Annotated in this window: 33 protein-coding genes and 1 tRNA gene (1 of these 34 cut by a window edge); 8 read left to right on the plus strand and 26 right to left on the minus strand. The window is 65.1% G+C overall.

Annotation, left to right across the window (positions count from 1 at the left end; all coding sequences use genetic code 11):
• The 12 genes from AC1Q6P_RS15730 to rimP all read right to left on the minus strand — a co-directional run.
• On the minus strand, nt 1-16 hold the 5' portion of the coding sequence (locus AC1Q6P_RS15730) for a methylated-DNA--[protein]-cysteine S-methyltransferase (RefSeq protein WP_492665023.1). It extends 545 nt beyond the left edge of the window; the window shows 16 of its 561 coding nt (coding positions 1-16); its start codon is at nt 14-16; the stop codon falls past the left edge of the window.
• A 7-nt stretch (nt 17-23) separates the two neighbouring features.
• Nucleotides 24-1,112, minus strand: a complete 1,089-nt coding sequence (gene dusA, locus AC1Q6P_RS15735) for a tRNA dihydrouridine(20/20a) synthase DusA (protein WP_492665048.1) — start codon at nt 1,110-1,112, stop codon at nt 24-26.
• Between the two features lie 64 nt (nt 1,113-1,176).
• A complete protein-coding gene (locus tag AC1Q6P_RS15740) occupies nt 1,177-3,501 on the minus strand; it encodes a M14 family zinc carboxypeptidase (RefSeq protein WP_492665024.1) in 2,325 nt (774 codons plus the stop codon).
• Nucleotides 3,502-3,646: 145 nt separating this feature from the next.
• Entirely contained in the window at nt 3,647-5,323 is a 1,677-nt protein-coding gene (locus AC1Q6P_RS15745) for a formate--tetrahydrofolate ligase (protein WP_492665025.1), read from the minus strand.
• 134 nt (nt 5,324-5,457) lie between these two features.
• Nucleotides 5,458-6,579 (minus strand): enoyl-CoA hydratase/isomerase family protein, encoded by a 1,122-nt coding sequence (locus tag AC1Q6P_RS15750; protein ID WP_492665026.1) that lies wholly within the window; start codon nt 6,577-6,579, stop codon nt 5,458-5,460.
• Nucleotides 6,580-6,628: 49 nt separating this feature from the next.
• Nucleotides 6,629-7,564, minus strand: a complete 936-nt coding sequence (locus tag AC1Q6P_RS15755; protein WP_492665027.1) for a DMT family transporter — start codon at nt 7,562-7,564, stop codon at nt 6,629-6,631.
• A 185-nt stretch (nt 7,565-7,749) separates the two neighbouring features.
• Nucleotides 7,750-9,573 (minus strand): translational GTPase TypA, encoded by a 1,824-nt coding sequence (typA, locus tag AC1Q6P_RS15760; RefSeq protein WP_102766791.1) that lies wholly within the window; start codon nt 9,571-9,573, stop codon nt 7,750-7,752.
• Between the two features lie 26 nt (nt 9,574-9,599).
• On the minus strand, nt 9,600-10,547 hold the full coding sequence (gene truB, locus AC1Q6P_RS15765; protein WP_492665028.1) for a tRNA pseudouridine(55) synthase TruB: 948 nt from the start codon (nt 10,545-10,547) through the stop codon (nt 9,600-9,602).
• Between the two features lie 30 nt (nt 10,548-10,577).
• Nucleotides 10,578-11,003, minus strand: coding sequence for a 30S ribosome-binding factor RbfA (gene rbfA, locus AC1Q6P_RS15770; RefSeq protein ID WP_492665029.1), 426 nt, complete (start codon nt 11,001-11,003; stop codon nt 10,578-10,580).
• 103 nt (nt 11,004-11,106) lie between these two features.
• On the minus strand, nt 11,107-14,151 hold the full coding sequence (infB, locus tag AC1Q6P_RS15775) for a translation initiation factor IF-2 (protein WP_102766794.1): 3,045 nt from the start codon (nt 14,149-14,151) through the stop codon (nt 11,107-11,109).
• A 69-nt stretch (nt 14,152-14,220) separates the two neighbouring features.
• Nucleotides 14,221-15,699 (minus strand): transcription termination factor NusA, encoded by a 1,479-nt coding sequence (nusA, locus tag AC1Q6P_RS15780; RefSeq protein ID WP_102766795.1) that lies wholly within the window; start codon nt 15,697-15,699, stop codon nt 14,221-14,223.
• The gene (rimP, locus tag AC1Q6P_RS15785) at nt 15,696-16,361 is read right to left on the minus strand and encodes a ribosome maturation factor RimP (RefSeq protein ID WP_102766796.1); all 666 of its coding nucleotides are present in this window, start codon (nt 16,359-16,361) and stop codon (nt 15,696-15,698) included. Before rimP ends, nusA begins: the two co-directional genes overlap by 4 nt.
• A gap of 443 nt (nt 16,362-16,804) precedes the next feature.
• Here rimP and fabI point away from each other — a divergent pair, with 443 nt between their 5' ends.
• Complete coding sequence (gene fabI / locus AC1Q6P_RS15790) at nt 16,805-17,584, plus strand: enoyl-ACP reductase FabI (protein ID WP_492665030.1); 780 nt, start codon at nt 16,805-16,807, stop codon at nt 17,582-17,584.
• A 103-nt stretch (nt 17,585-17,687) separates the two neighbouring features.
• Here the strand turns inward: fabI and AC1Q6P_RS15795 are convergent, their stop codons facing one another.
• The gene (locus AC1Q6P_RS15795) at nt 17,688-19,949 is read right to left on the minus strand and encodes an arginine/lysine/ornithine decarboxylase (protein WP_171828831.1); all 2,262 of its coding nucleotides are present in this window, start codon (nt 19,947-19,949) and stop codon (nt 17,688-17,690) included.
• A 298-nt stretch (nt 19,950-20,247) separates the two neighbouring features.
• Between AC1Q6P_RS15795 and AC1Q6P_RS15800 the strand changes: the two genes are divergently transcribed.
• From AC1Q6P_RS15800 to AC1Q6P_RS15810, 3 genes are all read left to right on the plus strand, one after another.
• The gene (locus AC1Q6P_RS15800; RefSeq protein ID WP_492665031.1) at nt 20,248-20,676 is read left to right on the plus strand and encodes an NfeD family protein; all 429 of its coding nucleotides are present in this window, start codon (nt 20,248-20,250) and stop codon (nt 20,674-20,676) included.
• Between the two features lie 76 nt (nt 20,677-20,752).
• The gene (locus AC1Q6P_RS15805; protein ID WP_492665032.1) at nt 20,753-21,667 is read left to right on the plus strand and encodes an SPFH domain-containing protein; all 915 of its coding nucleotides are present in this window, start codon (nt 20,753-20,755) and stop codon (nt 21,665-21,667) included.
• Between the two features lie 69 nt (nt 21,668-21,736).
• A tRNA-Ser gene (locus AC1Q6P_RS15810) sits at nt 21,737-21,826 on the plus strand.
• A gap of 149 nt (nt 21,827-21,975) precedes the next feature.
• On the opposite strand, the gene AC1Q6P_RS15815 is transcribed toward AC1Q6P_RS15810, so the two are convergent.
• The 7 genes from AC1Q6P_RS15815 to AC1Q6P_RS15845 all read right to left on the minus strand — a co-directional run bounded on the left by AC1Q6P_RS15815 (nt 21,976) and on the right by AC1Q6P_RS15845 (nt 30,776).
• Nucleotides 21,976-23,133 (minus strand): serine hydrolase domain-containing protein, encoded by a 1,158-nt coding sequence (locus AC1Q6P_RS15815; protein WP_492665033.1) that lies wholly within the window; start codon nt 23,131-23,133, stop codon nt 21,976-21,978.
• A gap of 422 nt (nt 23,134-23,555) precedes the next feature.
• A complete protein-coding gene (locus tag AC1Q6P_RS15820; RefSeq protein WP_492665034.1) occupies nt 23,556-24,347 on the minus strand; it encodes an ABC transporter ATP-binding protein in 792 nt (263 codons plus the stop codon).
• Nucleotides 24,344-25,366, minus strand: a complete 1,023-nt coding sequence (locus AC1Q6P_RS15825) for a FecCD family ABC transporter permease (protein ID WP_492665035.1) — start codon at nt 25,364-25,366, stop codon at nt 24,344-24,346. The genes AC1Q6P_RS15820 and AC1Q6P_RS15825 overlap by 4 nt, the downstream gene beginning before the upstream one ends.
• Nucleotides 25,363-26,469 carry an ABC transporter substrate-binding protein gene (locus AC1Q6P_RS15830; protein ID WP_492665036.1) on the minus strand — a complete coding sequence of 369 codons (1,107 nt, stop codon included), beginning with the start codon at nt 26,467-26,469 and terminating at the stop codon, nt 25,363-25,365. Before AC1Q6P_RS15830 ends, AC1Q6P_RS15825 begins: the two co-directional genes overlap by 4 nt.
• Entirely contained in the window at nt 26,459-27,241 is a 783-nt protein-coding gene (locus AC1Q6P_RS15835) for a siderophore-interacting protein (RefSeq protein ID WP_492665037.1), read from the minus strand. Before AC1Q6P_RS15835 ends, AC1Q6P_RS15830 begins: the two co-directional genes overlap by 11 nt.
• Nucleotides 27,238-28,806 (minus strand): enterochelin esterase, encoded by a 1,569-nt coding sequence (fes, locus tag AC1Q6P_RS15840; protein WP_492665038.1) that lies wholly within the window; start codon nt 28,804-28,806, stop codon nt 27,238-27,240. The genes AC1Q6P_RS15835 and fes overlap by 4 nt, the downstream gene beginning before the upstream one ends.
• Before the next feature lie 11 nt (nt 28,807-28,817).
• Nucleotides 28,818-30,776 carry a TonB-dependent receptor domain-containing protein gene (locus AC1Q6P_RS15845; RefSeq protein WP_492665039.1) on the minus strand — a complete coding sequence of 653 codons (1,959 nt, stop codon included), beginning with the start codon at nt 30,774-30,776 and terminating at the stop codon, nt 28,818-28,820.
• 108 nt (nt 30,777-30,884) lie between these two features.
• Here AC1Q6P_RS15845 and AC1Q6P_RS15850 point away from each other — a divergent pair, with 108 nt between their 5' ends.
• From AC1Q6P_RS15850 to AC1Q6P_RS15865, 4 genes are all read left to right on the plus strand, one after another.
• Nucleotides 30,885-31,856 (plus strand): helix-turn-helix transcriptional regulator, encoded by a 972-nt coding sequence (locus tag AC1Q6P_RS15850; RefSeq protein WP_492665040.1) that lies wholly within the window; start codon nt 30,885-30,887, stop codon nt 31,854-31,856.
• 415 nt (nt 31,857-32,271) lie between these two features.
• On the plus strand, nt 32,272-33,195 hold the full coding sequence (locus AC1Q6P_RS15855; protein ID WP_492665041.1) for a DMT family transporter: 924 nt from the start codon (nt 32,272-32,274) through the stop codon (nt 33,193-33,195).
• A gap of 60 nt (nt 33,196-33,255) precedes the next feature.
• Nucleotides 33,256-33,918, plus strand: coding sequence for a DsbA family oxidoreductase (locus AC1Q6P_RS15860; RefSeq protein WP_492665042.1), 663 nt, complete (start codon nt 33,256-33,258; stop codon nt 33,916-33,918).
• 16 nt (nt 33,919-33,934) lie between these two features.
• Nucleotides 33,935-34,483, plus strand: a complete 549-nt coding sequence (locus AC1Q6P_RS15865) for a PaaI family thioesterase (RefSeq protein WP_492665043.1) — start codon at nt 33,935-33,937, stop codon at nt 34,481-34,483.
• A gap of 15 nt (nt 34,484-34,498) precedes the next feature.
• Here AC1Q6P_RS15865 and eda read toward each other — a convergent pair whose 3' ends face one another.
• From eda to AC1Q6P_RS15895, 6 genes are all read right to left on the minus strand, one after another.
• Nucleotides 34,499-35,131, minus strand: a complete 633-nt coding sequence (eda, locus tag AC1Q6P_RS15870; protein WP_271009565.1) for a bifunctional 4-hydroxy-2-oxoglutarate aldolase/2-dehydro-3-deoxy-phosphogluconate aldolase — start codon at nt 35,129-35,131, stop codon at nt 34,499-34,501.
• Between the two features lie 56 nt (nt 35,132-35,187).
• Nucleotides 35,188-37,005, minus strand: coding sequence for a phosphogluconate dehydratase (gene edd / locus AC1Q6P_RS15875; protein WP_492665044.1), 1,818 nt, complete (start codon nt 37,003-37,005; stop codon nt 35,188-35,190).
• A 210-nt stretch (nt 37,006-37,215) separates the two neighbouring features.
• Complete coding sequence (locus AC1Q6P_RS15880; RefSeq protein ID WP_102766814.1) at nt 37,216-38,661, minus strand: PA domain-containing protein; 1,446 nt, start codon at nt 38,659-38,661, stop codon at nt 37,216-37,218.
• The gene (locus AC1Q6P_RS15885; protein WP_492665045.1) at nt 38,648-39,079 is read right to left on the minus strand and encodes a post-PEP-CTERM-1 domain-containing protein; all 432 of its coding nucleotides are present in this window, start codon (nt 39,077-39,079) and stop codon (nt 38,648-38,650) included. The genes AC1Q6P_RS15880 and AC1Q6P_RS15885 overlap by 14 nt, the downstream gene beginning before the upstream one ends.
• Before the next feature lie 91 nt (nt 39,080-39,170).
• Nucleotides 39,171-39,800, minus strand: coding sequence for a choice-of-anchor J family PEP-CTERM protein (locus AC1Q6P_RS15890; protein WP_171828815.1), 630 nt, complete (start codon nt 39,798-39,800; stop codon nt 39,171-39,173).
• Between the two features lie 277 nt (nt 39,801-40,077).
• On the minus strand, nt 40,078-40,686 hold a 609-nt coding region (locus AC1Q6P_RS15895), incomplete at its 5' end, for an ABC transporter ATP-binding protein (RefSeq protein ID WP_492665901.1).

The following is a 40,686-nucleotide window of genomic DNA, read 5'->3' on the forward strand; positions in this document are numbered from 1 at the left end:
CATGGAGCCAGATCATCGAGGCTTCAGGCCGCGGTGGCGCTGACACCGGCCTCGGCCGCCAGCTTCTCGGCCGCCTTCTCAGCGACATGAGCCGCCACCCCGACGCGCGCCTGCGTGGCGAGCTCGGCCACAGCGCGCGGCGCCATGGATTTGTACTGATGGTCAGACCAGATCTGGCGCCAGCGGCGCGAGCCGGCCTGGCCGTTCCACAAGCCCAGGGCGTGGCGCATGGCCTGCGGCCAGCTGGCATAGGGGGCCGACGCAACATGGCGCTCCAGATAGAGCAGCCAGTCGGCCTCGACCTGCTCGCGCGACAAGGCCGGGTTGGGCGTGCCGAAGAAGCGGCGATCCCAGTCCACCATCTGCCAAGGCTCGTGGTAAGCCTGACGGCCCACCATCACGCCGTCCACATGCTGGAGCTGCTCGGCAATCTCCTCATCGGTCTTGATGCCGCCGTTGAGCACGAGGGTCAGCGCCGGGAAGTCGCGCTTGAGCTGATGCACCAGTTCGTAGCGCAGCGGCGGGATCTCGCGGTTCTCTTTCGGCGACAGGCCTTGCAGCCAGGCGTTGCGGGCATGGACGATGAAGACCTCGCAGCCGGCCTCGGCGATCTGGCCGACGAAATCACGCACAAAGTCGTAGCTCTCAATTCTGTCGATGCCAATGCGGTGCTTGACCGTCACCGGGATGCTCACCGCATCGCGCATGGCCTTGACGCCATCGGCCACCAGGGCCGGCTCGGCCATCAGGCAGGCGCCAAAAGCGCCGCGCTGCACCCGCTCGCTGGGGCAGCCGCAGTTGAGGTTGACCTCGTCATAACCCCATTGCTCGGCCAGCTTGGCGCAGGCGGCCAGATCGGCCGGCTCCGAGCCACCGAGCTGCAAGGCAACCGGATGCTCTTCGGGGTTGAAGTCGAGATGCCGCGCCTGATCGCCGTGCAACAAGGCGCCGGTCGTCACCATCTCGGTGTAGAGCCGGGTCTGGCGGGTCAGGAGGCGATGGAAGGTCCGGCAATGCCGGTCCGTCCAATCGAGCATGGGGGCAACCGAGAGCCGCCAAGGGCTGATCACGGATGAGTCGGTCGAGGCCGGGGAAGCGGCGGAGGCAAGAATGGGCGCGGTATTCACCGAACGATTATCCCAAAGCCCGCCTCCCCGGCGCCGATCGCCCTCGCCTTCAGGGTGTGAAACTCACGTTCAGGTTCAAGCCCGAGTAGGCGGCGTAGGCGTACAGGCCGATGTAAATCCAGCCGACCGCGGGGCTGGCGATGCTGCAGGTCTCCGTGTTGGTCGAGCCGTTCTGGCGGCAGCTGTAGCTGCTGAGCGTGGGCTGGGCGCCGTTCTGGGTGTAGAGATCCATATCGCCGCTGCCGCCACTGCCCTTGACGACCAGATTGCGCGCACCGCTGGGGATGGCAAGCTTGTAGTAACGCCAACTGCCTCTGGCGCCGCTGAGGCCGCTGACCGTCTGGCCGTTGCTGAGCACCGGCACGTTGTCGGCGCTGAGCACCAGGGGCTTGCTCAAGCTGTTGCTCTTGCCCTCGTTGTCGGTCACCGTCAGGCTGACCGTGTAGCTGCCGGCCGCCGCGTAGGCATGGCTGGGGTTGGCGGCGCTGCTGGTGGCACCGTCGCCGAAGTTCCAGCTGCGCGAGGCGATGCTGCCATCGGCGTCGCTGCTGCGGTCGGTGAAGCTGACGTTGAGGCCGTTGATGCTGGTGTCAAAGGCCGCCACCGGCGCCGTGCCGCCGCTGCTGTCGCTGATGTTCAGAAACACCGCGCTGAGAGCGCCCCAGTTGCCCGCCGCGTCGCGACCGCGTACATAGACCAGGTGCTTGCCGGGCGCCAGGCCGGTGGTGTCGAGGCTGGCGCGCACGGCTTCGCTGCTGCTGTTGAAGCTGCCGTCGCTGGCCTGAAGCGCACGCGGCGTGGCACCGGCCACCCAGGGCGGGGTGTCGATGTAAGCCTCGGCAGCGGCCACGGCCTGGGTCGGCTCGGCACCATTGCTGTTGTTGTAGCGGCTGTCGTCCACGGTGGCGCTGAGGGCCACCTGGGTGCCCGCCGGCACGTCGCTGCTGCTGGCGTTGCCGGCCAGAGCGAGGCTCAGCACATCAGGCCCTGCCGGGGTTTGATAGGGCGTGCGCACCACCTTGGCGGCATAGATCAGGGCCGGCAGATTGCCGGGCAGCACGGTGCTGTTGTAGTAGCTGCATTGCTCGAAGAAGGCCGTGCCCAGCTCGAAGGTGAAGGCCGCCACACCGAGCTCACCGTAGCTCGGGCCATCGCTGGTGCCATCGGTCTCGTACAGGCTCAGCGAGCGCTGCGGCGTGTGCTTGTTCCAGTAGGCGAACTTGCGCCCCAAGGTGGCCAGTTGCTTGTCGTTGCCGGCCACCACCCCATTGGTGCCCCAGGGCCAGAGCAAGAGGCGACCGTGGCTGTGGATGTCCAGATGGATGCCCGAGGTGTCCAGCGGTGCGGCATCGGCGCGGTTGGGGCCACGGCGATCGGGCCAGAGGCTGCGGATGTAGGCCTCCACGGCCTGGGTCTCAGGCTCGGAGGCCGCGCTGGGACCGCGGTAGGTTTCGTTGCAGGCGCTGCCGCTGGAGCCTGCGCCATTGGTGCTGTTCCACTGGAATGTGAAGTTGCGGTTCAGGTCAGCACCGCGGCTGTTGCTGGTGGCGCCGCAGTAGGCGGTGTTGGTGTTCTTGCGCCAGAGCAGGCCGCTTTCCGCCTTCTTGCGGCCATCGGGGTTGGTGGCCAGCAAGAGGTGGATCTCGTGGTGATCAAGGATCCAGGTCGCGTCGGCATCGACGCCGTAGCCATTGACCAGACGCTTGGCGAACTCCAGCACCAAGGGGGTGGTCGTGTACTCGCGGGCATGGATGCCAGCATTGACGAAGAGGCGCGGCTTGCTGGCCGGGCCGGCGCTGTTGCCGAGCTTGAGCACGCGCAGGTCGTAGCCGCCACTGCCACGGGTCTTTTGCCAGCTGTCGCCGATGTCCACCCAGCGTGCCAGCTGGGGCTTGGCCGCGATCAAGGCATCGCCTTCGGTGAACACTTCTTCCACCGTGGGATAGCAGCTGTAGCTGGGAATGCCGGCGAAGCTGGGCACCAGCGCCTTGCCCAGGCTGCGGCGCCGTTCGGCCAGCTCGGCGCTTTCGCGCGCAGCCTGAGCTTGCTGCTCGGGCAGCCATTGTTCATCGACCTGCAGCCGAAAACCCAGGGCGCGCAGCTCACGCGCCTCGCTCGCATCGGCCAGCACGACCAAGTAGCCCAGCTCGTACTTGGATTCCAGGGTGTCGAAGCGGCTGTGGGCAATGCCCTGGGCCAGGCGCAGATCCTTGAAGTAGGCTCGATAGACCGTGCGCAGGTTCTCGGCTGAGGACGCTTTGGCCGACGCCGGATTGGCGGGTGCATCATGCGCCTGCGCCATGAACGATGGCGAGAGCAGAAGGCCGCTGAACATCGAGGTCAGCAGCCAGACCGAGGGGCGAATTGCAGGCATCGAGCTTCTCCTTCGCGAACTGCCCATCCATGGGCCATGGATGGGCAGTGTGCGCAGCCGGCTGGACCAGCGCGCACGGAGAAACCCTCAAATCGGGCCGGGGCTGTAAGGCCTTACAGGTTCAAGCGTTGGCGGCTTGCGAGGCTCAGAACAAACCGCTGATGCGCCCTTGCGCATCGACATCGATGCGCTCGGCCGAGGGCACTTTGGGCAGGCCCGGCATGGTCATGATGTCGCCGCAGATGGCCACCACAAACTCGGCGCCTGCCGCCAGGCGCACTTCGCGCACGCGCAGCACATGGCCTTCGGGCGCGCCGCGCAAGCTGGCATCGCTGCTGAAGGAGTACTGGGTCTTGGCGATGCAGACCGGCAGCTGGCCCCAACCGGCGTTCTGCCAGTCCTGCAGCTGAGCGGCGGCCTTGGGCTCGAACACCACCTCGCCGGCCCGGTAGACCTTGCTGGCGATGGCGCGGATCTTGTCGGCCAGCGGCAGCGCATCCTCGTAGATGCTGGCGGCGCGCGCCCCACCCTGCTCGCACTGGGCCACCACGGCACGGGCCAGCTCGGCCGCACCGGCGCCGCCCTCGGCCCAGTGGGTGGCCAGCACACAGCGCACACTTCGGGCCTGGCAATAGGCCTCGATCAAGGCGATCTCCTCGGCCGTGTCGGCGTCAAAGCGGTTGATGGAGACGATGGCCGGCAGGCCGTAATGCTGCTGCACGTTTTCGATGTGGCGGCCGAGGTTGGCCAGGCCAATTTCCAGCGCCTGCAGGGTGTCACTGCCCGGCTTCTTCGCATCGGCACCGCCGTGGTACTTGAGCGCCCGCACGGTGGCCACGATGACGGCGCAGCTGGGCTGCAGGCCGGCCTTGCGGCACTTGATGTCCATGAACTTCTCGGCACCGAGGTCGGCGCCAAAGCCGGCTTCGGTCACCACATAGTCGGCCAGCTTCAGCGCTGTTTGCGTCGCGATCACCGAGTTGCAGCCATGGGCGATATTGGCAAAAGGGCCGCCATGCACAAAGGCCAGATTGCCCTCCAGGGTCTGCACCAGATTGGGCGCCAGCGCGTCCTTGAGCAAGGCGGCCATGGCGCCATCGGCCTTGAGTTCGCGCGCGGTGACCGGGCGCTTGTCGGCCGTGCTGCCGATGACGATATTGCCGAGGCGGCGCTTCAGATCCTCCAGCGAGGTGGCCAGGCACAAGATCGCCATGACCTCGGAGGCGACCACGATGTCAAAGCCATCCTGGCGCGGATAGCCATTGCCCGGCCCGCCCAAGGCCACGGTGATGTCGCGCAGGGCGCGGTCGTTCATGTCCACCACACGGCGCCAGCTGATGCGGCGCACATCGATGCCGAGCGCATTGCCATGGTGGATGTGGTTGTCGATCAAGGCGGCCAGCAGATTGTTGGCCAGGGCGATGGCATGGAAGTCGCCGGTGAAGTGGAGGTTGATGTCCTCCATGGGCACGATCTGTGCGCGGCCACCTCCGGCTGCGCCGCCCTTCATGCCGAAGCAGGGGCCCAGCGAAGGCTCGCGCAGACAGATCATGGCCTTCTTGCCGATGTGATTGAGACCATCACCCAGGCCCACCGTGGTGGTGGTCTTGCCCTCGCCAGGCGGTGTGGGCGAGATCGCGGTCACCAGGATCAGGTGGCCATTCTTGCGGCCGGCCAGGGCAGGCAGATGTTCCAGGCCCAGCTTGGCCTTGTAGTGACCGTAAGGGCTGAGCGCCTCTTCCGGCAGGTCCAGCGTGCGCTGGGCCAGGGGCAGGATTTTCTGCAGGGTGGCGGCTTGGGCGATCTCGATGTCGGTGGGCATCTGCGGGCTCTTCGGTTGTGGCTGGCTCGGGTGACGCGCCAGCGCAGGGGCCAATGAAAAACGGCAAGGTCCGGTGGGACCTTGCCGCGCAGATTATGGCCTTGCCGCAGGCAGGGATCGCCTGTGCCTCACCCTCAGTTCAGCCCGGCCAAGGGGTGCTGATCCGCCGCCCAGACTGGGGCAAAAAACGCTTGCACTTCCGCCGCGGTGACGTCTTCGCTGCGCGCATGGCGCCAGCGCGGCGCATGGTCCTTGTCCACGGCCAGGGCACGGATGCCTTCCACGGTTTCGCTCTCGGCCGCCGGGCGCAGGTGGAAGCAGTGGTGCACCATATCTCGCTCCATGCGCAGCTCCGCACCCAGACCCATGCCACGCGCGCGGCGCAGCTGTTCCAGCGTGACGGCCAGCATCAGCGGCGAGCGTTTGCGCAAGGTGGCGGCCGTGTGTGCGGCCCATTCGTCGTCGCGCTCGGCCTCCAGCGAGGCCAGGATGGACGGCACATCGGGCAAGGCGAAATGGCGGTCGATGCGGGCGCGCAGCTTCAGGTGATCGGCCGCAGGCGCCAGGTCCACCTTGTCCATGACGGTCGCCACCACATGTTCGGCGCTGCTTTGCTGGCCGTGGCGGAAGGCCTCGATCAAGGCCGGGAAGGCGCTGCTCTGCACAAACACATCGCCCAGGCCCAGCTCGATGGCATCGCCCGCACCAACGGCATGGCCGGTCAGGGCCAGCCACTCGCCGACATGGCCGGGGCATTGGCTGAGGAAGTAGCCGCCGCCCACATCCGGGAACAGGCCGATATTGGTCTCGGGCATGGCCAGGCGCGAATGCTCGTTCAGCACGCGCAGCTTGGCGCCCTGGCTCAAGCCCATGCCGCCGCCCATGACCACGCCGTCCATCAAGGCGATGTAGGGCTTTTTGTAGTGGTGGATCAGGTGGTTGAGCGCGTATTCCTCGGTGAAGAACGCAGCCAGCGCCGCGTCGCCAGCATGGGCCGCGTGGTGGAAGAAGCGGATGTCACCGCCGGCGCAGAAAGCGGCCGGCTTGCCCTCGCGCGCCGCGCCCAGAATCACCACCGCCTCGATCTCGGGCGCCGCCGCCCAGGTCTGCAGCAGCAAGGTCAGATCGCGGATCATGGCCAGGGACAGGGCATTGAGTGCTTGCGCCCGATTCAGGGTGATCAGGCCCAGGCAGCCATTGACCTCGGCCAGAACCTGGCCGGCAGATTGCAGTTCGGGTAGCAAGGGCGGCTTCATGCCTGTCTCCTGGAAACGTTGATGTTCAAGCACGCGATTATCGTTCGCGCTAACGGCGGCGTGCTGCGGCGTGGCCGGCCTGCTCGCGCCAGGCCAGCAGCTCGTTGCCCACCAGGGCCGCAAGCACCAGCCCGCCACCGAGCAAGGCAGCCGACGAAGGCTGCTCGCCCGCCCACAGCCAGGCCCAGAGCACGCCGAAGATCACCTCCAGCTGGGCCAGCAAGGCCACCTCGGGGCCGGACAGCACCCGCGTCAGGTGCACCACCAGCAAGCAAGGCAGGGCCAGCTGAAAGGCGCCCAAGCTGGCCAGCAATCCGACGTCATGCCACGAGGCCTGCAGCGGCCAAGCAAGCGGCAGCATACTCAAAGCCGAGATCAGCGCACCGATCAGCACCGCCAAGGGCATGTCCGAGGCCGTCGACGCTGCAGCAGCGTCGTCCGACGCCCGGCGCCCGGCATGCTGCATCAGGGACCAGTTGATGGCCGAGGCCATGGGCACGCCCAGAGCCACCACGACGCCCAACCAGGCCAGCGGCGACCCTGCACCTCCGCCCTGCCCCAGCTCATGGCCGAACATCCAGGCGATGCCGAGGCTGGCCACGAGAATGGCCAGCCAGGTCCGCGCCGGCAGCCGGTGGTGCAGAAACACCCGCGCCAGCAAGGCGGTCAGCAAAGGGCTGAGCGCCATGGTCACCAGCACATTGGCCACCGTGGTCAGGCTGAGCGCCAGCATGAAGGCAGTGAACATCACCGCCCAGCACAGGCCCGAGGCCCAGACCATGCGCGGCGCCTTGCGCAGCTGAGCCAACAGCGCGCTGCCACGCAGCCAAGCCAAGCCGATCAGCAAAGCCAGGGCATTGAAAGCACTGCGCCAAAAGGTCAGCTCAAAGCCACGCGCCGCCTCCAGATGGCGCGTGACCACCCCCGCCGTGCTCCACAGCAGGGTGACCAACACCATCAGAACCACAGCCTTGCGATGTGTCACGGCAGATGAATTGAGAGCGCCCCTGAGAGGGGCGCGGGCAACAGACTGACTGGAGCCCTCCTCTCGGAGGAGGGCTGCGCCCGGACTGAAACAGTCCTGAGGACTGTTTCAGCCTGGCAAAGGCCAGGTTCTCTGGCCCTGGCTGGGAGGAGCACAGTGAACTCGCTGGAGCGAGCTTCGCGCTCTTAGGAGCGCGCAGCTCGCTTGCGCTCGTTCTCGGTCAGGAAGCGCTTGCGCAGACGCACGCTCTTGGGCGTGATTTCGACCAGTTCGTCGTCGTCGATGAAGTCCACGCCGTATTCCAGGGTCAGGTCGATCGGCGGGGTGATCTTGATCGCATCTTCCTTGCCGCTGACGCGGAAGTTGGTCAGCTGCTTGGTGCGGGTGGCATTGACGACCAGATCGTTGTCACGGCTGTGGATGCCGACGATCATGCCTTCGTAGACCGGATCGTTGGGCTTGACGAACATGCGGCCGCGGTCATCCAGCTTGCCCAGGGCGTAGGTGAAGATTTCCCCTTCGTCCATGGAGATCAGCACGCCGTTCTTGCGGCCACCGATTTCGCCCTTGTGGGCTTCGTAGCCGTCGAAGATCGAAGAGATCAGGCCCGAACCACGGGTCAAATTCATGAACTCGTTGGAGAAACCGATCAGGCCACGGGCCGGGATGCGGTATTCCAGGCGCACGCGGCCATGGCCGTCCGGCTCCATGTTCAGCATTTCACCCTTGCGCAGACCCAGGGCCTGCATCACGCCGCCTTGGTGTGCTTCTTCCACGTCGGCCGTCACCAGCTCCATCGGCTCGCACTTCACGCCGTCGATGTCCTGGAACATCACGCGCGGCTTGGACACAGCCAGCTCATAGCCTTCACGGCGCATGTTTTCCAACAAGATGGTCAGATGCAGTTCGCCGCGGCCGCAGACTTCGAAGATGCCGTCTTCGTCGGTTTCCTTCACGCGCAGGGCCACGTTGTGCTGCAGTTCCTTTTGCAGGCGGTCCCAGATCTGACGGCTGGTCACGAACTTGCCTTCACGGCCGGCCAGGGGCGAGGTGTTGACGCAGAAATTCATGGTCAGCGTCGGCTCGTCCACCTTCAGCATGGGCAGTGGGCTGGGGTTGGCCGGGTCGGTCACGGTCACGCCGATGCCGATGTCCTCGATGCCGTTGATCAGCACGATGTTGCCGGGGCCGGCTTCGGTCACTTGCACGCGGTCCAGACCTTGGAAGGTCAGCACCTGGTTGATGCGGCCGTTGACGGACTTGCCGTCCGGGCCTTCCATCACGGCCACTTGCATGCCGGGCTTGATGGTGCCTTGGCTGATGCGGCCCACGCCGATACGGCCGACAAAGGTCGAAAAGTCCAGGGCCGAGATCTGCAGCTGCAGCGGGGCGGCCGGGTCACCCGATTGCGCGGGCACATGCTTGAGCACGGTGTTGAACAGGGCGGACATGTCCGGACCCCACTGCTCACCGGGCTTGCCTTCTTCCAGCGAGGTCCAGCCATTGATGCCCGAGGCGTACACGACCGGGAAGTCCAGCTGCTCATCGGTGGCGCCCAGCTTGTCGAACAGGTCGAAGGCGGCGTTGATCACGGCATCCGGCTTGGCACCGGGCTTGTCCACCTTGTTGACCACGACGATGGGCTTCAGACCCAGGGCCAGGGCCTTCTTGGTCACGAAGCGGGTCTGGGGCATCGGGCCTTCTTGGGCGTCGATCAGCAGCACCACACCGTCCACCATGCTCAGTGCGCGCTCGACTTCACCGCCGAAGTCCGCGTGTCCGGGGGTGTCGACGATGTTGATGTGAGTGCCTTCCCAGGACACGGCGCAGTTCTTGGCCAAGATCGTGATGCCGCGCTCACGTTCGATGGCGTTGTTGTCCATCACCGTGTCGACGACTTTTTCGTGGTCGGCGAAGGTGCCGCTTTGGCGCAGCAATTGGTCGACCATGGTGGTTTTGCCATGGTCAACGTGGGCGATGATGGCGATGTTACGAATCTGCTTGCTCATACGACACTTTCAAAAAATTCTGGACTTCAGGCGGCTGGTGTACCCATGAGGCTTTGCACCTCGGCGGGACTCAGCAGCCGGTCGGCGATCAGCTCGCCAGCCTGGACATGGGCGCTGCCTAGAAAGGCTTGCGGCTCGGGGCCGTAGACCCGCACATGCGGGACATCGGCAGCGGCAACTCGGCGCCGCAGACCGGTGAGAAAGCGGGCGGCTTCGTCGCTGCTCAAACGCAGCTCGGGCCAGTCCGCCAACAAAGAGTCGGGTGGGCGCAGCAAGGCTTCGCGCTCGCTTTCGGTCAGCGCTGCCAGGGCGTCCAGGCTGATGGCCTGTTCCACCGACACCGGCCCGGATGCGGTGCGACGCAGCGCACTCAATCGCGCGCCACAACCCAGCAAGCGACCCAGGTCTTCCGCCAGGGTGCGCACATAGGTGCCCTTGCTGCAGCGCACGGCAATTACCAGCTCATCATCCTGCCAATGCAGGATGTCCAGCGCGTGAATGGTGACCTGTCGCGATGGGCGCTCGATGGTGATGCCGGCGCGGGCATATTCGTACAGCGGCCGGCCTTCATGCTTGAGGGCCGAGTACATCGGCGGCACCTGGGTGATCTCGCCGCGCAGCTGGGCGCAGGCGGCCTCAATCTGTTCGCGGCTCAGCTTCACCGGGTGGCGCTCCAGCACCTCGCCTTCACCGTCGCCGGTGGTGGTGATCTCACCAAGCTTGAGGGTGGCGGTGTAGGCCTTGTCGGCATCGAGGCTGACCTGGCTGAACTTGGTGCCGGCACCGAAGCACAGCGGCAGCAGGCCGGTGGCCAGCGGGTCCAGCGTGCCGGTGTGGCCGGCCTTTTCCGCCCGCAGCAGCCATTTGGCTTTTTGCAGCGCGTCATTGCTGGACAGACCCAGCGGCTTGTCAAGCAGCAGCACGCCGTGCAGGGCACGGCGCGGTGTCTTGACGCGCTGGGGACGGGTGTTCATGGTGGACAAAGAATCAGGGCTTCTCGAAGTTCACTCGGCGCGGTCGGAGGGCTTGCTCGCCTCGGCAGCAGCGTCGCCTTCAGCGGGCGCCTCGTCATCGAGGGCGCGCGTGGCATTGGCCTTGTGGATCAGCGCGCTCAACTCGGCCGCGCGCTCGATGCTGCGGTCGTAGTGGAAATGCAGGCTGGGCACAGTGTGGATCTGCAGGCGCTTGAACAGGCCGTTGCGCAGAAAACCGGCGGCTTCGTTCAAGGCTTCCGCGGTTTCGGTCGGATCGCCGACCAGCACCGAGAAGAACACCTTCGCATGCGCGTAGTCGGGCGTCACCTCTACGGCATTGACCGTGGCCATGCCGATGCGGGGGTCCTTGAGCTCGCGGATCAGCTCGGCCAGATCGCGCTGGATCTGGTCGGCCACGCGGAAGCTGCGGTTGGGGATGACTCGTTTGTGTCGCATCTCGGACTGCTCCTGTGCTGAGACTGCAGGCGGCGCCCCTCACAAACACAAACCCCGCCACTCTCGGGAGGGCGGGGTTTGCGCCGGTTGGGGCAACTCCGCTTTACAGCGTTCGCGCCACTTCCTTGACCTCGAAGAATTCCAGCTGATCGCCCTCGGCGATGTCGCTGTAGTTCTTCAGCTTGATACCGCACTCGAAGCCTTCGCGGACTTCGCGCACATCGTCCTTCATGCGCTTGAGCGTGTCGATCTCGCCGGTGTAGATCACCACGTTGTCGCGCAGCAGGCGGAAGCGTGCCGAACGGTTGACCACGCCCGAAGTGACCATACATCCGGCGATGGTGCCGATCTTGGTCGCCACAAACACGGTGCGGATCTCGGCCATGCCGATGACTTCCTCGCGCTGCTCGGGAGCCAGCATGCCGGTCATCGCTGCCTTCACCTCATCCACGGCGTCGTAAATGATGTTGTAGTAGCGCAGATCGACGGCATTGCCTTCGGCCAGCTTGCGCGCACCAGCATCAGCCCGCACGTTGAAGCCAATGATGACGGCCTTGGAGGCGATCGCCAGGTTGACGTCCGACTCGCTGATGCCACCGACGGCGGCGTGCACGATCTGCACCTTGACTTCGGCGGTCGACAGCTTGAGCAGCGAAGAAGCCAGGGCTTCCTGCGAACCTTGCACATCGCTCTTGATGATGATGCCCAGGGTCTGCACATCGCCGGCACCCATGTTCTCGAACATGTTTTCCAGCTTGGCGGCTTGCTGACGCGACAGCTTGACGTCACGGTACTTGCCCGAACGGAAGGTGGCGATTTCACGGGCACGGCGTTCATCCGACAACACCATGAACTCATCACCAGCCTGCGGCACTTCGGTCAGACCCTGGATTTCCACCGGGATGGAAGGACCGGCTTCGGTCGCAGCCTTGCCGTCTTCGTCCAGCATGGCGCGCACGCGGCCATAGGTCGAACCGGCCAGCACCACATCGCCGCGCTTGAGCGTACCGCTCTGCACCAGCACCGTGGCCACGGGGCCGCGGCCCTTGTCCAGCTTGGCTTCGATCACCAGACCCTTGGCCATGGAGGCGACCGGGGCCTTGAGTTCCAGCACTTCGGCTTGCAGCAGCACTTGCTCCAGCAGGCTGTCCATGCCCTCGCCCGTCTTGGCCGAGACCGGCACAAAGGGGGTGTCGCCGCCGAAGTCTTCCGGCACGACGCCTTCGGCCACCAGCTCGCCCTTCAGGCGTTCGATGTTGGCGCCTTGCTTGTCGATCTTGTTCATGGCCACGACCATGGGCACGCCCGCAGCCTTGGCATGGTGGATCGCTTCCTTGGTCTGAGGCATCACGCCGTCGTCCGCCGCCACCACCAGGATGACGATGTCGGTGGCGGTGGCGCCACGGGCACGCATGGCCGTGAAGGCCGCGTGACCCGGGGTGTCCAGGAAGGTGATCACGCCGCGCGGGGTTTCCACGTGGTAGGCACCGATGTGCTGCGTGATGCCGCCGGCTTCACCCGCGGCCACACGGGCACGACGGATGTAGTCCAGCAGCGAGGTCTTGCCGTGGTCGACGTGACCCATGACGGTGACCACCGGTGCGCGGGGCAGCGCTTCGTGCTGCTGCTCGGCGCCAGCGCCCTCTTCTTCCAGGAAGGCATCGGGATCGTCCAGCTTGGCGGCAAAGGCCTTGTGGCCCATTTCTTCCACCAAGATCATGGCGGTTTCCTGGTCCAGCTGCTGGTTGATGGTGACCATCTGGCCCAGCTTCATCAACTGCTTGATGACCTCAGAGGCCTTGATGGACATCTTGTGCGCCAGATCGGCCACCGAGATGGTTTCCGGCACATGCACCTCTTGCACCACCTGCTCCGCCGGAGCGACGAAGGTCGAGGTGCTGCTGCCACGGCGATCGGCACCGCGATCATTGCCGCGACGGCCAGCCGGGCCGCTGCGACCCGGCGCACGCCAGGCCGAAGACGGACGCGCACCGCCCGGAGCGGCCGGGCCGCTGGGCTTGGCGCCACGCTTCTTGGCATCGTCGGCCCAGCTGGACGACAGCTTCTCCGACTTGACCGACTTCTTGTCGCCCGGCTTGGCAGCACCGGCCGTGGCGGCGCCCGGCGCGGCAGGCGCGCCCGGGGTGCCCGGCTTCTTGTGGATGGTGCCCTTGATGCCTTCCTTGCTGGCTTCGACCGGCTTGGGCTCTTCCTTCTTCGCGACCATCACCTTCTTCGGTGCATTCATCATCGCGCGGATGGCAGCAGCCTCGGCCTCGGCGGCCTTGCGGCGGCGCTCCAGGTCGACCTGTTTTTGCTTCTCTTCGGCGCCGACGTCCACGGCCTTGACCACGCGCAGGGCGGGCTTGGGCGCTTCAGCGGGAGCGGCTGGTGCAGCGGCGGCGACCGGGGCAGCCGCAGGGGCCTCCACCGGCGCTGCAGCGACCGGAGCCGGTGCGGGTGCAGCCACCGGAGCGGGTGCCGGCGCACGAGCAGCGGCAGCGGCGCGGTTGATGGCGGCAGCTTCCTTGGCAGCGGCTTCGGCCGTCTGGCGCGGGGCCTTGGCCTTGGCAGCCAGCTTGGCGGCCGCGGCTTCTTCAGCAGCGCGGGCGGCGGCTTCTTCAGCGGCGCGCGCCTCTGCGGCGGCTTGTTCGGCCTTTTCCTTGCGGCGTTGCTCTTCGGCTTCGCGGGCGCGGGCTTCGGCTTCTTCGCGTTCCTTCACGCGGGCAGCCAGCTCCTGCTCTTGCTGGCGCAGGGCGGCAGCTTGAGCCTGGGCTTCTTCCTCGCGGCGGTGCAGTTCCGCTTCCTCAGCGGCAGCCGTGGCGGCGTCGTCGACACCGGTGGCGTCGTCGCGCTTGACGAAGGTGCGCTTCTTGCGCACTTCGACCTGGATGGTGCGGGCTTTGCCGCTGGCATCGGCCTGCTTGATTTCGCTGGTCGACTTGCGGGTCAGCGTGATCTTCTTGCGATCGGCGCCGCCGGTACCGTGCGCGGTGCGCAGGTAGTCGAGCAGACGTTCCTTGTCGGCTTCATTGAGCGCGTCATCGGGAGAAGACGTCTTGACGCCCGCAGCTTGCAGCTGCTCAAGCAGCGTGCTCGCAGGCCTATTAAGCTCTGCGGCGAACTGGGCGACGGTAGTCACAGCCATTGTTGGATCCTTAACTTATGCGTTCGGTGCTGGGCGAATGATTGGGCAATGTCGAGAGGCTGAATCGCCTCAGGCGTTGAACCAATGTTCGCGGGCCTTCATGATCAGAGCGCGGGCCGCACCCTCATCCATACCGGCCAATTCAACGAGCTCGTCGACGGCCAGGTCGGCCAGGTCGTCGCGAGTGTGGATGTCGCCATCCGCGAGCTTGGCGACCAGATCGGGCGTCATGCCTTCCAGGTCGCGCAGGTCTTGGGAAACTTCCTCGACCTTTTCTTCGCGGGCGATTTCCATGGTCAACAAGGCATCCTTGGCCCGGGTGCGCAATTCATTGACCGTGTCCTCGTCGAAGGCCTCAACTTCCAGCATTTCCTGCATAGGCACGTAGGCCACTTCTTCCAGGCTGGTAAAACCCTCGGCGATCAAAATATCGGCCACTTCGGCATCGACATCGAGTTTCTCGATGAAGAGCTTGCGGACCGATTCCGATTCCTGCTCATGCTTCACAGCCGATTCCTCGGCCGACATGATGTTGATGCGCCAGCCGGTCAGCTCGGACGCGAGCCGCACGTTCTGGCCGCCACGGCCGATGGCGATGGCGAGGTTTTCCTCGTCGACCACCACGTCCATGGCATGACGTTCTTCGTCCACCACGATGGACTGCACATTGGCCGGAGCCAGTGCACCGATCACAAACTGGGCCGGATCTTCCGACCACAGCACGATGTCCACGCGCTCGCCGGCCAACTCATTGGTCACGCCGTTGACGCGCGAACCGCGCACGCCGACGCAGGTACCGATGGGGTCGACACGCTTGTCGTGCGAGAGCACGGCCAGCTTGGCGCGCGAGCCGGCGTCACGCGCGCAGCTCTTGATCTCCAGCAGGCCTTGTTCGATCTCAGGCACTTCCTGGGCGAACAATTCCTTCATGAACTCGGGGCTCGAGCGCGACAGCATGATCTGCGGGCCGCGCTGGGTCGGATCCACGCCCAGGATCACGGCACGCACGCGGTCGCCGGTGCGCAGGTTTTCCTTGGGGATCATTTCCGAGCGCTTCAGGCGGCCTTCGATGCGGCCCGACTCGGCAATGATGTCGCCCTTGTCTAGGCGCTTGACGGTGCCGACGAAGATCTGCTCGCCGCGGGCCAGGAAGTCGTTCAGCAACTGCTCACGCTCGGCGTCACGGATCTTCTGCAGGATGACCTGCTTGGCCGCTTGCGCACCGATACGGCCGATGGGCACGGATTCGATGGGCTCTTCGATGTGGTCTTCCACCTCGATGTCAGGGATTTGCTCCTGAGCTTCGAACAGCAGGATTTCCGCATCGGGGTTTTGCAGGCCGGCCTCGTTGGGCACGACGTGCCAACGGCGGAATGTCTCGTACGCGCCGGAATCCCGGTCAATCGAAACGCGAATGTCGGCCTCGCCGCCACACAGCTTCTTGGTGGCCGAAGCCAGGGCGGCCTCGACCGCACCAAACACCACATCGAGCTCCACGCTCTTCTCGCGCGAAATCGCGTCCACCAGCATCAACAGTTCGCGGTTCATTGATCAGGACCTCCGTCAACCTTGTCATCCTTGCGTGCGGGCTTGGCGCGCGGCGGCTTCTTGGCCGGCGCGGGCTTCACACCACGACCCTTGAAGCTCACCACGGGCACCAAGCGGGCCTCGCGCACTTCTTCAAGAGAAAAATCCAGCGCCTGTTCGGCACCACCTTCACTGAACACCAGACGCCAGGCCTGGGTGTCGGCAAATGCAGCCAGCACGGCCAGCGCCGCCGCCGGCTCGATCACGGCCACGCCATCAGGCGCAACCAGAGGGAACGGGTGGGCCAGCGGCTCGCCACCCTCGACCGGCTGCTGGGCCAGCACGCCCTTGTATTTCTTGCGACCTTGGAACGGCATGCGCAGCGTGATCTCGATTTCCTCGCCGAGGAAGCGCGCATAGTCCTGCGGCTTCTTCAGGGGTCGATCCAGACCGGGCGACGACACTTCCAGGCGCTCGTAGGCGCAGCCTTCCACTTCCAGCAAATACTGCAACTGCCGAGTCACACGCTCGCAGTCATCCACGCTGATCAAAGCGCCGGTCAGCGCCTCAGCGGGCAGTTTGTCGATGTACACGCGCAGCAAGCCCCCCGGACTGCGCTCGCAGTCCACCAGGTCGTAACCCAAACCGGTCACGGTTTTCTCAACAGCGTCTTGCCAATTCATGCGTGGTCTATCTTCGTTTCTCTCGCGGAGGCTGATCCGTACGGCGATTTCAAAAAGGACACGGAACGATCAAGCAAAAAAAATGGGCTGGATGAATCCGCCCATGTTCTTACAGCGCTGAAAACCGACATGCACTCCCTCACGAAGCACCCGCCTGCCGCACTGCCCGACCAGCTTATGAGATCCGGATCCGCCCCACTTGAACCACGCCTCATGACGTCGCCGCAAGCTGCCGCACCACAAACCCCCAGCTCGCCAGCCTCTCACTGTGCCTGCACTTGAAGCCAAGTCGCAAGCCGGTGTTTTTGCTAACAAACCATCCGCCGTGTCCAACAGCGAAGCCGGGATTGTACTATGCAAGCACCATGCCCACAAGCGCGCAGCTTGCGAAGAGGCATTGGCATGCGAAAATCCCACGCTGATTTCAAACCTAGGAGCCACACATGGGATTTCTCGCAGGCAAGCGATTGCTGATCACGGGCGTGCTGTCCAACCGATCCATCGCTTATGGCATTGCAAAAGCCTGCCACCGGGAGGGTGCGGAACTGGCCTTCAGTTACCAAGGCGAGCGTTTCAAGGACCGCATCACCGAGTTTGCCGCGGAGTTTGATTCCAAACTGGTGTTTGATTGCGATGTATCCGACGACGCGCAAATCGAAGCCCTGTTCAATCAATTGGGCGAGGCCTGGCCCGAGTTTGACGGCTTTGTGCATTCCATCGGTTTTGCCCCGCGCGAAGCGATCGCCGGCGACTTTCTCGATGGCCTGACGCGCGAGAATTTCCGCATTGCCCACGACATCTCGGCCTACAGCTTCCCGGCCATGGCCAAGCTGGCCGCCCCGCGCCTGCGCCAGGGCGCTGCGCTGCTGACCCTGTCCTACCTGGGTGCCGCGCGCTTCGTGCCCAACTACAACACCATGGGTCTGGCCAAGGCCTCGCTGGAAGCCAGCGTGCGCTACCTGGCCCACTCCCTGGGCGCCAAGGGTGTGCGCGTCAACGGCATCTCGGCCGGCCCGATCAAGACCCTGGCCGCCTCCGGCATCAAGGATTTCGGCAAGCTGCTCAGCCAATTCGCTGCGAGCACCCCGATTCGCCGCAACGTGACAATCGAGGATGTCGGTAATGTGGCCGCATTCCTGCTGTCCGACCTGGCCGCCGGCGTCAGCGCCGAAATCACCTATGTGGACGGTGGCTTCAGCCATGTGGCGCTGAGCGAAGGCTGAGCCCTTCTCTCGGCGGCGTATGCCGGCCGAGCTCTCGGCGGGCAGCCGCAAGATAAAAGAACGGGACCCGAGGGTCCCGTTTTTGTTGTGCGTCGCCGCCGGATCAGCCCGCCGCCACGCAATCCACGTAGTAACGCGAACGACCGTCTTCGCCCTTGTCTTCCACCAGGCCGTGCACATCGGTGGCAAAGCCGGGGAACTTGGCGTTGAAGTCTCGGGTGAACTTCAGATAGTCCACGATCTTCTTGTTGAAGCGCTCGCCCGGGATCAAGAGCGGAATGCCCGGCGGGTACGGGGTCAGCAGCGAGGTGGTCACACGGCCTTCCAGCTGATCGATCTCGACCCGCTCGGTACGGCGGTGGGCGATGTGCGCAAACGCATCGCTGGGCTTCATCGCCGGCTCCAGGTCGGACAGATAGACCTCGGTGGTCAATCGCGCGATGTCGCCCTTGGCATAGGCCTCGTGGATGCTCTGGCAGAGGTCACGCAAGCCCATGCGCTCGTAGCGCGGCTGGGCGGCACAGAACTCCGGCAGGATGCGCCACAGCGGCGCGTTCTTGTCGTAGTCGTCCTTGAACTGCTGCAGCGCGGTCAGCAGCGTGTTCCAACGGCCCTTGGTGATGCCGATGGTGAACAGGATGAAGAAGCTGTACAGGCCCGTCTTCTCGACCACCACACCGTGCTCAGCCAGGAACTTGGTGACGATGGAGGCCGGAATGCCAGTCTCGGCAAACTTGCCGCTCATGTCCATGCCGGGGGTGATGATGGTGGACTTGATCGGGTCCAACATATTGAAGCCGGCGGCGATCTCGCCGAAGCCGTGCCAGGCTTCGTTGGCGCCCAGCATCCAGTCGGCCGGCTTGCCGTAGCCATCCTCGACCAACTGATCAGGGCCCCAGACCTTGAACCACCAATCCTGGTCGTACTCCTCGTCCACCTTGCGCATGGCGCGGCGGAAGTCCAGCGCTTCGGAGATGCTCTCCGCCACCAGGGCCGTGCCGCCGGGGGGCTCCATCATGGCCGCGGCCACATCGCAGCTGGCGATGATGGAGTACTGCGGGCTGGTCGAGGTGTGCATCAAATACGCCTCGTTGAACAAATGCTTGTCCAGCTTGACGTTCTGCGAGTCCTGCACCAAGACCTGCGACGCCTGGCTCAAACCGGCCAGCAACTTGTGGGTGGACTGGGTCGCGTAGACCATGGCGGTCTTGGGGCGCACCCGGTTCTTTCCCATGGCATGGTAGGAGCCATAGAAGTTATGGAAAGCCGCATGCGGCAACCAGGCTTCGTCGAAATGCAGGGTGTCGATCCAGCCATCGAGCTTCTGCTTGATGGTCTCGGTGTTGTAGAGCACGCCATCGTAGGTGCTCTGGGTCAGCGTCATGATGCGCGGCTTGACCGTCTCGGGGTCCACGCCCTTGAGCAGCGGGTTCTTGGCGATCTTTTTCTTGATGGTCTCGGGCGAGAACTCGCTCTCGGGGATGGGACCGATGATGCCGTAGTGGTTGCGCGTCGGCGTCATGAAGACCGGCACCGCGCCGGTCATGATGATGCTGTGCAAGATGCTCTTGTGGCAGTTGCGGTCCACCACCACCACATCGCCGGGCGCCACCGTGTGGTGCCAGACCATCTTGTTGGAGGTGCTGGTGCCATTGGTGACGAAGAAGCAGTGGTCGGCATTGAAGATGCGCGCGGCATTCTTCTCGGACGCAGCCACCGGGCCGGTGTGGTCCAGCAATTGGCCAAGTTCCTCGACCGCATTGCAGACGTCGGCGCGCAGCATGTTCTCGCCGAAGAACTGGTGGAACATCTGGCCCACGGGGCTCTTCAGGAAGGCCACGCCACCCGAGTGACCCGGGCAGTGCCAGCTGTAGGAGCCGTCTTGCGCGTAATCCATCAGCGCCTTGAAGAACGGCGGCGCCAGGCCGTCGAGGTAGCTCTTGGCCTCGCGGATGATGTGGCGGGCCACGAACTCCGGCGTGTCCTCGAACATATGAATGAAGCCGTGCAGCTCACGCAGGATGTCGTTGGGCAGATGCTGCGAAGTGCGCGTCTCGCCGTAGATGTAGATGGGGATGTCGGCGTTCTTGAAGCGGATTTCTTCGATGAACTTGCGCAGACTCAGCACGGCCGGGTCCAGCTCGGGGCCGGGCGTGAATTCCTCGTCGTCGATGGACAGGATGAAGGCACTGGCGCGGCTTTGCTGCTGCGCAAACTGACTCAGGTCGCCATAGCTGGTGGCGCCCAGGACTTCAAAGCCCTCTTTCTGGATCGCGTCGGCCAGGGCGCGGATGCCCAAACCCGAGGTGTTCTCGGAGCGATAGTCCTCGTCGATGATGACGATGGGAAAGCGAAAGCGCAGCATGTGAAAGCCTCCAGGGCCTGGGACAGAAAAACGAAAGGCGCGAAGTGTAGGGCCAAGCCAAGCCAGTGTGCGACGCACCCCGGCCTTTGTCGCACAAACAGGACGCCCGCGGGCGCTTCCCAGTGTCTTTTGGCATCCCGACATGGGCCGTGGAAACTCAATTTGTCCGGGTCGGCGCGCTGCTCAGCAGGAGACATCCGCCGCCGTACACTCAGCGCGAAACACAGGCCTCTTTTACGCCGGCAAACATGCCCCGAGCAAGTAAGCGTGGCCCTGATCATGGAGAGGGAGTAATGACATGGCTTTGAATTGGGCCACCGCCTGGTGGATTGCCTGCGGCGCGCTGGTCGCCGTGGAGCTGGCCACCGGCACGTTCTACCTGCTGATGCTGGCCCTGGGCTGCGCCGCCGGCGCCCTGGCCGCCCACCTGGGCTGGAGCGGCAGCGCGCAGATGATCTCGGCCGCCGCACTCGGCGGTACGGCCGTGGTGCTCTGGCACCTCAAGCGCTCGCGCGACCCCAGCCCACCTTCCATCAATGCCAACCCCGATGCACACCTGGACATCGGTCAGGCGGTGGAAGTCGCGGCCTGGAACGCCCAGGGCCAGGCTCTGGTGCGCTACCGCGGCGCCGAATGGCAGGCCCGCTTCAATGGCAGCGGCGAGCCTCTGCCTGGCCGGCACACCATCCGCGCCATCGAAGGCAGCTGCCTCTTGCTGGACCGCTGAACGATCCGCCCGCAGCAGCCGCTGCAGGGCTGTTTTCGTTTCCTTTCACTCCTTTTTCTTTCACATCGAGGCATTCATGGAAATCGCCCTGCTCCTGCTGGTCATCGCCGCCGTCTTCATCGTCCAGTCAATCAAGGTCGTGCCGCAACAGAACGCCTGGGTCATCGAGCGCCTGGGCAAGTACCACGGCACCCTCACCCCAGGCCTCAACTTCCTCGTGCCTTTTGTCGACCGCCTGGCCTACAAGCACTCGCTCAAGGAAATTCCGCTCGACGTGCCCAGCCAGGTCTGCATCACCAAGGACAACACCCAGCTGACGGTGGACGGCATCCTCTACTTCCAGGTGACCGATGCCATGCGCGCCAGCTATGGCTCCAGCAACTACATCGTCGCCATCACCCAGCTGGCCCAGACCACGCTGCGCAGCGTGATCGGCCGCATGGAGCTGGACCGCACCTTCGAAGAGCGCGATGTGATCAACAGCTCGGTCGTGCAAGCGCTCGACGAAGCCGCGCTCAACTGGGGCGTCAAGGTGCTGCGCTACGAGATCAAGGATCTGACGCCGCCGCCGGCCATCCTGCACTCCATGCAGGCGCAGATCACCGCAGAGCGCGAGAAGCGCGCCCTGATCGCAGCCTCCGAGGGCCGCCGCCAGGAACAGATCAACATCGCCACCGGCGAGCGCGAAGCGGCCATTGCCCGCTCCGAGGGTGAAAAGCAGGCCGAGATCAACAAGGCGGCCGGCACCGCGGCCGCCATCACGGCCGTGGCCGACGCCACCGCCGACGCCATCGGCAAGATCGCCGCCGCCATCCAGCAACCGGGCGGCGACCAGGCTGTGCAGCTCAAGGTCGCCGAAAAAGCCGTGGACGCTTACGCCCAGCTGGCCCAGAAGAACAACACCATGATCGTGCCGGGCAATATGAGCGAGGTCTCCGGCCTGATCAGCACGGCCATGGCCTTGCTCAAAGGCTCGAACGCAAAAAATTGAAGGTCAGCCGCCAGAAAACTCGAGCTTTTCGATTTTGGCTCTGAAAACTGCGCTATGATGGCGGGCTTCGGAGAGGTGGATGAGCGGTTTAAGTCGCACGCCTGGAAAGCGTGTGTGGGTTAATCCCCACCGCGGGTTCGAATCCCGCCCTCTCCGCCAGAAAGTCAGCAAAAACGGGCCCAAGCGGCCCGTTTTTCATTTCTGGCCGCCCGATGTGCAAGCTCACTCATCGCTGTAGCCCCCCCCGCTTGAACATCCGCGACTTGCGAGCCCTCATGTTCGCTGCCGCAAACCTCACGCATCTCCCACTAACGCCCCGTCGGAACCAGGTCGGGGATGTAGATCGACGCGATGTTGTCGATGAACCTTTCCGGCGAAGCACCCATCAGGTTGGTCAGCACGAGCACCGTCAGCGCATCCCGGGGGTAGATGAACACAGCGGCACGTGCGCCGCCGACCGGCGTCAGCGCAGGATGGGCGTCGCGCCGCGCCGAAGGCCAGCCCAAACCGTAGCCATTGACGAGGGCATTGAAGCCGCGGATGGTGCCGTCCTTTTGCGCCTGCGGCTTCCAGAGTTGATCCAAGCTGTTGGCACTGACCAGCTTCGTGCGCTGCAGGGCGATCACCCACTTGGCCAGGTCCGTCGCCGTCGTCCTGACCCCGCCCGCCGCGTCCAGATAGGCTGTCATGGGCTCAAGTCGAAGCAAAGGGACCTTGCTTCGCTCGACGCCGACCGTCTTCATCCCCTGAATTTGCAGCGCCAGGAAGCTGTAGAGCGAAGCCGCATCGGGCTCACCATCGATAGAAAAGCGGGTCCGCGTTAAACCCGCGGCCATGAACTGCCGTTCCCGAACGAAGTCAGCATACGACCGCTTCGTCAGTGTCTCGATCAGCTTGCCGATCACCACATAGTTGGTCTGCGTGTAGCCAAACCGGGTCCCGGGCAGTGCGTCCAAGGGCAAGCTTTGCACCTTCTCCCAGGCCAGCTCCGGCGCGGCGCCGTCAATCGCTCGGAGGTTGTCATCGACGATCTCTGGAAGGCCCGACATGTGGGTGAGTGCATGCCGAACGGTCACCGCGCCCCAGGCACTTGGCAGCGACTCGAGGTAAGTTTTCAAGGGCGCGTCCAGATCCAGCTTTCCGGCTTCGACAAGCTGCATCACCGCCACACCCGCCAGCGCCTTGCTGATCGAATTGATCGGGAAGACGGTCTGCGGGGTCACCGGGACGGCACCTTCCAGGGTGGCCAGGCCAAAGGCGCCGGTGAAGATGATGTTTTGGTTCTGGACGATTGCCACCTGAGCCCCAGGGATGCCACGGGCAGCCATCTCCGCCTGAATCAGACTCGAAACGGCGCGGGCCTTGTCGGCGGCTTCCTCCGTCGGTGATGAACGAGCAGTCGCACCGAAAAACAGCCCACACAAGGCCACGAGCAAGCCGACTAACGCGGAGTTTCTGGGCATCATGATCGAGGGGTTCCGTTCTTGTTGAGGTCGGCCGAAGGCGAGGGTTCGCGATCCGCTCGGGCAAGCATCTCCCGACATCTTCAACTCGGCATGCCTCAATCCGACGAGATGCTCAAACAGCCGCCTGAACGGAGCCCAAGCCAACACGGTCGAATGAAGCCGACCATGGCGCGGTGCTGGCGCGAGGCACATGGTTCCAGCCACGATGGAACCCCTACTCGTCACAGCGCCTGTGCCGGGCCGCTGTCGGCGGCGTCGCAAGGCCTGCGGGCGAAAGCCCCACCCTGTTGCGCGTCTAGCTTGGTACTTCCCGATGAAGTGCACCAGCGAGCCGTTCTGTCGGGGCCTGCCTGTGCCCATGGCTTGCCAGCGCATGCGAGCACATCGCGTGAGCTTCACGATCCGCCGCCATCACGCCGCCATCACACCGGCGTGCCGCACGGCACCTGAGGCAGCTCGCAGTCCACCTGGACTTGAAAATGGCCCTTGGAGCAAGCCTCCACCCTCGCCTGCACCCCGTACACCCTCGCCAAGTTGGCCGGTGTGATGGCGTCGGCGGGCGCACCTGCGGCCACGGTCTGCCCCTCTTGTAGCAGCACCGCGCCGGTGCAATGGCGCATGGCCACATTGAGATCGTGAAGCACGATCAGTACGGCCATATCGCGCTCAACAGCCAGAGAAGCGAGCAACTCCATCGTGCGCAGTTGATGGCGAAGATCCAAGGCAGAGAGCGGCTCATCCAGCAGCAACACCCGAGGCTGGCGCACCAGCGCCTGGGCCAAACCCACGAGTTGGCGCTGGCCACCCGACAAGGCATCCAAGTGCTGCAAGGCCAGAGTTTCGCAACCGAGTCTTCGCAGCACTGCCTCGACACGCTCCAGATCGTCGCTGCGGGCCACTCCATCAGCGCGCAGTGCCGTGAGCACCGCCTCCAACACGCGCAAATGCACGCCACGCGGCAGCGCTTGCGGCAAGTAAGCCATCCGCGCCATGCGCTGCGCAAGCCCAAGCCGACGCAGTTCGACACCCTCCAGCTCGATCTGCCCCTGATAGCCCAGCAAACCAGCCAGCACCTTCAACAAGGTGGACTTGCCGCTGCCGTTGGGACCTAGCAATGCGGTCAGGCTGCCTCCACCCAAGCGGGGCAGACTGACACCGCGCAACACAGGCCGCCCTCGGTAGCCCGCGCTGAGGTTCCGAACGTCCAGACTCATGCCACACCTCCACGTCGCAAGACGATGGCCAGAAAGAAGGGAACGCCCACCAGCGCAGTGACCACCCCCACAGGCAATGAAGCCCCCGGCAGGATCTGTTTGGCAGCAATCGCAGCGGCGGACAGCACCAGCGCCCCCACCAGGGCGCTGAAAGGCAGGTAGAAGCGGTGGTCTTCCCCACACAGACGGCGCGCGATATGAGGCGCCACCAGACCGATGAACCCAATGGTTCCCACACAAGACACCGCAGACCCCGCCAGCAGAGCCACGCGAAACAGGCTGCCGCGACGCAGCCGCTGCACATCGATGCCCAGACTGGCCGCACGGTCCTCGCCCAGACGCAGGGCGGTCAGCTTCCAGGCATCGCGCAGTGCCAAGGGCAAGCACAAGAGCAAAACCGCGGTGAGCCCCGCCACCTTGGGCCAATCCGCCCGCGCCAAGCTGCCCATGATCCAGAACACGATGGCCTGCAGGGTTTCAGGGGATGCCATGTATTGCAACAGCCATAACAGCGCATTGAAGCTGAACACCAGGGCAATGCCGAACAAGACAACACTGCCAGCGCTCATGCTCAGTCGTATCGCCACCTGATCCAACAACAGGGCGGCCAGCAAGGCGAATGCAAAGGCCGAGGCCGCCACCGACCAGGCGCTGCCCGCGCCCAGCACCAGAGCCAAGGCCGCGCCGAAGGCGGCGGCTTCCGACAAACCCAGGGTGAACGGGCTGGCCAAGGGGTTGTCCAACACGGTTTGCATCTCCGCGCCTGCCAGCCCCAGAGCGGCGCCCACGACCACCGCCATCAAGGCTTGCGGCAACCTGATGTCCCACACGATGACATGCTCGGCGTCCAAAACTGCGGCGCCCTGGATCGGCGCCATCAGAAGCTCGAGCAGGCGCGAAGCGCTCAGACCAGACGGGCCTGTCGTCAAGTCCCAGACAAAGCTCGCCACAATGGCCAGCACGATCCAGATGGCCATGCCTAGACGGCGCCGCAGCAGGATGGCATACGCGCCCCTCATGCCGAGATCCAGTACTGCCCGGTCGGCGCCATGCCCAAGAACTCGCGGTGCATCTGCTGCCAGGTGGCGCGCGCATCGACGGCAGCAAGCCGCTGGGGATGCAGCCATGCAGCCATGGCCTGCAACATCACGACATGGTAGGGCGTGTTGTAGAAGTGATGCCACACGCCATGGATGCGCCCCGATCGCACGGCCGGCAGGCTGGCCATCTCCGGGCGGCGCCGCAGCACTTGCAGCAAGGATTCGCGGGCCATGGCTTCACTGACTTGGGCTCCCATGCGCAAACCCGGGGCGCTGGTCCCGGGATGCTGGTAGCCCGTGGCGACATAGACCTCGGGTTTGCATGCAATCACCGCTTCCAGGCTGGCTTCACCCAGCGGCGTGGGGATGAGATCCGCACCGGCGTTGATACCGCCGGCCATCTCGATCAGCTCGCCCAAACTGCCCCGGCCCGCCGTCAGCACGCCCGCTGAATCACCCGCGCGGGCGTCCAGCAAGACGCGTGGACGAAAGGCACTTCCAATGCCAGCCGTGAGCTCGGTAACACGGCGCGTCTGTGCCTCGTAGAAGGCGATGAACTTCTCCGCCCTCGCCTCGCGTCCCAATGCCTGGCCCAGCAAGCGCAAGCTCGGAATGGTATGGGCCAGAGGATGCTCGCGAAAGTCGATGAAGATCACGGGCACGCCGATCTTCTGCAGCTGTTCGACCAAGGGGTTGCGGCGCCCCGGACCATGGCCACTGATGCTGAAGATGGCCAGATCGGGGCGCAGCGACAACACCTTTTCAGGGCTGACACTGGCTTCGCTGGTTCCACCGATCTTGGCGATGCCGTCGATCTGAGGGAATCGCGCGCGGTACTGCTGGTAGGTCTGCGGATCGAAAGTTGACATATCGCCCTGCCAACCGATGACACGAGCCAGGGGTGGGTCTTCCAGCAGGGCCAGCGTGTAGAGCTGACGGCCTTCACCGAGCACAATTCGCTCGACCCTTTTGGGCAGCTCAACCTTGCGACCGGCGATATCGGTCACAAGCTGCGCGCGGACACATGCAGGCGCCATCAGGGTGGCCAGCAGCAGCTGGCGGCGAGAAATTTCATTGTTCATGGTCATGATCTGAAGCGCCGCGCTTCCAGTAGCCAGCGGCATACATCTGCTCACGCGGCCAGCCGTGTTCACTCAAAAGGTGTTGTCGCAAACCCCGCATCTGCGCGGACTCGCAAGCGATCCAGGCAAAGCCCTCAGACAAGTCAAGACGACGAAGCTCCGCCAACAGCGCGCAGCCCTCGGGCTGACTTCGACGCTGCAGCCAGACCAGATCGAGCCCTTCATGCGCAGGCAGCTGAATGCGATCTTCCGCACGTCCGACCTCGATGCGCACGGTGACCCGTGCTTGCTGAGGCAGCCATTCCAGCCAGCGCGCAATCGCGGGCAAGGCGGTTTCGTCGCCGAGCAAGAGCCAATGCGCGTGGGCATTGGGGTCCAACACATGCGAGGCACGAGGCCCGGCCACGCCGACCTGATCACCCGGCTTTGCAGAAGCAGCCCAGGTGCAGGCAGGTCCGTCGCCATGCAGGACAAAGTCCAAGGTCAAGGTCTGCCGCTGCAGGTCGAATGCGCGCGGCGTGTAGTCGCGCGCGACCGGGCGGACCGCACCGTCGGGAAAGGTCGCCCCCTTGTCGCTGAAGGTCGGCAAGACGGGCAGGGTCTCGCCTGGCGCCGGGAGCAGCAGCTTCACATGGTCATCAGGCATGGGGCTGACGAAGCCCTCGAGCTCAGGACCGCCCAAGGTGATGCGCCGCAGACGCGATGAGAGCGCCTCAACGGACAACACCTGCAACAGGCGCGCGCGCAGAGGGTGGTAGATCAATTGGCTCATGGCGCCCCCAACAGTGCGATCAATCCCTCGGCCAGTTCGCTGCGCCAGTTCACATAGTCGTGCCCACCGGCAAACTCCCGGTAGATCACGCGTTGGCCGCGAGCCATGAGGACATCGCGCAGATGCCGATTGGTTTCGAGAATTCCGGGGCCGTCGGACGGGGCGCTTCGCTCCAGCAAGCCAGGTGACAGGTAGAAGACGACATCGCTGCGCGGGGCGGCGACATACTGGCGGGTCAGCCACTCGCCTTCCGCCGCATCGTCGAGCCCGCCAGCCACAAAGCCGGGCGGCCGCGCAGGAGCCCACCAGAACGAGCCCGACAAGCTCAGGACCCGGCCAAAGCGTTCCGGATGGCGAAGCGCCAACCAGGCCGAGGCCAGCCCGCCGTAGCTGGAACCGGCCACCACAGTGCGGCCGGCCTCGCGGGTGACGGGATAGCGCGCAGCCAGCCAGGGCAGCAACTCGCCGGCCATCATGTCTGCAAAGCGTGGATTGCAAGGCAGTTCTTCGGAGCGTGACTCGCGGGTCGGATTGCCCACCAGCACGGCCATCAGCGGAGGAATGCGGCCCGATGCGATCAGGTTGTCCAGGATGGTCGTTGTGGGCACCCGTGTCACATACGCATCCTCATCGAACAGCAGCAGCAAGGGCAGTGCTTCGGCCGACTTCTGTGCCGGCAGATAGACCGTCAAGCGGCGCTCGTTGCCGAGCTGCTGGCTTTGAAAACGCAGATGCTCCACGCGCCCGCGAGGCACCTCGGCACGCGGCTCCAACCAAGGCTCTGGCGGTGCTCCAGGCAACTCCAGCAGCGAATGCTCCGCCTGGATGTTGTCAAAGCCTCCCAGCGCTGGCGTGCCGGCCGCCCAGCGACGCAGATTCAATGGGTCGGCTTGGACACGCGCCAGAATGGCTCGGCGCTGCGCCTGCCGCCCCGCGCCTTTGAGCTGAGGCACATCGGGAGCCAGTTGATAGGCCAGCCGCGTTCCCGAAGGCAATCGCACGCTGTAATGCCAGACATCCGTTCCAGGAAGGCGTGCGAAGCGCTCTTGATCGCCTTGACGCACCGGCCAGAACAGACGAACGCTGCGCGTGCTCGCATCCCCTCGCCACAAGAAGCTGACCTGCCACGATTGCGGATGGTCGGGGATGGGCTCAATCCACGGAGCGCCCGAGGTCTGTACGGCAGCCCAGAACGCAGGCGTTCCGGCACCCAGCTCATTGGCCAAGGCGCGCAACTTGGGGCTGGCCAGTGGCGCCTCAGGTGCGGCGACCTCAGGCAGCTGCGCTTCCAGCGGGCGTTGCTCAGTCAGCCAGACTCGTCCTTGCAATTGCGGACTGGCCAGCCCGGCTCGGTAGCGCCCCGACTGGAGAGCCACAAAGCGGAACTCCGACTCACCGGCCGGCGCCGCCTGGCGACGCAGCAGTTGTCCATCTGGAGACTGCAACTCCAGCACACCGGCCTCGGGGAGCTGGAGTGCGCCCACGATGTAGTCGCCCTTCACGGCATCAACGGGCAGTTGCTGGGCAGACACCGGCAGCACAGCGGCGAGCAGCAAAAGAATCAAGCAGGCCTTCATCAGAAGCGCACCGTGGCCGAGAGGTAGAAGCGGCGCCCGTCTTCGTTGAACTCGTTGCTGTTCTCCCGGTCCACGGTCGTATTGGCCAGATTCAACAAGCCCAACCGCACCACCAGCGACGGGTTCATCGTCCAGCTGACGCTGCCATCCACGATGGAGTACGCCGCGGCTTGCTGCAGGTTCTGACCGTTGGCGGGTACGCTGATGTATTGCTTTCCGTTGAAGCGAGCAGACAGGCTCAGCGCCAGCGCAGGCAAAGCCTGCCAATCTGCGCCCAGATTGGCCACGTGTCTGGAACGGTAGGTCAGCGGCAGCGCGCTGACACCGCTGGTGTTCTTGGCGTCGGTGTAGCTGTAGTTGGCGCGGATATCCAGTGCCGAGCTGACTTTGAGTCGGCCGCTCAGCTCCGCACCTCGGCTGCGGACACCGGCAATGTTCTGGTAGCGGAACATGGGTCGGCCATCGGGCAGGAAGCCGATGAAGTTGGCGTAGCTCGGGGCCAGCGTCTTGTTCGAGGTCCGGTTGGTGATGTCCAGCATGTTCTTCAGCTGGGTGTCGTAAACCGTCAGGCCCAGCTGCCAGCGGCCACCATCAAAGGCTGCCCCAAGCTCCTTGCTCATGCTGGTCTCCGGCTTCAGATCCCGGCTGCCGGTGATGTAGCAACCCGCGGTGGCGCTTCCACAAGACGGCGACCCCCAATCGGGGCTGTTGATCAACAAAGTCGGTGCTCGGAACGCACGCGCCCAGCCACCACGAACGGTCCATCCTTTTGCCGGATGCCACACGCCATAGACACGCGGGCTGTGATGCCCACCGAAGTTCTCGTGGTCGTCATATCGATCACCCAGCGTCAGGGTCAGCCCGGGCAGCACCGTGATCTCGTCCTCGAAGAACACGGCCTTCTGGCGCACGGCCGTGGAGGGGTTTGCGCGCGGCGAGCTGCCGGGAGCGCCGGCCAAATTGGTGGGATCCCAAAGCTGCTCGTGACGCAGTTCAGCACCCAAGGTCAGGTTCTGTTCCCACAAGTCCAGCGGCAGGCTGAACTTGCCATCCAGCACCTTCACCTTGGATTTGTTGGGGTTGATCTGGCCCGTCACCGTGCCAGTCAAATTCTTGGAGTTGTCTCTGTAGAAGCGCAGCTCGCTGCGGCCGAACTCATAGCGGCCTTGGTGACGCAGCGACAAGGCGTCGCGTTCAAGTTCAAACCCCGCATGATCTCGGTGGCTGGTGTCCAGGTCCAGCGTCACCTGATGCAGCTCGCTGGGGCTCCACGCCAGTTGCCCGCTGATGTAGCGATTCTTCAGGCCCGGCAAGCCACTTTGGCGCACGCCATTGCCGGCGGCGGGGTTGAGTGCCGCATCGTCGGCCTCGCGCTTGTCGGCACCGCCCGAGAGCTTCACACCCAGCTGCCTGGCCATCAAGGGGCCGCCGACCGAGAAGCTGGCAATTCGGCTGTCGCCCGCGAGCCGGTTTTGTTGCTGGATCGCATCCAGCCGCGCACTGCCGCGCCACTGCGCACCGACCTTGCGCGTGATGACGTTCACCACACCGCCAATGGCATCGGAGCCGTACAGCGATGACATCGGCCCGCGCACCACCTCGATGCGCTCCACCTCCTCAGCGGGCACCCAGCCCAGGTCGTAGTCATTGCCACGGAAAACCGCCGAGCTCGAATTGACGCGGCGCCCATCCACCAGGATGAGCGTGTAGGCATTGCCCAGCCCACGGATCTGTACGCTGGGCACACCGTTGCCGCCGCGTGTCAACGTGACGCCAGGCACGGTGCCGAGCAGCTCGGCCAGCTCATGCACCGGGCGACGCTCCAGATCTGCGCGCGTCAAGATGGAGATGCTGGCCGGCGCTTCCTCCAGGCGCTTCTCAAGGGCAGATCCGGTGACCACCACCTCGGGGAGCTGGGTCGGCGCAGTCTGGGCGCAGGTCAGACTTGAGAGGGCCACGAGGGCAAGGGGACTGAGACGAAAAGTGGGCTTGAATGAGGTCATGAAAGAAGACGTGGCAAACTTGCGAATGAAAACGATTCTCATCTGCAATTATCCAAACATCCCATGTCTGCAACCTTTGCGAGCACGCCTGATTTCTCTGCACCGCGGTCAAAACGCGGCGCACCCAACCGCGATCAGAGGAACGACCGCACCAGATGCGCCCCATGGGTCACCGGACTGGTGGAACGTCGGGAACTCAGTTCGGGGCTGATTCTTCAGCGCATGCGCGTGAGAGATCTGGACGACCGTGAAACCCGCGGCACGGTGCAACCCGGGCTCAAGATCGGCCTGGTCGTCGGCGGGCAGTCCGACTTCTCGCTGGGCCACCAGGACTTCCGGCTCGGCCCACAAACAGCCACGCCTTCCGGCGGCATGCTGGTCGCCATTGCCGAGCCCGACGCCTATCTTCGTCGCGCCCATCAAGGTCAAGACGAACACAAACTGGTCTTGACCTTGATGCCGGAGTGCTGGGTCATGCAGGGCGAGGGCGACACCCAGATGCAGGCGCGCCTGCGCGCTTTTCAGTCCAGCCACCTGGCTCGACTGGATTGGCATCCATCGCCGCGAGCCCTGGGGCTGGCGCAGCAAATCGTGCACGCGCCGGAACATGCCGGCTTGATCGAGCGTCTGCAGCAGGAAGCGCGGGTCATGGAGATCCTGGCCGAGGCCTTGGCCACCGTGGGCGGCCAGGCACCGGCGAAGGTGGCCTTGAGCCCGCGCGACCATCGACGCCTTCGCGAACTGCAAGCTCGCGTTGATGCCGGTGAGTTTGACACCAGCTATCTGGGTGACATCGCCCTCACCGTGGGCATGAGCCCCAGCAGCCTGCAGCGCGCCTTCAAGGCCTTTGTCGGCGAAAGCCTGTTCGAGTACATGCGCGGCCGCCGCCTGGAAGCCGCACGGCTCTCGCTGCAGCACGAGGGGCTGAATGTCAGCCAGGCAGCCACACGAGCCGGCTACGGCAGCGCCGGCAACTTCGCCACGGCCTTCAAGAAGCGTTTTGGATACAGCCCCAAGACAGCGCGATCCAGATAGCCCCCCCCCTGCAATACCAGGGACAGACAAGTGGACCAGGCAGGATCGCCACAACGCAGGCCCACACACGCCTCAAGCCACGGGCAACGGCCACGCCAGCAGCCACGGCCATGCGAGATCAGGCACAAAACAGGCTGTCGCTCGAGCGAACGACAGGAAGCCCTGGCACGCGCAGCTGATTCCGAGTTTTCGGCGTCATTTCGCCCGGCAAGCCACTCAGGCTCTGCGTCGCAGAAGTACTTCCGACACATCCAAAAGCAAGCGCCACTGCCGCCACAATGGGCGCCCGACTTGTGCGAGCAAGACAGCTCCCCCCCTTTCCCCGCCCCGCCCCGCCCCGCCCCTCCCCGCCCCTCCCCGCCTCACTTCGCCTGACTTCGCCTCGCCCCTCCCCGCCCTTGCCACCAACCGCCTGATGCAATCCTCCCCCACGTCGACCTCTCCACGCGCTGCAACGCCTTGGCTGGCCTACGCCTGCCTGGCCCTGAGCACCAGCCTGGTGGGCAGTTATGTAGGCCTGTCCAAAGTCCTCTTGCTGAGCTTTCCTGTGTTTCTTCTGGCCTGGCTGCGCTTCGGCTTGGCGGCCGTGCTGATGCTGCCCTGGCTGCGCCGCGGGCCTGGCGAGGCACCGCTCGACGGTCGGCACCGGCGCCTTCTGTTCCTGGAATCCTTTCTCGGCAACTTCCTGTTTTCCATCTGCCTGCTGTTCGGCCTGCAGCACAGCTCGGCCGTGGTGGCCGGCGTGATCCTGGCGGGCATCCCGGCCGCCGTGGCCCTGCTCAGCCGTGTGTTGCTGAAGGAACGTCAAACGGCGCGCGTCTGGGCCGGCATCGCGCTTGGCGTCGCAGGCATCGCCTTGGTGGCGCTGGAGCGTGCGCCGGCCGGCAGCCCGGCGGCCAGCTCCTGGCTGGGCATCGGCCTGCTGCTGGGCGCGGTGTTCTGCGAGGCCAGCTATGTGGTGATCGGCAAAAAGCTCACGGCCCAGGTGTCGGCCAAGCGTATCAGTGCCTTGATCAACCTCTGGGGCCTGGCCCTGGTCACGCCGCTCGGTCTGTGGCAGGCGACCCGCTTTGATTTCAGCCAACCCACGCTGCCGATCTGGGTCCTGCTGCTGTTCTACGCGGCAGCCGCCAGCATGGTGACGGTGTGGCTGTGGATGAGCGGGCTGCGCAAGGTGCCGGCTGGCCAGGCGGGTGTCTTCATGGTCTTTCTGCCGGTGGCCACGGCCTTGGTCGGCCTGCTGCTCGGCGAGCACTTGAGCGGCGGGCAGGCCTGGGCCTACGGCCTGGCCCTGGCCGGCGTGCTGCTGGCCACCCTGCCCGGCCGCAGGCAGGGCTGAAACCAGCGCCGCAAGACCACAGGCCTGCCGGCACGTCAGCCCTGGGCTACAGTGCCCGGCATGAGCTCATCTTCTCCTTCCCTACGAATCGACTTCATCTCCGACGTGTCCTGCCCCTGGTGCGCGATCGGCCTCAAATCGCTAGAGCAGGCCGTGCAAAGCCTGCCGGAGTTGCAGGTGGATCTGCACTTTCAGCCCTTCGAGCTGAACCCGCAGATGGCGCCCGAGGGCGAGGAGATCAACGCCCACCTGGCGCGCAAATACGGCGCGGCGCCGGCCCAGCTGGAGCAAACCCGCGAAACCATCCGCCAACGCGGCGCCGAGCTGGGCTTCACCTTCACCAAGGGCGCCCGTGACCGCATCTACAACACCTTTGACGCCCACCGCCTGCTGCACTGGGCCGGTTTGCAAGGCGGCCAGGCGCAGCGCGATCTCAAGCTGGCGCTGCTGAGTGCCTACTTCACCGAGGGCCAGAACCCCGGTGACCACGCGGTCCTGCGCCGCGCCGCCGAAGGCGTGGGTCTGGACGGCGAGGCCGCAGCCGCCGTGCTGGCCAGCGAGCAGTTCAGCACCGAGGTGCGCCAGCTTGAAGCCGAATGGCAGGCCGCCGGCATCAACTCTGTGCCCGCCATCGTCATCAACCAACGCCACCTGATCCAGGGCGGCCAGCCGCCCGAGGTCTTCGCCCAGGCCCTGCGCCAGATCGCCGCGACCCAGGCTTGAGCACGAGCACGCAGCCATGAAGAACACCCAAGAACTCGACGCCCTGCTGCAGCAATGGCAGGCAGAAGAAGCCGCGGTGCGCGCGCGCATCGGCAGCCTGGGCAGCGGCGTGGCCCGCCCCGATCAGGTTCAGGCCCTGACGGGCTTGCAAGCCATGCAGGCCATGCTGGACGGCCAGCTGCCTCCACCGCCCATCTGCGCCACCCTGGATTTCATGCTGATCTCGGTCGCCCACGGCGAAGCGGTGTTCCAGGGCCAGCCGATGCGGCGCCACTACAACCCGCTCGGCACCGTCCACGGCGGCTGGTATGCCACCTTGCTGGACTCGGCCCTGGGCTGCGCGGTGCACACCACCATGCCGGTCGGCCGGGCCTACACCACGCTGGAGTTCAAGGTGAATATGGTGCGTGCCCTGACCGAGCAGGTGCCCCTGGTGCGCGCTGTCGGCCGGGTGCTGCACAGCGGCCGCCAGGTCGCCACGGCCGAAGCCTCATTGCTGGGCCATGACGGGCGCCTGTACGCCCATGCCAGCACGACCTGCCTGGTGTTTGAACGCCCGGCCTGAATTTCAGGCTCAGGCTCAGGCGCGCAGCGCGGCGGCTTCGGCCGCCAGGCGCGTGATGCGCGCCCAATCGCCAGCGTCGACCGCATCTTGCGGGGTCAGCCAGGAGCCGCCGCACACCTTGACGTTCGGCAGGCTCAGAAACTGCGGCGCGGTCTCCAGGCTGATACCGCCGGTGGGGCAGAACGCCACATCCGGGAAAGGGCCGCCCAGAGCCTTGAGCAGGTTCACGCCGCCCACGGCCACGGCCGGGAACAGCTTCAAAAAGCTGTAACCCGCCGCATTGGCCTGCATCACCTCGCTGGCGGTCGACACGCCGGGCAGCAGGGGCAGGCCATGCTGCTGGCAGGCGGCGCCGATGGCCTCGGTGAAACCAGGGCTGACGCCGAACTGGCAGCCGGCGTTCTTGGCGGCCTGCACATCGGCCGCCGTGCGCAGCGTGCCGGCGCCGACGATGGCTTCGGGCACGGCGCGCGCCATGGCTTCCATGGCCTGCAGGGCGACCGGCGTGCGCAGCGTCACCTCCAGCACGCGCACGCCACCGGCCACCAAGGCTTGGGCCAGGGGCACGGCGTCTTCCAGGCGCTGGATCACGATGACGGGAATGACGGGGCCGTGCGCGGCCAGGGCCAGGGTGTTGGAGATGCTCATGGGCTAGAACCTTGTGGGGAATCGATACAAAAGGCGAGGCGGCAAGAAGTGGCGGATCAGAGCCAGCTGACGGCGCCCTCTTCCGCCGTGCGCACATTGCGGCGCAGGCCGGCGAACAGCTCACGGCCCAGGCCTTGGCCGTTCTGCGCGGCTTGCTCGGGCGTGATCTGGGCCTGCTCGCGGGCGGCCCATTCGGCCTCAGACACCAGGGCCAGGAGTTCGCCCGTGACGGCATCCAGACGCACCAAGTCACCATCGCGCAGCTTGCCCAGCGGGCCACCGGCCAGAGCTTCGGGCGAGACGTGGATGGCGGCCGGCACCTTGCCCGACGCACCACTCATGCGGCCATCGGTGACCAGGGCGACCTTGAAACCGCGACCTTGCAAGACGGCGAGCGGCGGCGTCAGCTTGTGCAGCTCGGGCATGCCATTGGCTTGCGGGCCCTGGAAGCGCACGACCACGACGACGTCACGCTCCAATTCGCCGGCCTTGAAAGCCGCCAGCATGGACTCCTGGTCGGCAAAGATGCGGGCCGGCGCTTCGACGATGTGACGGTCTTCCGGCACGGCCGAGACCTTGATCACGGCACGGCCCAGATTGCCCTGCAGCAGCTTCAGCCCACCGCTGGCGCTGAAGGGCGCACTTGCTCGGCGCACCACGCTCTCGTCGCCGCTCTCGGGGGCCAGATCGTGCCACTGCACGGCCTGGTTTTCGGCCAGATGCGGCTGGCGAGCGAAGGGGCGCAGCGAGTTGCCGGCCACGCTCAGCACATCCTCGTGCATCAAGCCGGCATCGAGCAGCTCGCGGATCACAAGGCTGGGTCCACCGGCCGCCTGGAACTGGTTCACATCGGCCGCGCCATTGGGGTAGACACGGCTGAGCAGGGGCACCACGGCGGACAGCTCGGAGAAATCACTCCAGTCGATCAGGATGCCGGCCGAACGGGCCACCGCCACCCAGTGGATCAGATGGTTGGTCGAGCCGCCGGTGGCCAGCAGGGCCACCATGGCATTGACGATGCAGCGCTCGTCCACCAGGCGGCCGATCGGCGTGTAGCGGGCCTTGGCGGTGATAGACAGGGCCGTACGCACCGCCTCGCGGGTCAGGGCTTCACGCAGGGGCTCATGCGGGTGAACAAAGGCCGCACCGGGCACATGCAGGCCCATGGCTTCCAGCAGCATCTGGTTGCTGTTGGCAGTGCCGTAAAAAGTGCAGGTACCGGCACCGTGGTAGGCGGCGGATTCGGCCTTGAGCAGCTCATCGCGGCCGACCAGGCCTTGCGCGAACTGCTCGCGCACCTTGGCTTTTTCGTTGTTGGGCAGGCCGCTGCTCATCGGCCCGGCCGGGACGAAGACGCAGGGCAGATGACCGAAATGCAAGGCACCGATCAGCAGACCCGGCACGATCTTGTCGCAGATGCCCAGAAGCAAGGCGGCATCGAACACATCATGGCTCAGCGACACGGCCGTGGCCATGGCGATGGTGTCACGCGAGAACAGGCTCAGCTCCATGCCGGGCAGGCCTTGGGTCACGCCGTCGCACATGGCGGGCACGCCGCCGGCCACCTGCACCGTGGCACCCTGGGCATGGGCTTCGGCGCGGATCAGATTCGGGTAGGCCTCGTAGGGCTGGTGGGCCGACAACATATCGTTGTAGGCGGTGACGATGGCCAGGTGCGGCGCCTTTTCGGCCACGATGCGCAGCTTGTCGTTGGCGGGCATGGCCGCCACGGCATGGGCCACATTGGCGCAGCCCATGCGCTCGATGCCGCGCTTGCGGCCCGCCAGTCGGTCGACACCGTCGAGGTAGGCGGCGCGGCTGGCAGCGCTGCGCGCGCGGATGCGTTCGGTGACGGCGATCAGGGTCTTGTTCATACAGTCGGCCGGTGTAACTCGGCAGCTTGAAAGTTGGTAACCATATTACAAGAACAAGCCGACCCGTGGGTTACATGCGAGGTACGGAACGCGAACTTTCTCGCCGCCCCACCCGAGCCGTGCCCCCAAAGAAAAACGGCGCGCCACCCGAAGGCGACGCGCCGCGAAGAAAGCGAGTGGGCGCGACGAATCGCCCCCACATCGACACGCTTACCAGCCGATGTCTTGCAGCAGCTTGAAGGTCAGATCCTGCGGCACCATGGGCGACTGGGTCAGGTCGGCGCTGATGGCCGGTTCCATCAACAGGTTGCGGGTGGCCGATGTATCAAAGTGAGACACCGACGAACCGCCCTGGAAAGGATTCGGCGCGAACATCAGCAGGCGGCCTGCGGCGTCGGTACCGGCGTAACGGGTCATGTCCAGAGCCAGCGAGGCGTACACGGCCGAAGTCGTGCGGGTGCGCTTGCTCAGTGCAGCCAAGAGAGCGGCACCGTCGGCTTGCGTGATGCGCACCGAGGGGATGGTGACCGTCGGGTCACTGCCACCGAGGCCCGTGACGGTGCCGGGTGCGTTGTCGGCCACCAGCACGGCCTTGGCACCTGCGTTCTGCAGGTTCTTCACCTTGACGGTGAAACCGCAGGTACCGCGGCTGACCAGGGCGATGTTGTTGCGCACGGCGATGGCGTTCAGGCCCGTCACCGGTTCGCAGGCCAGATCCAGCGCACCCGTCGCGGTCACCACCGGCATGATCGCGCCCGTGATCGGGGTGGCGGTCAGGGCGGGGCCGAAGGAGGCCTCACCGACGGGATGGGCACCCGCGGTAGCGCCGGCCTGCGAGCCGCTCACATTGAGTGCGGGCACGCCAGCGCGCAGCACCTGAGGCGCAGCCGCGTTGGTCAGCGGGCCGGTCCAGACCAGCTTGTCGCCGCTTAGGGCCGAGGCTTGACGCTCCGCATTGGTCATGTCCTTCCACAGCTTGCCGGTGGCCGTACCCATCAGGTAATGGTCCCAGATGGCCGGGAAGCCGCCGTTCTGCGCACCGGTGGAGCCGTTGGTGAAGGTTTGGAAACCGACGCCATGGCCCATTTCATGCAGCAGGGTCACGACGAAGTCGATGTTCGTGCCGTGATTGCTGTCCAGGCCCAGGTAGAAGAAGGTGCCGTCCAGGCAACCCGTCTTGCCCAGCTTGGCATTGAAGTTGGCGTTGATCTGAGCCGCACCGGCGGTGCCCTGGTAGGCGCCGGCAATCTTGTTGGCCAGCGCGTACGAATACCAGGTGTTGGCCTTCGGTGCGTTGGGGAAGTTGCGGAAGATCGAGGTGGCGCCAGCGCTGCCCAAGGTCGCCGAAGTGGCCGTGCAGGCCAGATCGGTGAACTGCGCATTGATGACGATGGGCTGATTGCTGGTCAGCGTCGCACCCCAGATGTTGGCGGCATGCGTGAAGGCGATCAGGCGCTGCTCACCCAGGGTGGTGCCGGTGTTGCCACCGACCGGGTCAACCGGCGTCGGGTCATTGAAGCCAACACCCGGCGCATTCATGTTGTTGATGGTGATGATGGCCGCGGCTTGCGCTTGCAGGCTGGCACCCAGGAGGCCGGCGGCGATCAGCAGCGCGCCGGTGGCGAACTTGCCGCCGATGAACTTATTTGTGCTCATGTGCATGCACCTTTGCTGTCTTGCTGATGGACTTCTTGCCCTTGACGATGGCCTGGGCGGCTTCGGCGCCGGTCACACAGGCGGTCTCGATGGTGCCGTCCGGATTGCGCACGGCCACCGAGAAGGACTGGCTGCTTTCATCCAGCTCTTGCTCGACCGTGCCGTCGCGGTGGTACACCGGCGCCGGGTTGATCTTGCCGGTCAGCAGGCCGCGCGGTTGGCTGGCAGCGTTGCTCACACGGCCGGCGGCGGCCTTGCCGCGCAGGGCCTGGGCTTCAGCGGCGGTCGGTGCACGCAGAGCGCCGGTCTCGGAGTCTTTGGCGACAGTCTGGCTGGCCGCTTGGGCCAGACCAGCCACGGCCATCAAGGCCGCGGCGCTTGCAAGCCGCAGGGCTTGCTGGGTTTTCTTTTCAATCATGGCGATGTCCTTGTGTGGAGAGCCGAATCTGTGTTTCCGAGCTTGGGCAGCGAACGCTTGCGCTGGAGGCAGCGTTGCGGCCCCGGCGTTCTCAGTCTTGGCGGCGGCGCAGGAAAGCCAGGCCCAGCACGCCCAGACCCATCAGGGCGAAGCTGGCGGGTTCCGGCACGGCACTGACGCTGACGCTGTCGATCGCAGCCAAATTGGCCGTGGCGGCGTCGCTGACGGCGTATTCGAAGGCAATGCGGCCGGTGGCAGCGCTCGGCAGGGCGAAGGTGTACTGCGTCCAGCCCGAGGTGCTCAGGGTCACGGTGCCCAGCAGACTGGTGAAGCTGGAGGTGGCGGCGTCCGCGCCTGCGTTGAAGTAGACCTTGACCGTGTCAGAGAAGCCTTCGACAGCTTCCGTGCGAGCAAAGAAGCTCACGGTGTTGGCGCCACCCAGGGTCAGCTCGGGGCTGATCAACCAGTTGGAAATGCTGCCGGCACCGGCGGCCGCGCTCAGGAAGTTGGCGGCGGCATATGAGCCGTTGCCACCCGACTGGGCCGCGAAATACTCGGGCACGCCCTGGAACCAAGCCTGACCGGCGGGGCTGCTGTTGTTGGTCAAGGTCCAGCCGGAGGCGGCCAGGTTGTCAAAACCCTCGGTGTAGGTGTCAGCTTGCGCAGCAAGGGCCAGCGTCGCGCCGGCCAATCCCAACAAGCATTTTTTAGCTAGTTTCATAGGTTCCTCGTCTTCCCCTCGAAAGAGGTGTTGATCAGCCCTCGGCAGCAACACTGCTTGCGCGAGCGTTACAACCGAAGAACGTGATGGCAGCGTAGAACCCCGGTGATATTTCACATATGCGTACAAAGCCCTAAGCCCCCTCAGCCATGGGGGATGGGAAAACACGGAGGCAGGAATGGAAAAGGCAGCCGTTAGCGGCTGCCTTCGAAAGCAAGACCTGACCCCGCCTTGCGGTTGAAGCGGGTCCGGATGTGGCGGAGCTCACTCGCCCGCTTCACTCCCCCAGATACGCGGCACGCACCTTGGGGTCATTGAGCAAGGACTGACCCTCGCCCGTCATCGTCACCAGGCCCGACTCCATCACATAGCCCCGGTTGGCCAGCTGCAGCGCCCGGCTGGCGTTTTGCTCCACCAGCAGCACCGTCACGCCTTGCTTGTGGATGTCGTTCACCACTTCGAAGATCTTGTCCACCATGATGGGGCTCAAACCCATGCTGGGCTCGTCCAGCAGCAGCACCTTCGGCTTGGCCATCAGCGCCCGGCCCATGGCCAGCATCTGTTGCTCGCCGCCGCTCATGGTGCCGGCCAGCTGGGCGCGGCGCTCCTTCAGGCGCGGGAAGATGCCGAAGATGCGCTCGATGTCTGCCTCGATGCCGGCCTTGTCGCTGCGCAGGTAGGCACCCATCTGCAGGTTTTCGGTGATGGTCATGCGGGTGAAGGTGCCCCGCCCTTCCGGCACCATGACCAGGCCTTGCTTGACCAGGTCCCAGGGGCCTTGGCCCTTGATGCTCTGGCCCAGGTACTTCACGTCGCCGTCGGCCACCGGCTGCAGGCCGGTCACGGCTTTGAGCGTGGTGGTCTTGCCCGCGCCGTTGGCGCCGAT

The organism is Roseateles sp. GW835-FHT13E02, assembly GCF_058794035.1.

What these genes read in the sequence shown, in the direction of transcription:
- AC1Q6P_RS15750 (WP_492665026.1), bottom strand. Translation starts at nt 6,579, where the DNA reads ATGAAGCCGCCCTTGCTACCCGAACTGCAATCTGCCGGCCAGGTTCTG.
- rbfA (WP_492665029.1), bottom strand. Translation starts at nt 11,003, where the DNA reads ATGCGACACAAACGAGTCATCCCCAACCGCAGCTTCCGCGTGGCCGAC.
- AC1Q6P_RS15880 (WP_102766814.1), bottom strand. Translation starts at nt 38,661, where the DNA reads ATGAGCACAAATAAGTTCATCGGCGGCAAGTTCGCCACCGGCGCGCTG.
- fabI (WP_492665030.1), top strand. Translation starts at nt 16,805, where the DNA reads ATGGGATTTCTCGCAGGCAAGCGATTGCTGATCACGGGCGTGCTGTCC.
- AC1Q6P_RS15795 (WP_171828831.1), bottom strand. Translation starts at nt 19,949, where the DNA reads ATGCTGCGCTTTCGCTTTCCCATCGTCATCATCGACGAGGACTATCGC.
- nusA (WP_102766795.1), bottom strand. Translation starts at nt 15,699, where the DNA reads ATGAACCGCGAACTGTTGATGCTGGTGGACGCGATTTCGCGCGAGAAG.
- AC1Q6P_RS15855 (WP_492665041.1), top strand. Translation starts at nt 32,272, where the DNA reads ATGCAATCCTCCCCCACGTCGACCTCTCCACGCGCTGCAACGCCTTGG.
- edd (WP_492665044.1), bottom strand. Translation starts at nt 37,005, where the DNA reads ATGAACAAGACCCTGATCGCCGTCACCGAACGCATCCGCGCGCGCAGC.
- AC1Q6P_RS15835 (WP_492665037.1), bottom strand. Translation starts at nt 27,241, where the DNA reads ATGAGCCAATTGATCTACCACCCTCTGCGCGCGCGCCTGTTGCAGGTG.
- rimP (WP_102766796.1), bottom strand. Translation starts at nt 16,361, where the DNA reads ATGAATTGGCAAGACGCTGTTGAGAAAACCGTGACCGGTTTGGGTTAC.
- AC1Q6P_RS15860 (WP_492665042.1), top strand. Translation starts at nt 33,256, where the DNA reads ATGAGCTCATCTTCTCCTTCCCTACGAATCGACTTCATCTCCGACGTG.
- AC1Q6P_RS15820 (WP_492665034.1), bottom strand. Translation starts at nt 24,347, where the DNA reads ATGAGTCTGGACGTTCGGAACCTCAGCGCGGGCTACCGAGGGCGGCCT.
- AC1Q6P_RS15800 (WP_492665031.1), top strand. Translation starts at nt 20,248, where the DNA reads ATGGCTTTGAATTGGGCCACCGCCTGGTGGATTGCCTGCGGCGCGCTG.
- AC1Q6P_RS15815 (WP_492665033.1), bottom strand. Translation starts at nt 23,133, where the DNA reads ATGATGCCCAGAAACTCCGCGTTAGTCGGCTTGCTCGTGGCCTTGTGT.
- AC1Q6P_RS15825 (WP_492665035.1), bottom strand. Translation starts at nt 25,366, where the DNA reads ATGAGGGGCGCGTATGCCATCCTGCTGCGGCGCCGTCTAGGCATGGCC.
- infB (WP_102766794.1), bottom strand. Translation starts at nt 14,151, where the DNA reads ATGGCTGTGACTACCGTCGCCCAGTTCGCCGCAGAGCTTAATAGGCCT.
- truB (WP_492665028.1), bottom strand. Translation starts at nt 10,547, where the DNA reads ATGAACACCCGTCCCCAGCGCGTCAAGACACCGCGCCGTGCCCTGCAC.
- eda (WP_271009565.1), bottom strand. Translation starts at nt 35,131, where the DNA reads ATGAGCATCTCCAACACCCTGGCCCTGGCCGCGCACGGCCCCGTCATT.
- AC1Q6P_RS15890 (WP_171828815.1), bottom strand. Translation starts at nt 39,800, where the DNA reads ATGAAACTAGCTAAAAAATGCTTGTTGGGATTGGCCGGCGCGACGCTG.
- AC1Q6P_RS15865 (WP_492665043.1), top strand. Translation starts at nt 33,935, where the DNA reads ATGAAGAACACCCAAGAACTCGACGCCCTGCTGCAGCAATGGCAGGCA.
- typA (WP_102766791.1), bottom strand. Translation starts at nt 9,573, where the DNA reads ATGAGCAAGCAGATTCGTAACATCGCCATCATCGCCCACGTTGACCAT.
- AC1Q6P_RS15745 (WP_492665025.1), bottom strand. Translation starts at nt 5,323, where the DNA reads ATGCCCACCGACATCGAGATCGCCCAAGCCGCCACCCTGCAGAAAATC.
- AC1Q6P_RS15885 (WP_492665045.1), bottom strand. Translation starts at nt 39,079, where the DNA reads ATGATTGAAAAGAAAACCCAGCAAGCCCTGCGGCTTGCAAGCGCCGCG.
- AC1Q6P_RS15830 (WP_492665036.1), bottom strand. Translation starts at nt 26,469, where the DNA reads ATGAACAATGAAATTTCTCGCCGCCAGCTGCTGCTGGCCACCCTGATG.
- AC1Q6P_RS15805 (WP_492665032.1), top strand. Translation starts at nt 20,753, where the DNA reads ATGGAAATCGCCCTGCTCCTGCTGGTCATCGCCGCCGTCTTCATCGTC.
- AC1Q6P_RS15740 (WP_492665024.1), bottom strand. Translation starts at nt 3,501, where the DNA reads ATGCCTGCAATTCGCCCCTCGGTCTGGCTGCTGACCTCGATGTTCAGC.
- AC1Q6P_RS15850 (WP_492665040.1), top strand. Translation starts at nt 30,885, where the DNA reads ATGTCTGCAACCTTTGCGAGCACGCCTGATTTCTCTGCACCGCGGTCA.